Raw genomic sequence first — 57,075 nt, 5'->3', positions numbered from 1 at the left:
ACTCGGTGGGCCCGGGCGACGCCACCGCGCTCGCCCTCGCCCACCGCGCCGCGACGGCCGGGGACTGGGAACTGCTCGCCGAGGTCGACGAGCGGCTGCACGCGACCAAGCTCAACCGCGAGCTGCGGCTGGCCTCCACCCGGACCGGACGCCAACTCCTGGACATCGCCCGGGAGTCGCTCGGCGGCGAACCCCTGGAGCGGTACGCCGCACTGGTCGCCGACAAGCGCGCCCCCGGCTCGCAGGCGGTCACCGCCGGGGTCGCGTACGCCGCCGCCGGCGTCCCGGCCGAACAGGCCCTCGCCGGCGACCTGTTCGCGTTCTGCACCAGCTTCGTCGGCGCCGCGCTGCGGCTGCGGCTGACCGACCACCGCAAGGCGCAGGTCGTGCTGCGGTCGGTCGCGCCGGTGCTCCAGGAGGTCATCCGGGCCGCCCTGGCACGGGAGTTGGCCGACCTCGGCGGCTGCGTGCCGGTCGCCGACGCGATGTCCGGACGGCACGAGCGGGCCGAGGCCCGGCTGTTCATGAGCTGACCCGCCGCGGGAACCGCGCCTCGCGCGGCACCGAAACGCGAAACACGAGCAACACCGCACCAGAGGAGGAAACTTGACCGAGAACGTGCTCCGCGTGGGCATCGGCGGCCCCGTCGGCTCCGGCAAGACGGCGCTGATCGAGGCCCTCGTCCCGGTCCTGATCGCCCGCGGCCACCGCCCGGCCGTCGTCACCAACGACATCTACACCCAGGAGGACGCCCAGCACGTGCGCCGCACCCTGGCCGGCGTGCTCGACCCCGAGCGGGTCGTGGGCGTCGAGACCGGCGCCTGCCCGCACACCGCCGTCCGGGACGACCCGACGATGAACCTCGCCGCCGGCGCCGAGCTCCTGGAACGCTTCCCCGACGTCGACACCCTGCTCTACGAGTCCGGCGGCGACAACCTGACCCTGACCTTCAGCCCCGTCCTCGTCGACCTCTTCCTCTTCGTCCTGGACACCGCCGAGGGCGAGAAGATGCCCCGCAAGCGCGGCCCGGGCATCACCGAGTCCGACCTCCTGGTCATCAACAAGATCGACATCGCCCAGTACGTCCGCGCGGACCTCGGCGTCATGGAGTCCGACGCCCACCGCGTCCGCGAGGGCGGACCGGTCGTGCTCACCAACTGCCTGACCGGCGAAGGACTGGAGGAGATCGCCGCCTTCCTGGAGACCTTCCGCAAGGTCTCCGCATGACGGCCGCCCCGGACATCTCGCCGGACGTGGCCGCGGATGTCGCGCCGGATGCGGCCACGGATGCGGCCACGGATGCGGCGCCGAACGTCGTGCCGGACGTGGCCGCGGACGTGGCGCCACCGCGGCTCGACCCCCGGCACTACGAGCCGGCCCGCGTCCCGGCCGAGGTCCGTCGGCACGCCGGGACGCCCGACACCCTCGGGGTCGGGCGCCCCGGCAAGGTCGGGCTGCTGGAACTCTCCTTCGAGAAGATCGGCGCCCGCACCGAACTCACCGGCCACTACCAGAAGTCGCCGCTGCAGATCATGCGCCCGCTCTACTTCGACCCCGCCCGTCCGGACCTCGCCGTCACCCTCCTGATGTCCACCGGCGGCGGCATCCTCCAGGCCGACCGGCTGCGCACCGACCTCCACTGCGGCGCCGACACGGCCGTGCACCTCACCACCCAGGCGGCCACCAAGGTCTACCGGATGGAGTTCGACTACGCGACGCAGCTCGTCAACCTGCACGCCGGCCCCCGCGCCTACGTCGAGTACCTGCCCGAGCCCGTCATCCCCTTCGTCGACTCCCGCCTCTACCAGCGCACCGTCCTCACCGTCGACCCCACCGCCACCGTCCTCGCCGGCGAGACCGTCCTCGCCGGGCGCCTGGCCCGCGGCGAGCGCAACGCCTACCGGGTGTTCGCCTCCGACCTCGAAGTGCGGCGCCCGGACGGCCCGCTGGTCGCCCTGGACACCGTCCGCCTGGAGCCGGGCGGCGGGGGCGTCTCGGGCCCGGCGGTGCTCGCCGGGCACGACGTCATGGCCAGCCTGTACGCGATCACGCCGCTCGCCCCGGCCGCCCGGGTCGCCGACACCCTGCACGAGGCCCTCGCCGACCGCGGCCTGCTGTACGGCGTCAGCGTCCTGCCGCACGACGCCGGCGCCTGGCTGCGCCTGCTCGGCGACGACACCCGCGCCTGCGCCGCCGCGATGCGCACCGCGTGGGACGCCGTGCGCCGCCTCCTGATCGGCGCCCCGGCCCCGGACCTGCGCAAGACCTGACCGTTCAGTGGTTACAGGTACCAGTCCCCGTCTTCGGTGAGGCTCCGTTCGAGGTACTGGCGGAGCCTGCCGGCGACCATCGAGCGGCTGTCGGTCTCGTGGTCCCAGACGAACACGTCGTGATCGCGCTCGGGTGTGCGGACGAACGCGAACTGGTCGCCGCCGCCGTTGTCCCCGAAGAACATCAGCGGCTCGAACGGCATGTAGAGCTGCCGGAAGTCCTCGGTCGTCCGGAACCCGCCGTTCTCCCGCGCGATCCGCGCGGCGTCCCACACGACGTCCAGCCCGCGGTGGACGACCCCGTCGCACTCCCGCAGCAGGTCGGCGAGGTCGGACGGCACCCGCTGCCCGAGTGCCCGCTCGACCTCCGCCAGCGTGTCGTCGGAGGCCGGGGCGCCGAGCTCGGCGCCCGGGGCCAGTTCGAGGATCAGTTCGTGCCACATGCGGGCAAGTCTTCCAGAGCCCGCCGGACGTACCGCTTCTGCCAGGGCGTCTCGACGGCGTGCGGGCTGTAGTGCGCCCGCACGTAGGCGACGGCCTCGGCGGGCGGCACGCCGTCCAGGACGGCGATGCGGGCGAGCGCCGTGCCGGTGCGGCCGCGGCCGCCGAGGCAGGCGACCTCGACGCGTTGGACGGCGCAGCGCCGCCATGCCTCGCCGAAGGCGGCGCGGGCGTCGGCGCGGTCGGCGGGCAGGCGGAAGTCGGGCCAGCGCACCCAGCGGGCCTCCCACGGCACGGGGGCGGGGCGGTGGCCGAGGAGGTAGAGCGCGAAGTCGGGGGCGGGGCCGGATGGCAGCGGGCGGCTGAGGCCCCGGCCGCGCAGGAGGCGGCCGGACGGGAGCCGCAGGATGCCGGGGGCGGTCGGGTCCCACATTGTCTCGGGCACGTCATCCCTTCGGATTTTCGCTTGTGCTGGAGTGAGGCTGGCGATTTTAATCGTCGGCAGGGTCGCTGTCCGGCCCCTTGTCGAGGGAGATGTCCATGATTGCGTACGTCCCTTGTCCGGTCTCCGCCGCCACCGCCACCGCCTCCGCCACCGCCGTCCGTTCCGGTTCCGGGGCCGGTTCCGACTCCGGCTCCAATGACACGGGCTGGAACGCCGTCCCGGGCGCGGCCCGCTGAACCGCTGAACGACTCCTGAGCGTCGGTCACGACGCGACGTACAGCCCCGCCGCCGCCGGCATCCCGGCGCGGTGGGCGAGAGCGGCGGCCTCGCCGCGCGAGGCGACGCCCAGCTTCGCCAGGATGTTGGCGACGTGGAACTTCACCGTCGACTCGCTGATGTGCAGCTCCCGGGCGATCTCGCGGTTGCGCCGGCCGCGCGCCACCTGGTCCAGGACCTCCAGCTCGCGCGGCTGCAGGCCGTCCAGCGGATCCCCGGCGAGAGCCGGTCCGGGCGCCACGAGCGGCAGGTCCACCGTCACCGTGCTGCCCCAGCCGGGCACGGCCTCCACGGCGGCCCGGCCGCCGAGGGCGGCGATCCGGTCGGCGGTGCGGTGCACGGCGAGGGCGTCGGCGGCGAGCAGGCCGGGCCCGTCGTCCCGCACCACCGCCCGCAGCACGTCACCGGCGAACGTCCAGCTCACGTGCAGCCGCGTCACCCCGTCCTGGTCGAGCATGGTGAGGACGGTCGCCCGGACGGCGTCCCGGGCGGTGTGCGCGGTGTCCGCCGGGACGGACCGGGCGGACTCCGCCGGGGGCACCAGGTCCAGCCGGACCCGGCCGTGCCGCAGCAGCGGGCGTAGCTCCTCCGCCAGCCGGGCGAACGCGGTGTCGGCCGGCTCCTCGCTGAGCGTCCGGTCGAGTTCGGCGCCCGCGCGCAGGTCCAGCAGCGCCGTCACGGCCAGTTCGGCGGCGCTGCGGCGCGCGGTCGCGTCGTCCAGGGCGGGCGAGCGCAGCGGCCCGAGGATCGCGGTGAGCGCGGCGCTGTGCATGCCGGTGAACTCGGCGATCGCGCGGGCCCGGGCGTTCGCCGAGGCCCGGGACGTCGCCGCGTGCTTGGGGCCCGCGTCGGTGGCGCGGTGGTGCGAGTGCGTCACGAGCAGCTCCCACAGCTGCTGGAGGACGGCCAGCGCGCCGTCGGGCACCGGCTCGGCGCTCGCGCGGACCAGCACCAGCAGGGCGGCGCCGCCGGCGTCGGGCGCCTTGCCGGTGCCGGGCGCGTTGCCGGTGCCCGCCGCGTTGCCCGTTTCCGGTGCGCTCCCGGTGCCCGGCGTCGCCGAGGCCACCACGACGGGCCGGGTGCGGCCCGCGAGCAGGGCCTCGCCCTGCCACGGCCGGCCCTGCGCGGTCGCGTCGGCGGTGGCCTCGGCGAGCCGGGCCAGCTCCAGGCTGACGACCTCCCCGGCGACCTCCGGCAGGCCGAGCGCGTTCGCGGGGGAGTACGTGCAGATGCCGCTGAGCTGGGCGACCGCCACGTGCGGCACGAGCGTGCCGAGCACCTCGGAGAGGCGGACCAGCAACGTCGGCCGGGGCGCGCGCAGCACCTCGACGGCCCGCGCGAGCGCGTCCTCCGGACGTCCCCACATGCTCTGCCAGTCCACGTCCGCGCTCAGTCCGGTCATGCCGTCCAGCCTAGCCCCGGGGGCGGCCGGCCGACCTGGCCATTGGGAGGGGTGGAACCGTCCGAAAGGACGGCCGGGAGAAGCCGGCCGGGCGCCGAGGATGGAGCCGTACGAGAACACGGGGTCCACGAACTCCTCGACACGGCAAGGACTTTCCCATGACCAAGGCGATCGCTTTCTCCGAGTACGGCGGCGCGGACGTGCTGCGCCCCATCGACCTCGACCTGCCCGCCCCGGGTGCCGGCGAGGTCCTGGTCGAGGTCCGCGCGGCGGGCGTCAACCCGCTGGACCACAAGATCCGGGCCGGCCTGATGGCGGACGTCTTCCCCGCCGCCCTTCCCTTCGTCGCCGGCTTCGAACTGTCCGGCGTGGTCCGGGCCGTCGGTGCGGACGTCACGGCGTGGGCGACCGGTGACGAGGTGTTCGGCGCGGTGATGGGCGGCGCGCACGCCGAGCACGTGATCGTGCCCGCGGCCCAGCTGGCCCGCAAGCCCGCCACGCTGGGCTGGGAGGAGGCCGCGGCGATCCCGGTCGCGGCGGAGACCGCCGAGCGGGCGCTGGCCATCCTCGACGTCCGGCCCGGCGAGACGCTGCTGGTGCACGGCGCGGCCGGCGGGGTCGGCACCGTGCTGCTGCAGTTCGCCCGGGCGCGCGGGATCACGGTCGTCGGCACCGCGAGCGAGGCCAACCACGCCCACCTGCGCGAGCTGGGCGCCATCCCGGTGGCGTACGGCGACGGGCTGGCCGAGCGCGTGCGGGCCGCCGCACCGGGCGGCGTGGACAAGGTGCTGGACGCGGCCGGGGTCGGCGGGGTTTTGCCGCTCTCGATCGAACTGGCGGGCGGCGCCGACCGGGTGCTGACGATCGCCGACTTCGTGGGCGCCGCGGAGCACGGGGTGCGCTTCACCGGCGGTGCCGAGGGTGTCGAGCCCTACTACGACCGCGCGTTCGAGGCCGCGCTCGCGCTGCACGCGGCGGGGGACCTGCGGCTGCCGCTGCACCGGGTGCTCCCGCTCGCCGAGGCGGCGGAGGCGCACCGGGTGAGCGAGCACGGGCACCTGCGGGGGAAGATCGTGCTCACGGTGTGAGGGGCGCACGGATGACAGCTGACAACTTTCAGATAACAGATTTTGAAATCTGTTATCTGAAAGTTGTTCGCCGTTCGCCGTTCGCCGTTCGCGGAGCAGGCCAACCCGGCGCCATCCACGCCTTCCTGACCGTTCGTCGATAGAGTCCGGCGTCATGGTGACTGCGAACGCAACAGGTGGCGGGGTCGGACGGCTCGCGGGCAGGTCCTGCGTGGTGACGGGCGCGGCGAGCGGCATCGGCCGGGCCGTCGCCGAACGTTTCGCCCGCGAGGGTGCGGCGGTGATCGCGACCGATGTCGACGCCGTCGGCCTGGCCCGCCTCGCCGACCAACTCCCTTACGACATCGGCACGGTGGTCGGCGACGTCGCCCGCGACGAGGACGCGCGCCGGATGATCGACGCCGCCGTCGAGCGCAACGGCCGGCTCGACGTCCTGGTCGCCAACGCCGGTGTGCTCCCACTCATGGAGATCACCGAGGCCACCGCCGAGGACTGGGACCACGTCATGGCCATCGACGGCCGCGGCATGTTCCTCACCTGCAAGTACGCGATCGCCGCGATGACCGCCCAGGAGCGGCCCGGCGGCTCGGTCGTCTGCATCTCCTCCATCTCCGGCGAGGCCGGCCAGCGCGGCCAGGCGGTCTACGGCCCGGCCAAGTTCGTCGCCTCCGGCCTCACCAAGCACCTCGCCGTCGAATGGGCCGACCGCGGCATCCGCGTCAACGCCGTCGCCCCCGGCACCATCACCACCGAACGCGTCGTCCGGCTGCGCGACGAACCCGGCGGGCCCGAGTACCTCACCGCGATCGAGAAGCTCCACCCGATGGGCCGGCTCGGCTCCCCGGCGGAGGTCGCGTCGGCCGTGCTGTTCCTGGCCTCCGACGAGGCGTCGTTCATCACGGGAGCCGTCCTGCCGGTGGACGGCGGGTACCTGGCGCAGTAGCGGTCGGCCCGGTGGCGGCGAGTTCGCCCGGCTCGCCGGAGAACACGACCTCGCCGCGGTGCAGCACGTGCACGACGGCCGCGCCCGCCAGGGTGCGGGGGAGTTCCTGCGCGCTCAGGATCACCGTGGTGCCGGCGGTGAGCAGGTGGGCGTGCAGGCGGGCGACGACGGCCGGGGCCAGGCCGCGCTCGGGCTCGTCGAGCAGCAGCACCTCGGGCTCGGTGGCCAAAGCCCGTGCGAGGGCCACGAGTTGCTGCTGCCCGCCGGAGAGCGTGCCGGCCCGGCGGGGTAGCAGCGCGGCCAGCTCGGGAAACAGGCGGAGGGCCGACTCGCCGCCCGGGCCGGCGAGTTGGAGGTGCTCGGCCACCGTCAGCGACGCGAACACCGCCCGCTCCGCCGGCACCAGCGCGAGCCCCGTCCGCACCCGCCGGCGCACCGACAGCCCGGTGACGTCCCGGCCCCGCCACACGACCCGGCCCCCGGACAGCCGGACGAGCCCGGCCAGGGCGTGCAGCGCGCTCGTCCGCCCGGCGCCGTTCGGACCCAGCAGGACGCTCACCAGCCCGGACGGGAACGCCAGGTCCACCCCGTGCAGCGCTTCGAGCGGACCGTACCGGACCCGCGCCGAGCGCAACGCGATCTCCACCGGCATCACGCCACCCCGCCCCACGCCCGGGCCACCCGCGGATCCGCCAGCACCGCCGCCGCGGGACCGGCCGCCACCACCCGGCCGTCCGCCATCGCGTAGACGGTGTCGGCGAGTTCGGCGACCAGACCGGCGTCGTGCTCGACCAGCAGCAGTGCCATCCCGCGCCCCGCGAGTCCCCGCAACACCGCCACCAGCCTGGCCGTCTGGGCCGAATCCAGCCCCGCCGCGGGCTCGTCGAGCAGCAGCACCCGCGGCTCGCCCGCCAGCGCCCGGGCCAGCTCCACCAGGCGCAGCGCCCCGGTCGGCTGCGCCCCGGCCGACTCGCCGGCAACGTCCCGCAGCCCGAACAGCGCGAGTGCCCGCTCCGTGCGCCCCGGGACGTCCGCCCGGTCGGGTCGCTGCTCGGCGCCCACACGGACGTTGTCGGTGACGGAGAGGGTGGGGAAGACGGCGATCTGCTGGAAGGTGCGGGCGAGCCCCAGCCGCACCCGTGCGTGCGCCGCCACCCGTGTGACGTCCCGCCCGCCGAGCAGCACCCGCCCGGCGTCCGGCCGGACCGTCCCGGCCAGGCAGTCGAACAGCGTGCTCTTCCCGGCCCCGTTCGGCCCGATCAGCGCGGTGATCCGCCCGGCGGGCGCGACGAGGTCGACGCCGCCGACGGCCTCGATCCCGCCGTAGCGGCGCACGATGCCGCGGGCGGTGAGGCGGGCGGTCATGGGGCCTCGGCGGCGCTGTCACACATGACAACTTTCAGATAACAGATTTCAAAATCTGTTATCTGAAAGTTGTCAGCTGTCTCCTGTGAAGCCGCGCCCGCGGCCCGCCCGCACGACGCCGTGCCCGCGCTCACCGCTCCTCCTCCCGCGCGATCCGCCCCGCGATCGTCGCCCGCACCCGCCGGCCCGCCGGGGTGAGGCGCCCGGGTGGCAGTGGCGGCGGCGCCTGAGCGGACCTGCGGCCGGGCAGGGCCGCCAGCCCGCCGGGGAGCCGTCCGATGGCGGCGGCGAGGACGCCCACCGCCACCGCCGAGACGCCCGCGACCGTGCCCGCATCGAGGCCGATCAGCAGGGCAGCGGCCAGGACGGCCCCCAGCGCGCTGTCCGCCCCCGCGACCACCACCGCTGCGAACCACAGCAGCCCACGCACCGGGTCGAACGACGCCGCGTCGAAGGCCCGCCCCGCGAGCCCCATCAGCCCGCCGCCCAGCGCCGCGAGCGCCGCGCCCGCCACGAAGGCGAGCAGCTTCAGCCCGGGCACGTCCACCCCCGCCGCGACGGCGCCGGCCTCGTGGTCGCGCATCGCGGTCAGCGCCCGCCCGAGGCGCCCCCGGTGGAGGCCGCGCACGACCGCCGCCCCGAGCCCCAGCAGCAGGAGCTCGGCGACGTAGAAGGCGCGGTCCCCGGCCAGGAAGGACGGCCGGTCGAGGATCAGCCCGGTGGTCGCGTACGGCTGCTGGAAGACGAACCGGCTCATCGCCGTCCCGACCGCGAACGTGACCAGCGCGAGCGCCAGCCCGCGGCGCCGGATCGCCGGCCAGCCGGTGAGCAGCCCGAGCGGCGCGGTCGCGAGCACGGCGAGCAGCAGCGCGGGCGCGGCCGGCAGCGGCGGGAGCCCGGGTACCCGGCCCGACATCAGCAGCGCCGTCCCAAGCGCGCCCATCCCCGCGTACCCCGCCTGGCCGAGCGAGATCTGCCCGCCGTACCCGGTGACGACGACGATCGACAGCAGCACGAGGGCGAGCGCCGGTACGAGCAGCGCGCTGCGCAGGTCGTTGCCCCGGAAGCCGAGCGGCAGCAGGAGCAGCACGAGGCACACCGCCGCCGCACCGCGCCCGCCATCCGCGGCCCCGGGCGCCGAGAACGCGGGAGAGCCGGCCCGTTCGCCGGAGATGCGCGGTCCGGCGAGCAGCGCGGTGGCGAGCAGGGCGATCACGAACAGGTTCGACTGCACCGCCTCCACCAGCGGCAGCAACTGCCCGGCCGGGCGCAGCCGGGTGAGCTCGGCCTGGGCGACGCCGAGGCCGAGCCCGGTGGCGACGGCGACCGGGATGCTGCGCAGCCGGGCCGCGACGGCGACCGCCATGGTCTCCATGACCAGCAGCGGCAGCCCGTACGGGTCGAGCAGCAGGTACGGCGCGAGGGCGATGCCGACCAGTCCGGCGGTGAACGAGCCGAACGCCCACCCGGCGGCCGAGACCCGGTCGGCGTCCACCCCGGCGAGGCCGGCGAGGCGGCGGTCGTCGACGACGGCGCGCAGGTGCAGGCCGAAGCGGGTCCAGCGGGTGGTGGCGGCGACGGCGAGCGCGAGCACGAGGATCGCGGCGAGCTGGGCGACGGTGTCGGGCCGCAACGCGTGCCCGCCGGGCAGCCGGATCGGCGCGCCGCCGAACGGCGAGGGTGCCCCGGCCAGCGGCGCGGCGCCCCACAGCAGCACGACGGCGCCGATGAGCAGCACGAACACGCCGAGCCCGGCGACCATCGTGTCGGCCGGTCCGGCGCCGCGCCGTTGCAGGGGGCGGTAGACGAGGACGTCCAGCAGCACGCCGAGCGCGGGGGCGACGAGCAGCAGGCAGAACGCGACGGCGGGCCACACCGGCCAGTGCCGCACCACGACGAGGTCGCGCAGCAGGTAGGCGACGGCCATCGCCTGCGCGCCCTGCGCGATGTTGAGCACGCCGGTGGCGCGGTGGCACACCACCAGGCCGATGCCGCTGAGCGCGGCGGCGCTGCCGACGGTGAGCCCGGCGAGGGCGAGGTCGACGGTGAGGCCGAGCGAGCCGGAGGCGGCCATCGGGGCTCAGCCGGCGGGCGGGGCGGACTCGCCCGGACGGGTGGTGGTGGCGGGGCCGCCGGGTGCCCCGGGGTCCTCGTCCGGCGTGGTGGGCGGCTCGCAGACCGGGCAGGCCGTCAGGCCCCGGGTCCGGACGGTCTCCGGGTCCACCCGCACGGCCGTGTCCTTCCCGGCGACGAGCGGGCAGTCCGGCCGGTGGTAGTGCGTGCCGCCGGGCACGGCGAGCCACCCGCGGCTCTCGGACTCCGGGGAGAACGACGGGTCCCCGGCAGCCCCCGGCTCGTCCGGCTCGTCCGGCTCGTTCGGATCGTTCGGCTCGACCAGGAGCGCGTACAGCCGCTCCACCCGGAGATCGGTCGGGTCGCCGCGCCCGGACGGGGGCGGCGGCCGCAGTGCGACCAGCACGGCGCCCGCCACGATCAGCGCTGCGCCGGGGATCGTGGACGACGCCAGGTAGGGGATCTGCTGCTCGGCGAAGCGCTCGCCGGACACCCCGTACCAGCCCAGTACGCACAGCACCGCCCCGGCCGCGACGAGCAGCCACCCGGCCCACTCGCGCGTGCCCCGCAGGGCCCGCGGCCGACGGGCGCCGCGCCGGACGGGGGACTCCCGCACGGCGTTCCGGGTGGTTCGTCCGCCGGATTGCGATTCGTCCATCGATCCGCCTTCATGGTGTCACTTGCGACGTTTCCAGGATCGGCCTGGAACGGCATCCGGGACACCACCGGATCGAACCCACCGGATCGAATCTCCGCGAGATCGAATCCGCGAGATCGAACCCCCGCGAGGTCGAACCCGCGAGGGAACACCCGAAAGGGAACAGCAATGCCTGTGACGGAGAGCGGCAAGCCCAGGGTCCTGCGGACGGCGGCGAGCGCGCTGCTCGCGCTGCTGCTGGCCGGATCGGTGGCCGCGTGCAGCAGCAGCAAGTCCGGTTCGTCGGCGGCGTCCTCGGTGAAGTCGGCGGCGTCGGCGGCCGTTTCCTCGGCGTCGGCGGCCATCTCGTCGGCGGTGGCCGGTGCCGGTTCCGCCGCTTCGCCCGGCGCCTCCGCGAGCGGCACCGCGCCCGCCGACCCGGCCGCCGCGAAGGCTGAGGTCACCGCCAACTGGGAGAAGTTCTTCGACCCGGCCACCCCCATCGCCGACAAGGCCAGGCTGCTCCAGAACGGTGACGTGCTGCTCCCCGTCCTCCAGGGCTTCTCCCAGGACCCGCGGGTCGGCCAGGTGCAGGCCAAGGTGTCCGACGTGACGTTCACCGACGCCACGGACGCCACCGTCACCTACGCGCTCTCCCTGCAGGGCACCGTCGTCGAGCCGAGCGCCTCCGGCCAGGCCGTCCTCGACAACGGCACCTGGAAGGTCGGCCGCGCCACGCTCTGCGGCCTCCTCACCCAGGCCGCCGGCGCCAGCGGCACCCCGATCCCCGGATGCGGCTGACGGCCGCCGCCCCCCGCCGGGTGCCCGCCGTCCTGCTGGCCCTGCTCCTGCTGCTGACGGCCTGCGGCACCCGGCTCCCGGACGGCGCGTTCACCGGCCGCCCCACCCCCGCAGGCCCGGGGTCCGGTCCGGGGCCCGGTCCCGGCTCCGCGTCCGGCGCCAACCCGGCCTCGGACACCGGTGTCACCGCCGGCGAGATCCGGATCGGCATCGTCACGTCGCTGACCAGTCCGGTCGGCAGCGACGTGTTCAGCGGCCCGCGCTACGGCGCCCAGGCCTTCTTCCAAGCCCTCAACGACCGCGGCGGCCTGCACGGGCGCACCGTCCGCCTCGTCACGTGCGACGACGCCGGCAGCGGCATCGGCAACCAGGACTGCGTCCACCGCCTGGTCGACCAGGCCCACGTCTTCGCCTTCGCGAGCGGCAGCGTCCTCGACTACGCGGGCGCGCCGTACGTCAGCGGCAAGGCCGTGCCGGACGTCGGCGGGCAGCCGATCGGCACCGCCTACGACCGCTGGCCGCACCTGTACGGCATCTACGGCAGCGCGGCCCCGCGCGACGGGCGGTCGGTGGGCTGGAACGGGACGCTCTACCAGAGCACCGAGGTGTTCCGTTTCTTCAAGGAGCGCCTGGGTGCGGCCAGCGCCGCCGTCGTCGCCTACAACCAGGCCGACTCGGCCCGCTACGCCGCCCAGCTGAAGGCCGGGCTGGAGGCGGAGGGCTACCGGGTGCTGCTCCAGACGGTGGACTTCGCGCTGCCGAACTTCCAGGCGGTCGCCGCCGCCGTCCGCGCCGACGGCTCGCAGCTACTCTTCGACGCCATGGACACCCGCGGCAACGCGGCCCTGTGCCGCGCCCTGGACGAGGCCGGGGCGCGGGTGACGGCGAAGGTGACCAACGTGCAGAACTGGTCGGAGTCGGTGCGCACCGACTACCAGTCCTCACCCGATTGCCGCAACGCGCTCTGGGCGACCTCGTCCAGCTTGAACTACGAGGACCAGCAGTACCCGGCGGTGCGCGACTTCCGGGCGGCTATGGCCCGCTACTACCCCGACCGGGCGGCGCAGCTGTCCGCCTGGGAGCTGGAGGGCTGGGCGGGCGCCCAGTGGCTCACGGACGCGATGGACTCGTGCGGCGCGGCGCTCACCCGGGCCTGCGTGGAGGCGTTCATGAATCGCGCCGAGCCGTACGACGCGCACGGCCTGATCCTGCCCGCCTCCTTCGTCCCCGAGCCGCCGCCCGCGGGCCCCGTGCGCGCCTGCCTGAACGCCGCCCGCTGGCAGGACTCGGCCGGGGGCGGCGCGGGCGGCTGGGTCACCCAGGTGCCGTCGATGACGACGACCTGCTACGACGTGCCCCAGCTGCCGTACAAGCCCTGACCGGTCCGGTGCGTCAGTCGTCCGGGAGCCGCTCGACCACGACCATCGCCGCGTCGTCGTCCAGGTGGCCGCCGACGTGGGCCAGGAGGTCGCGGCGCAGGCGGTGCAGGAGGACGGACGGGCGGTCGGCCTGCCAGGCCGTGACGCGTTCGGTGAGCGGGTAGAAGCGCTTGCGGGCGTCCCGGGCCTCGATCACGCCGTCCGTGTAGATCAGCAGCCGGTCGCCGGGCCGGAACGGGAACACCTCGACCCGGTACTCGCCCGGCGCCAGTTCGCCGAGGCCGAGCGGCGGCGCCGGGTGGTCGGCGGCCAGCGGGGTGATGCCGTCGGCGCGCAGGAGCAGCGGGGGCGGGTGGCCGCAGTCGATCAGGCGGACCTCGGTGCCGTCGTCGGGGATGTCGAGCAGGACGGCGGTGATGAAGGACTCGCCGCTGTCGTCCGCCCCGGCGTCCTCCTCGGGCCCGTCGCCGGAGCCGCCGACCAGCCGCCGGTGGCTCGCCTGGGCGCTGAGCTGGGCGAGGTCCCAGCAGACGCTGCCGTCCAGGTAGGCGGCGAGCCCGGGCAGCTCGGCGTGCAGGTGGGCGGCGGCGCGGAAGGCACCGAGCAGGAGCGCCGCGTCGCCGAGCGAGGACAGGCCCTTGCCGCGCACGTCGCCCACCAGGAGCCGGGTGCCGGTCGGGGTGCGGGCCGCCGCGTAGAGGTCCCCGCCGACCTGTGCCTCGGCCTCGGCGGCCAGGTAGACGGAGGCGAGGTGCAGCGGCCCGATCCGGTCCGGGAGGGGGCGCAGCAGCACCCGCTGGGCGGCCTCGGACACCGAGCGGACCCGGGCCAGCTCGCGCTCGTGCCGGTCGCGCAGCACCCGCAGGGTGACGATCAGCACCGAGACGGCGAGCTGAGCGGCGAGCTGGGTCTGGATGTTCGTGGTGGTGAGGCCCGCCTCCCGGACGCCGCCGATGACGGCGAGCGCGGCGAGCGCGAGCACGGCGACGCCGAACGTGGCGCGGGCGCCGGCCAGGGAGGCGGTGAGCGCCGGGGCCACGATCAGCAGCGGGCCGAGGTGGATGTCCGGCGGCGAGAGGATGTCGACGACCGTGATGACGACGATCAGCGCGAGCGGCAGCGCCGTCAGCGCGCGGCGGTCGAGCCGCCACGGTCGGCGGCGGTCGCGGGGGCGCGGGTCACGGTCTCGCTGCCGTAGTGGCACCTCTCCTCTGTACACCGTGGGGGCGGTGCGGCGCACCCCGGGCGGCGTCCGCGGGGGCCGGTGGGTGGCGGGCGGCGGGTGCGGGGGCCGGTGGGCGTCCGGTGTGGGGGCCGGTGGGCGTCCGGGGAGGGTCAGCCCTCGGCGCCGTAGCGGGCGAGGTAGTCGGCGAAGCGCGAGACGTCGGTGTCGGACCAGTCGGTGAAGCGCTCGGTGAAGGCCAGCCGGCGCTGCTCGTTGGCGTCCCGCAGGAGGGTGAGCCCGGCGTCGGTGGCGCGCAGGATCTGGCCGCGCTGGTCGTCCGGGTCGGTCTCGCGGCGCAGCAGGCCGAGCCGCTCCAGGGCGGTGACCTGCCGGCTGACGGTGGACTTGTCGAGCATGAAGTACGCCGCGACGTCGGCCGCCCGGCAGCCGCCGCGCTCGGTGATCAGGTCGAGGATGCTGTAGGTGACCAGGGAGAGGTCGGGGTGCAGCTGCGAGGCCTTGTGGCGGGCGCGGCGGGCGAAGGCGGTCAGCTCGCGCTGGATGGTGTCGATCGACGTCTGGCGGCCGGGCACGGCGTCCTACCTCCTCGGGATTTGTTGCACTATACAACGGGTTTCGGCGGGGTGCCCGCCGGTCCGCCGGTCGGCCCGTCCGTGGGCTCGTCCGTCGACCGGTCCGTCGGCCCGTCGGTCGACTCGCCCGCCGGTCCGCCCGGTGTCCCGTCGGCGCTCGTGCCCTCGGCCCGCCACGCGCGGGCGGCGGCGATCCGGCGGGTCGCGCTGGGGTGAGTGGCGAACAGTAGCTCAAGCACCCGGGGCGGGTCGACATCGGACACGTTGGCCAGTGCCAGTCTGCGCTGCATCGCGATGAACTGCTCGGCGTCCGAGGTCAGTTCGAGGGCGTGCCGGTCCGCCCTGGCCTCGATCCGGCGGCTCGCCGCGCACTGCGCCGGCCCCGACAGCGCGCCCAGCAGCGCCCCGATCGCCGCCAGCAGCGGCAGCGCCCGCGGATCCGCCGGGTCCGCCGCCCCGGCCGCCTCCAGGAGCGGCCGCCACGTGCCCAGCAGACCCAGCACCACCACCGCCACGGCCGCGCCCGCCGCGCCCAGCACGGTGCCGGTCAGGACGTCCCGGTGCTTCACGTGCCCCAGCTCGTGCGCGACCACCAACTCCACCTCGCGCGGCTCGGCCGTCGACAGCAGCGTGTCGTACGCGACGATCCGGCGGGTCGCGCCCAGCCCCGACACGTACGCGTTCAGCGCGGTCGTCCGCCGGGAGGCGTCCGCCACCAGGACGTCGCGGATCCCGACGCCGTCCCGCTGCGCCAGCGCGAGCAGCGCCGTCCGCAGCGGCCCCTCCGGCATCGGGGTGAAGCGGTTGAACACCGGCTCGACCACGAGCGGGTGCAGGAACGACAGCGCGCCGACGAGCACCGCCGCCGCGCCCGCCCCCGGCACCCACCAGCGCTCCGGCGACCACGCCGTCAGCGCGAACAGCCCGAGCGCGAGCGGCAGGACCAGCACGAGCGCCAGCGCCAGGCCGCGCACCGCGTCCAGCGCCCAGCCCGCCCAGCCCTGCGTGACCAGCCCGTACCGGGCCCGGACGGTCCGCGCGCCGGCGCCGAACGGCAGCTGCGCCGCCTGGCCGAGCACGACGAGCGCCGCCGCGCCCGCCAGGACCTCGGCCGTGCGGGAGCCGCCGAACCAGCCGCCGACGGCGCTCACCAGGCCCGCCCCTGTGGGGGTGAGGCCGAGGACGAGGGTGAGCGCGAGACCGGTCAGCCGCCCGCCCAGCGCCCACGGGAGCTGGGCGCGGCGCAGGGCCCGGCCGCGGGCGCGTTCGGCGGGGGTGAAGTCGTCCGTGGTCGTGGTGTCCATGGGAGGGGTGCGGCTCCGGGGTCCTGGACGGCGGGTGTCGGGGTGCAGCGTGTCTGGGTGCAGCGTGTCGGGGTGCAGTGTGTCGGGGTTCAGCATGGCGCACCGGGCCGGGGCGTGGCCCGTCCTCGGGCGGGTTCACCCTCCGTTGGCCGGGTGGGCCCTGGCTTCGGGCGGGCGGGTTCCGGCTCCGGTCTTGTCCGCACTGTGTCCGAACGGTGCCGAAACCGCGCGGGTGCGTGACGTAGGCTGACCGCTCTTGTGCCGATGCTCCGCGCGGCCGCTTCGTCGTGCTGCTCTGCGTTGCCGCTTCGTCTTGCTGCTGGTGTTGATCTCGGGGGGAACCACTCATGCGCCGCGCCGTCTCGTCCGCTGCCGCCTGCACCGCGCTCCTGCTCGGGCTGACGGGTGTCGCCGCGTGCGGGCCCGACGACGCGGCGTCCGGGGCCGGAGCCTCTGGGCCCGGGGCCTCCGCGTCCGCCGCCGCCCCGTCGGCCGCGGCTTCCGGGAAGGGCTCCTCCGCGCCGACCGCCTCCGCGGCAGCTCCCGCCCCCGCGACGGCCAAGCCGACGGCGCCGCGGCCCGACGGGACCATCCGGGTGGCCTTCGCCGGGGACGTCCACTTCGAGGGCCGCACCGAGGCCCGGCTCGCCGTGCAGCCGCCCGAGCCGCCGCTCGGCCCGATCTCCGCGACCCTCGCGGACGCCGACCTGTCCGTGCTCAACCTGGAGACCGCGATCACCGGCCGCGGCGCCCCCGAGCCCAAGCTCTACACCTTCCGCACCACGCCCAAGGCGCTCGACGCCCTCAAGGCCTCCGGCGTCGACGTCGTCTCCATGGCCAACAACCACGCCGTCGACTTCGGCGCCGACGGCCTCGCCGACACCCTCGCGGCCAAGGACTCCGCGCCGATCCCGGTCATCGGCGTCGGCCGCACCGCCAAGGAGGCGTACGCGCCGTACGTCTCCACGGTGCGCGGCGTGAAGGTCGCCGTCGTCGCGGCCAGCCAGATCGAGGACCTCACCAACCAGAAGTGGCGCGCCGGCGCCGCCAAGCCGGGCATCGCCTCCGCCCTCGACGTCCCCGCCGTCGTCAAGGCGGTGGAGGACGCGAAGCGCCAGGCCTCCGTCGTCCTCGTCTACCTGCACTGGGGCGAGGAGGGCAAGGCCTGCCCGACCGCCGACCAGACGTCCATCGCGAAGAAGCTCGCCGCCGCCGGCGCCACCGCCGTGGTCGGCACCCACGCCCACACGATGGTCGGCTCCGGCATGCTCGGGAACACCTACATCGGGTACGGCTTCGGCAACTTCCTCTGGTACGGCACCTCCAACTACCCGTTCTCGAACGAGACCGGCGTCACCACGCTGACCGTCACCGGCGACGGCCGGGTGACCGGCGAGGCGTTCGCCCCGGCGACGGTCGACGACCGGGGCGTCCCGGTGCCCGTCACCGGCGCCGCCGCCGAGGCCGCGCTCAAGCGGCGCGACGGCCTGCGCGGCTGCGCGGGACTCGCGCCCGCTCCCGCCGCCGCGCACTGAGCTCGCCGACGTCCCGGGTGGTCAGCGCCGCGGCCGCGGCCAGCCCGGTGCCGCGCGACGCGGCCAGCCGCTCGCGGACCTCGCGCGGCGTGCGCGGGCGCCAGCCGGGCCCGTCGCAGCACGAGGAGTGGAACGTCACGCCCGCGCGCAGCAGCGCCGTGAGCGCCCGCCAGCCGGCGTCGTCCCGCTTCCCCGGCACCTCCAGGTCGTGCCCGGCGTCCGTCAACTGCCCGCCGCAGCGCGGGCACCCGTCCTGCCCGGGTGCGCCGTGGCGCTTCATCGACACCCGGCAGGACACGCAGACGTAGTGGCGCCGGGAGGTCTGAGATCGCGTGCACATGCACGCCAGGCTAGGAGAGCCGGCGCGCGGCGGCACCCGGTTTTCGGCACGTGCGGACGACGGCAGGATCGGCCCCCCGGGGCGGACCGTCGGGTGGCACCGTCTGAGTGGCACCGTCCGAATGGCGCCGTCGTGTGGCCCGGAAGGCGGACGGATGATCGAGGCGGAACTGAAAGCGCTCGTGCGCCGACCGGGGCGGTCCTGCGCGACCTGGAGGGCGGGTACGGTCCGGGGCGGGCGGAGGTGTACCGGGACACCTCGTACGACACGCCGGGCGGTGAACTGCTCGACGGCGACCGGGAGCTGCGGATCCGCGAGATCGAAGGCGCGGACGGATCCCGGCGCGCGCTGCTCACCTACAAGAGCCCCCGGGTGGACGGACCGTCCGGCTCGAAGCCCGAGCACGAGACGGCGGTGGCGGACGCCGGAGCCGCCCACGGCATAGCCCGGGGCCTCGGGTACCTGCCCCGGCTCGCCTTCGAGAAGCGCTGCCGCAACTACGCGGTGGAACGCGACGGCCGCCGCCTCCTCGCGACCCTCGTCCGGGTCCCCGGGCTCGACGGGGTGTACCTGGAGGTGGAGACGGCCGCCGAGGGCTCGGGCGGGCTGGCCCCGGCGCTGGACGTGGTGCGCGGGCTGATGGTCGAACTCGGCATCGAGGACGGCGACTTCACCCCAGAGCTCTACACGGACGCGGTGGCGGCCCGGCGCGGTGCGGGGGGTGGGGGCCGGACGGGGCGGTGAGCTGTGGGCCGGCGGGGTTCCGATGGGCGGGCTGCTGCTCTTCGGGCTGCGGTGCTTCGGACTGCGGTGCTTCGGACTGCCGTGCTTGGGACTGCCGTGCTTCGGGCTGTCGGGGCTTCAGGAGGCCGGGTGCCCGGGGTGGTTCGGTCGCGGGAGCACCGTGCCTCCCGGCGCCTGGGCGTGGACGAACAGCTGTGTTAGGTTAGCCTTACCTAATAGAGCTGGTCGGAGGGGAAGTCCGTGCTGCAGTCCGAACTCGCCGGTACGGTCGCCCTGGTCACCGGGGCCGCCCGGGGCATCGGTGCGGCCGTCGTCCGGGCGCTGGTCGCCGAGGGGGCCGTCGTCGCGGCGGCGGACCGTGACGCCGGCGCGCTCGCCGAGCTCGCCGAGGAGTCGCCCGCCATCCGCCCGTACGTCCTGGACGTGACGGATCCGGCCGCCGTCGAGGCCGTCGTGGCGTCCGTCGAGGCCCGACTCGGGCCGCTGGGCGCCCTGGTGAACGTCGCCGGGATCCTCCGTGCCGCACCCGCCGTCGAACTCTCCGACCGGGACTGGGCGGACATCTTCGCCGTCAACTCCAACGGGGTGTTCCACGCGTGCCGCGCGGCCGGCCGGCGGATGGCCGAGCGCGGGGGCGGTGCCATCGTGACCGTCGGCTCCAATGCCGCCGGCGTGCCCCGCGCCGGGATGGCCGCCTACGCGGCCTCCAAGGCGGCGGCCACCATGTTCACCCGCTGCCTCGGGCTCGAACTCGCCCGCTCGGGCGTGCGCTGCAACATCGTCTCACCCGGCTCGACCGACACCCCGATGCAGCGCTCCCTCTGGGGCGACGACGCGGAGGCCGCCCAACAACGCGTGATCGACGGCGACTTGGCCGCCTGGCGGATCGGCATCCCGCTCGGTCGGATCGCAGCACCCGCCGACGTCGCCGAGGCGGTGCTGTTCCTGGTCTCCGACCGGGCCCGGCACATCACCATGCACGACCTGTACGTCGACGGCGGCGCCACCCTGCGCGCCTGACGGGCGTATCGGGCCCTCGGGCCGCCGTTCCGTTCCCCGGGCCCCCAGGCCCGTTCTGGTCCTTTCCGGTCCTTTCCGATCCTTCCCGGCCGACGTCTCCCCAGGCCCCCGTCGGCCGTCAACTCCCGGGCAGCTCCCGGACGTCCACCCCACGCAGACTGGAGACTTCAGGTGACCACGGTCCACCACGCCCCCGTCGGGGACCCGCCGTATCCCCCCGCGGCCACCACCGCCCCGGACCACACCGTCATCGGCGCGGCCAGCGGCCTGCTCGGCCAGTACCGGGCGGCCCCCGACGAGGCCTTCTTCGCCTCGCCGACCCGCACCCTGCTCACCTCCGGCGTCCACGCCCGGGTGCCGCAGGACGGGCGCCCGCTGCCCGCCCGCGTGGCCGCCACGCTCGACGACGCCCGCCGGGCCGGGGTCGAACGACCGTTCGTGGTGGGCGCGGTGGCGTTCGACCACGACGCGCGGGCCGAACTCTCCGTGCCCGTCCGGGTCCGCGCCACCGGCGCGCTGCGCGACGACCCGCTGATAGCCCTCCCCGCGCCGCCCGCCGAACAGGTGGACTGGCAGGTGCGACCGGTGCCCGCACCCGCCGGGTACGGCGCCGGCGTCGCGGCGGCCGTCGAGCGGCTGCGCGCAGGGGAGTTGAGCAAGGTCGTCCTGGCCCGCACGCTGGAACTCACCTCCGGCGCCCCGCTCGACCTGCCCGCCGTGCTCCAGCGCCTGGCCCGCCGCGACCCCGGCGGCTACACCTTCGCCGTCCCCGCCGGCGGCGGCCGCACGCTGATCGGCGCCAGCCCCGAACTCCTGCTCTCCCGCCGAGGAACGGCCGTCCTCGCCAACCCGCTGGCCGGCTCGGTGCCGCGCAGCGCCGACCTCGGTGAGGACGTCCGCCGGGCGGCCGCCCTCCTGGAATCGCCCAAGGACCTGCACGAACACGCCGTCGTGGTCGACGCCATCCGCACCGCGTTGGCACCGTACTGCCGCACCCTCGACATCCCCGCGCGGCCGACCCTCGTGCGGACGGCCGCCATGTGGCACCTCGCGACGACGATCACCGGCGAACTGGCCGACCCGGCCGCCTCCGCGCTGGAACTGGCCGCCGCGCTGCACCCCACCCCGGCGGTGTGCGGCACCCCGACAGCCGCCGCCCGCAGAGTCATCGGCGAGACCGAACCCTTCGACCGCGGCCTGTACGCCGGCATGGTCGGCTGGGGCGACGAGGACGGCGACGGCGAGTGGGTGGTCACCATCCGCTGCGCCGAGGCGCACGAGCGCACGCTGCGCGTCTTCGCGGGCGCGGGCGTCGTCGCGCAGTCCCGGCCGGAGGCCGAACTCGCCGAGACCGAGGCCAAGTTCCGCACTTTCCTGGACGCGGCGGGGGTGCCGCGATGAGTCGGCTGGACGAGGCGACGGGGTCGGAAGAGGCGACGGGGTCGGAGGAGGCGACGGCTCCGAGCGAGGTGACGCCCATGGACGAGGTGCTGGCCGGATTCACCCTGTACCCGGCCGAGTTCGCCGAGCGCTACCGGGCCGCCGGGCACTGGTGCGGCGAGACCTTCGGCCGGATGCTACGCGAACGCGCCGCCGCGCACGGCGAGCGCGTCGCGATCGTCGATCCGGCGGGGGAGGGACGGCGCTGGACGTACGCCGAACTCGACCGCCGGGCCGACCGGATGGCCGCCGGACTGCTGGCCCGGGGGATCCGGCGCGGGGATCGCGTCGTGGTCCAACTGCCCAACGTCGCCGAGTTCTTCGAGCTGGTCTTCGGGCTGTTCCGGATCGGGGCGCTGCCGGTCTTCGCGCTGCCCGCCCACCGGTACACCGAGATCGGGCACTTCTGCTCCTTCACGGGCGCGGTCGCGTACGCGATCCCGGACGTCGACGGGGGCTTCGACTACCGCGAACTGGCGGACCGGGTACGGGCGGAGAGTCCCACGCTGCGGCTGGTGCTGGTGGCGGGCGAGGACCCCGGGGGGCACGTGCGGCTGGCCGACGTGCCCTGCGATGTGCTGCCCTGTGACATGCCCCTCGGAGGGGAGTTCGGCGAGCCGCAGCCCGGAGACGTCGCGTTCCTCCAACTCTCCGGCGGCAGCACCGGCGTACCGAAACTGATCCCGCGCACCCACGACGACTACATCTACTCCCTGCGCGGCTCCGTCGAGCTGTGCGCTCTGGGCCAGGACAGCGTCTACCTGTGCGCCCTGCCCGTCGCGCACAACTTCCCGCTCAGCTCGCCCGGTTCGCTCGGCACGCTGTACGCGGGCGGCCGGGTGGTGCTCTGCCCGCGGCCGGGCCCCGAAACGGCGTTCCCGCTGGTCGGGCGCGAGGGCGTGACGATCACCGGCCTGGTACCGCCGCTCGCCCTGCTCTGGCTGGACGCCGCCGAGCGCGGCGCGCGCGGCTTCGAGAGTCTGGAGGTGCTGCTGGTCGGCGGCGCCAAGTTCAGCGAGGAGGCCGCCCGCCGGGTGGGCCCGCTCCTCGGCTGCACGCTCCAGCAGGTGTTCGGCATGGCCGAGGGGCTCGTCAACTACACCCGCCTGGACGACCCCGACGACGTCATCACCACGACCCAGGGCCGCCCGATCTCCCCGGACGACGAGGTCCGGGTCGTCGACGACCACGACCGGGACGTGCCGGACGGGACCACCGGCCACCTGCTCACCCGCGGCCCGTACACGATCCGCGGGTACTGGAACGCGCCCGGACACAACGCCGACTCCTTCACGGCGGACGGCTTCTACCGCACCGGGGACCTCGTCCGGCGCACTTCCACCGGCCATCTCGTGGTCGAGGGCCGTGCCAAGGACCAGATCAACCGAGGCGGCGAGAAGGTGGCCGCCGAGGAGATCGAGAACTACCTGCTCGCCCACCCGGCCGTGCACGACGCGGCCGTGGTGTCGATGCCCGACCCCTACCTCGGCGAACGCACCTGCGCGTACGTCGTCTTGCGGCGGGCCGACCGCGAACACCCCCCGAAGGCAGTCGAGTTGAAGCGATTCGTGCGCGGGCGCGGGCTCGCCGACTACAAGGTGCCGGACCGGGTCGAGTTCGTCGACGCCTTCCCCGCCACCGGCATCGGCAAGGTGAGCAAGAAGGACCTGCGAGCCGCCATCGCCGCCGCCCTCCGTACGGCCCCTGGCTCGAACGCCGGCCCGGACGCCGGCTCGAACGCCGCCCTGAATGTTGGCCCGAACGTCGGGCCGAACGTCGGCCCGAACCGAAAGTAGTGACGCCGTGGGCCTGCCCCGCATCCCCTCGTACCCCATGCCCGGCGCCGCCGAGCTGCCCGCAAACCGGGTGGCCTGGACGGTCGACCCGTCGCGCGCCGTCCTCCTGGTGCACGACCTGCAGAACCACTACCTCTCCGCCTTCGACACGTCCGCCGCCCCGGTGCCCGAACTCTTCGGCAACGTAGGGCGGTTGGCCGAGGCGGCCCGCGCCCGGGGAATCCCGGTCGTGTACTCGGCCCAGCCCGGCGGGCAGAGCGCGATCGAACGCGGTCTCCAGCAGGACTTCTGGGGCCCCGGGATCCCGGACGCCCCGCACGCGGTGGCGATCGCCGACGCCGTGGCACCGGCCCCCGGGGACACCGTCCTGACCAAGTGGAAGTACAGCGCCTTCGTCCGCACCGAGCTGGCGGGCCTGCTGCGCGAACAGGGCCGGGACCAGCTGGTGATCACCGGCGTCTACGCCCACATCGGCGTCCAGGCCACGGCCTGCGACGCGTGGATGCGCGACCTGCCGGCCTTCGTGGTGGCCGACGCCGTCGCCGACTTCGGGCCGGACGAGCACCGCGCCGCGCTCGCCTGGGTGGCCGGCCGCTGCGGGCAGGTCACCACCACCGACGCCGTCCTGAGCATGCTGGAAGGGAAGTGAGCGCCATGGCCTTCACCGTGGAGCGGATCCGGGCCGAGGTCGCCGACCTGCTCGGCGAGGACCCGGCGGACATCCCGCTGGACGAGGACCTGGCGGACTGGGGCCTGGACTCGGTGCGGCTGATGTCGCTCGCCGAGCGCTGGCGGGCCGAGGGCGCGGACGTCGCGTTCGTGCGGCTGGCCGAGCGGCCGGAGGTCGGGGCCTGGGCCGCGCTGCTGGGCGCGGCGGCGTGACGGCCGTGGCTGCGCCGGCCGTGGTTGCGCCGGGTGGGGTTGCGCCGGATGGGGCGCGCGCCGTCGCACCCGCCGTCGCGCCCGCGGTGGCGGTCACCGTGATCGGTGGCGCGCGGCCGGCGCGGGCGGCTGAGCACCCGCCGACCACCGTGATCGGCCCGGTGGAGGCGCAGGCCGCCCGGACGCCCGCCGCACCCGCGCTGGTGCTCGCGGGCGGGTCGGTGGTGACGTACGGCGAGCTGAACGCGGCGGCCAACCGGCTGGCGCGCGCCCTGGCCGCGCGGGGTGCCCGGCCGGGCACGGTCGTCGGGCTGGGCCGGCTGAGACCGGTGGACCAGCTGACCGCGCTGTTGGCGGTGGCCAAGTCGGGGGCGGCGTTCCTGACCCCAGAGCCGGGGGAGCTCGGGGACTTGGAGGAGCCGAGAGACGCTGGCGTCCGGGCCGCGGCGACTCCGCTGCTGGTGCTGGAGGAGGACGACCTGGCGGTCGCCGGCGGGCTCGCCACCGACCCGCCCAGGGCACTGACGCCGCAGCACCCGTTGTGCGTCGCCCCCGGCCCGGGCTCCCGCCCGTCGGCCGCCCGGCTGACGCACGGCGAAGCGGACCGCCGGGTGCGCGAGCTCCAGGCGGCGTACCGGCTGGGCCCGGACGACCGGGTGCTTCAGACGGGGCTGCCGACGTGGGCGTACTTCTGGCCGCTGCGGACGGGTGCGGCGATCGTGCTCGCTGACGGCTGACGGCTGACGGCTGACGGCTGACGGCTGACGGCTGACGGGCGACGGCCGACAGAAGACAGCGAACAACTTTCAGATGACAGATTTCAAAATCTGTCATCTGAAAGTTGTCATCTGTTACCCGCCCCCGGTCCCCCCGTCAGTCCTCCGCCACCGCCGCCCGGCCCGCCGCGAAGTCCGCCGCCGTCCACGCCATGGCGACCGCGCCGTCGAGCACAGCGCGGTCGCCCTCCGTCGACACCGCCGCCTGCGCGAAGGCGGGTTCGTGCGGGGCGCACGTGCCGCCGGTGATGTCCAGGACCGGGTGGATCGCCGGCACCGCGTGCGACACGTTGCCCATGTCGGTGCAGGCGAACGGTCCGCTCTCGACCGGTTCCGGGCGCCCCAGCGCCGCCGCGTTCGCCCGCCACAGGGCGAGCAGCCCGGCGTCGCCGCGCATGTCGAGGTAGTCCGGCTCGGGCCGCGTCAGCGCCACCTCGCAGCCGGTCGCGAGCGCCCCGGCGCGGAAGCAGGACTCGACGCGCTCGCGCAACTCCGCCAGGTCCTCGGCCGCCGTCGCCCGCAGCTCGTACTCGGCGCTCGCGCTGTCCGGGACGACGTTGGGCGCCGTCCCGGCGGCCGTCGTGATGCCGTGGACCCGCCACTGCGGCGGGAGGTGCTGGCGCAGCAGCCCGAGGGCGACCTGGGCGACGGTCAGCGCGTCGGCGGCGTTGCGGCCCTCGTGCGGGTTGAGGCTCGGGTGGGCGGCGCGCCCGGTGTAGCGGACGGACAGGGTGCCGAGCGCGAACGACCGGAAGTCCGCGACCTCCACCGGGCACGGATGCACCATCATCGCGGCGTCCACCCCATCGAACACGCCCGCGTCGAGCAGCAGGGCCTTCCCGGCTCCGCGTTCCTCCGCCGGTGCGCCGATCACGCGCACCGTCAGCCCGAGCCGGTCCGCGTGCGGGGCGAGTCCGAGCGCCGCCCCGACGCCGGCGGCGGCGATCAGGTTGTGCCCGCAGGCGTGGCCGAGCCCGGGCAGTGCGTCGTACTCGCAGACGAGCGCGACGGTCGTGGGCCCGCTGCCGAGGGTCGCGGTGAACGCGGTGTCGAGGCCGCCCGCCGGTGCGGTGACCGCGTACCCGTGGGCGTCCAGCAGTTCCGCGCACCAGGCCGCCGCCCGGTGTTCCGCGAACGCGGTCTCGGGGTGGGCGTGGATGCGGTGGCTGAGCGCGAGCAGGTCCGCGCGGTGAGCGTGGACGTGCTCGCGGACGGCCTGCTTGGTCGTGGTGAGCGGCACGGCGGGTGTCTCCGATCGGTCAGGGCCCGCGCTCCAGCAGGCCGTTGACCAGATCGTATGACATTAGGTTAGGCTACCCTAAGTAGCTCGTCCCTTGCTGTTCCCCCTGCCGTTTCCCTTGCCGTTCCCCTTGCCGAACCGCCTGCCGGACCCGACCGGACCCGACCGGACCCCGAGGAGCTCCCCGCACCATGCCCCGCCACCAGGCCGCGTCCGACCCAGCCGCCCCCCTCCGAGGAGCGGTCGCCGACCTCCCGCTGCTCGCCACCCAGGCGGCCATCTGGTTCGCCCAGTCGCTCGACCCCGGCAGTCCGGCGTACAACACCGGTGACGCCGTCGAGATCACCGGCCCGCTCGACGAGACCCTGTTCGAACGCAGCCTCCGCCAGGCAGTCGGCGAGGCCGAGGCGTTGAGCGCCGTCGTCGTCACCGGCCCGGACGGCACGCCGCGCCAGCGGCTGCGCCCCGGCCGCCTCTGGCCGCTGCACCGCCTCGACGTGAGCGCCGCCGCCGACCCCGACGCCGAGGCCGATGCCTGGATGCGCGCCGACCTCGCCCGCCCGGCCGACCTCACCGCCGGCCCGCTGTTCACCCACGCCCTGATCCGCCTCGCCGCCGACCGGCACCTGTGGTACCGGCGGATCCACCATCTCGCCGTCGACGCATATGCGTTGACCCTCCTGGGCGAGCGCGTCGCGGAGCTCTACACGGCAGGCGCCGGCGGCACCCGTCCCGCCGAGAGCCCGTTCGCCCCGCTCGCCGAACTCGTCGCCGAGGAGCGGGCCTACCGCCACTCCGACGAGTACGCCGCCGACCGCGCCTTCTGGACCGCCCGCCTCGCGGACACCGACAGCGCCGCCGACGACGCCGCTACCGACACTGCCGCACCCGCCACGCTCCCCGGCCGCACCGCCGATCCCGACGGGAACGCCAACGCCACCCCCGCCGCCACCACCCCCGCCCCGCCCCTGCGCCTCGCCGCCGATCTCCCCGCCGGCACCCGCGACCGCCTGGAGCGCGCCGCCACCGCCGCCCGCGCCACCTGGGCCGAACTCGTCCTCGCCGCCACCGCCGGCTACCTGCACCGCCTGGCCGCCACCGAGGACGTCGTCCTCGGCCTCCCGCTCGCCAACCGGCGCGGCCCCGCCGCCCTGCGCACCCCCGTCGCCACCGCCAACGTCCTCCCGCTGCGCGTCGCCGTCCACCCCGCCGACACCGCGGACGGGCTCCTGCGCCGGGTGGTCCGCGAACTGCGCGCCGTCCGCCGCCACCAGCGCTACCCCCTGGAGGACCTGCGCAGCGACCTCGCCCTGACCGGGGACCGCCGCGCCCTGTTCGGCCCGGTGGTCAACATCAAGGCCTTCGAGGGCGACCTCGACCTCGCCGGCCTGCCCGGCACCGTGCGCAACCTCGCCGCCGGCCCGGTCGACGACCTCGCGCTCGCCGTCTCGCCCGGCCCCGACGGCGCCCTGCGGCTGGTCCTGGAGGCCGACCCCGTCCGCTACGACGCCGACGCGCTCGCCGCCCACCGGGACGGCCTGCTGCGCTACCTCGACGGCCTCGCCCGGCTGCTCCTCGCCGACCCCGGCACGCCGATCGCCCGCATCGACCTGCTCGACGCCGACGCCCTCCGCCGCGCCACCACCGGCCGCGACGAGCCGCCGGCCGACCGGACGCTGCCCGAGCTGTTCGCCGAGCAGGCCGCTCGGACCCCGGCCGCCGCCGCCGTCCGCTGTGGCGAAGTCGCGCTCACCTTCCAGGAGTTGGACGAGGAGTCGACGCGCCTCGCCCACCGCCTCGCCGCGCTCGGCGTCCGCGCGGGGGCACCCGTCGCCCTGGCCCTGCCCCGCAGCGCCGACACCGTGGTCGCGATGCTCGCCGTGCTCAAGGCCGGCGGTGCCTGCGTGTCGCTCGACCTCGCCCACCCCCGGCAGCGCCTCGCCGCCGTCCTGGCCGACGCCCGCCCGGCCTGCGCCGTCGGTACCGCCGCCGCCCTCGCCGCCCTCGCCGGGCTCGACCTGCCGGGCCACGTGCCCACGATCGTCCTCGACGGGCAGCTCCCCGAACCGCAGCTCCCCGAACCGCCGGTCACCGTTCTTCCGGCGCCCCAACTCGCCGACGCCGCCTACATCCTGCACACCTCGGGTTCCACCGGCCGGCCCAAGGGCGTCGTCGTCACCCATGCCGCGCTGGCCAACCTCCACGCCGGACACGGTGAGGACCACATCGCCCCGGCCGTCCGGCGCACCGGCCGCACCCGTCTGCGCGTCGCCCACAGCGCCTCCTTCGCCTTCGACGCCTCGTGGGACCCACTGCTGTGGATGGTCCACGGTCACGAACTGCACCTCCTCGACGACGCCACCTACCGCGACCCGGCCGCCCTCGTCGCCCACGTCGACCGCGAGCGCGTCGACTACCTCGACGTCACCCCGTCCTACCTCGAAGTCCTGCTCGCCGAAGGCCTCCTGGACGACGGCCGGCACCGCCCGGCCGTCATCGCCGTCGGCGGCGAGGCCACCCCGCCCGCGCTGTGGCAGCGCCTCACCGCGGTCCCCGGTGTGTGCCCCGTCGACCTGTACGGTCCGACCGAGACCACCGTCGACGCCTACGCGTGGACCCCGGGCCCCGACGGCACTCCCGTCGGCCGGGTGGTGCGCGGCTCCCGGGCCTACGTCCTGGACGGCTCCCTGCGCCCGGTGCCCGACGGCGCCACCGGCGAACTCCACATCGCCGGAGCCTGTTTGGCGCGCGGGTACCTCGGCCGTCCGGACCTCACCGCCGAGCGCTTCGTCGCCGACCCGTACGGCCCGCCCGGCTCCCGGATGTACCGCACCGGGGACCTCGCCCGGCGCCGCCCCGACGGGACGCTGGAGTTCCTCGGCCGCGCCGACGACCAGGTGAAGATCCGCGGCTTCCGCGTCGAGCCCGGCGAGATCGCCGCCGTCCTGGCGCAACTCCCCGACGTCGAGCGGGCCGTGGTGATCGCGCGACCGGGCCCCCAGGGCAAGCGGCTGCTCGGCTACGCGGTCCCCGCGCCCGGTGCGACGCCCTCGCCGGCCGCGCTGCGGGCCGGGCTCGCCGCCCGCCTGCCCGCGCACATGGTGCCGGCCGCCGTCCTCGTCCTCGACGACCTGCCGCGCACCGCCCACGACAAGCTCGACCACCGCGCCCTGCCCGAACCCGTCGCCACCGCGGTCGGATCGGAGCCCGCGGCCACCCCGCAGGAGGAGGTCCTGTGCGGCCTCTTCGCCGACGTCCTCGCCCTCGCCGAGACGCCCGGCCGGGACGCGTCCTTCTTCGACCTCGGCGGCCACTCCCTGCTCGCGGGCCGCCTCGCCGCCCGCGTCCGCGAGACCCTGGGCGCCACCGTCGGGTTCGCCGACGTCTTCCGCCACCCCACCCCGGCCGGGCTCGCCACCCTGCTGCGCGAGCGTTCCGCCCCCGAGCCGCGCCCCGCCCTCGTGCCCGTCCCGCGCGCCGAGCGCATGCCGCTGTCGCCCGCCCAGCGCGGACTCTGGTTCCTGCACCGGCTCGAAGGCCCCAGCCCCACCTACAACATCCCGCTCGCGCTCACCCTCACCGGTCCGCTCGACCGGGGCGCGCTGGCGCTCGCCGTCGGCGACCTCGCGGCCCGGCACGAGATCCTCCGCACGGTCTACGGCGAGGAGCCCGACGGCACGCCGTACCAGCGGGTACTGCCGGCCATGCCCGTTGCGCTGCACCATGGCGACAGCCTTGCCGAGGCGGTCCGCCACGCCTTCGACCTGACGGCCGAACCGCCGCTGCGGGCAAGCCTGTTCAGGGACGGCGAGCAGGAGCACACGCTCCTCCTCCTGCTCCACCACATCGCCGGCGACGGCGCGTCCACCACCCCGCTGGCCCGTGACCTCGCCACGGCCTACCGTGCCCGGGCAGCCGGGTCCGATCCCGAATTCGGCGAACTCACCGTCCAGTTCGCCGACCACGCCGCCCGCCAGTGGCAGCTCCTCGGTACGCCCGAGGCGCCGACCCCGCTCGCCGCCCGGCAGCTCGACCACTGGCGGACCGCGCTCGACGGCCTGCCCGACCAGCTCGAACTCCCCACCGACCGCCCGCGCCCGGCCGTCGCCGGACACGACGGCGCCACCGTGCCGTTCGCGCTCGGCGCCGAGGCCCACGCCGCCCTCGCGGCGCTCGCCCGGGCCACCGGCACCACCGTCTTCATGGCCGTCCAGGCGGGTCTCACCGCCCTGCTCACCCGGCACGGCTGCGGCACCGACATCCCGGTCGGCACCCCGGTGGCGGGCCGCGACGAGCCGGAGACCGCCGCGCTGGTCGGCTACTTCGTCAACTCGGTGGTCCTGCGCACGGACACCTCGGGCGACCCGGGTTTCCGTGAGCTCCTCGGGCGCGTCCGCGGCACCGTCCTGGCCGCGCACGAGCACGCCGACCTGCCGTTCGACCGGCTCGTCGAGGAGCTCAACCCGCCCCGGTCGCTGGCCCGGCACCCGCTCTTCCAGGTGATGCTGGCCTGGCAGAGCCGCCCGGACGAGGACTTCGCGCCGGCCGGGGGCCTCACCGCCCGCATGGCCGCCGTGCCCACCGGCACCGCCAAGTTCGACCTCACCCTCAACGCGGGCGAGCTCCCCGGCGGCGGCATCGGCGGCTTCCTGGAGTACCGCACCGACCTGTTCGACGCGTCCACCGCCGAGGCCCTGGCCACCCGGCTCGCCCGGCTCCTGACCGCTGCCGCGGCCGACCCCGACACCGCCATCGGCCGACTCCCGCTGCTCGGCGAGGAGGAGCGCCGGCGCGCACTCGTCGACTGGAACGGCACACCCGTCCCCTCGGTGCCCGGTCCTGGGCTGCCTGGTCCTGGCCTGCCCGGCGCGACGCTGCCCGAGCTCTTCGAGGCGGCCGCAAGGGCCAATCCCGCCGCTGTGGCCGTCGGTTACGGGGACGATCGGCTCGACTACGCCGAACTCGGCGCCCGCGCCGACCGCTTGGCCCGCGCCCTCGCCGCGCGAGGCATCGGTCCCGGTACGATCGTCGCGCTCGCCCTGCCCCGCTCGCTCGAACTCGTCGTCGCCCTCCTCGCGGTGACCAAGTCCGGCGCGGCCTACCTGCCGCTCGACCCCGACTACCCGGCCGACCGCCTCGCCTACATGCTGGCCGACGCCGCCCCCGCCGCCCTCCTCACCGATCGCGCCACCGCACCCCGGCTGCCCGGCAACGACGTGCCCCGACTCCTCGTCGACGACGAAGAAGAGGCGTTCCCCGCCGTCCCGCTCGCCCAGCACGAACGCACCCGTCCACTGCGGGCCGACGACACCGCCTACGTCATCTACACGTCCGGCTCCACCGGCCGGCCCAAGGGCGTGCCCGTCACCCACCGCAACGTCGTCCGGCTGTTCGGCGCCACCGACCACTGGTTCGGCTTCGGTCCCGAGGACGTCTGGACGCTCTTCCACTCCTACGCCTTCGACTTCTCCGTCTGGGAGCTGTGGGGCGCCCTGCTGTACGGCGGCCGGCTGGTCGTCGTCCCGCACCTGGTCAGCCGCGACCCGGCGGCCTTCCTCGACCTGCTCGCCCGCGAGCGCGTCACCGTCCTCAACCAGACCCCGTCCGCGTTCTACCAGCTCAGCGCCGCCGACCGGGACCACCCCGGGCGCGAACTCGCCCTGCGGTACGTCGTGTTCGGCGGCGAGGCGCTCGAACCCGGCCGCCTCGACGACTGGTACGCGCGGCACCCCGAGGACGCGCCCGTCCTGGTCAACATGTACGGCATCACCGAGACCACCGTGCACGTCACCCACCGCGCCCTCGACCGGGCGAGCGCCGCCGCCGGAACCGGCAGCACCATCGGCGTCAACATCCCCGACCTGCGCGTCTACGTCCTCGACGAGCACCTCCAGCCCGTGCCGCCCGGCGTCACCGGCGAGATGTACGTCGCCGGGGCCGGCCTCGCCCGCGGCTACCTCGGCCGTCCCGCGCTGAGCGCCGGGCGCTTCGTCGCCGACCCGTACGCCGAGCTGTTCGGCGAGCGCGGCACCCGGATGTACCGCTCCGGCGACCTCGCCCGCCGCCGCGCCGACGGGGAACTGGAGTACCTCGGGCGGGCCGACCAGCAGGTGAAGATCCGCGGCTTCCGGATCGAACCCGGCGAGATCGAGGCCGTCCTGGCCGCCCACCCGGGCGTCGCCGACGCCGCCGTGGTCGTCCGGGAGGACGCCCCCGGCGACAAGCGGCTCGTCGGCTACGCCGTCGCCACGGCCACGCCGGACGAGCTCCGTGCCCACGCCGCCGCCGGACTGCCCGCCCACATGGTGCCGTCCGCCGTCGTGCTCCTCGACCGCCTCCCGCTCACTGCCAACGGCAAGCTGGACCGCCGCGCGCTGCCCGCCCCCGAGGCGCCCGCCGCCGGCGCCGGCCGCCCGCCGCGCACTCCGCGCGAGCAGCAGCTGTGCGAACTGTTCGCCGAGGTCCTGGGTGCCCCCGCGGTCGGCGTCGAGGACGACTTCTTCGCCCTCGGCGGCCACTCGCTGCTGGTCGTCCGCCTCGCCGGCCGGATCCGCGCCGTCCTCGGCGTCGACGTGGGCATCGGCACCCTGTTCCGCGCTCCGACGGTCGCCGCCCTCGACGCCGCCCTGGCCGCCGGGGACGAGGACGCCGACGCGCTCGACGTCCTGCTCCCGCTGCGGCCCGCCGCACCCGGACGGCAGGCCCCGCTGTTCGCGATCCATCCGGCGGGCGGCCTGAGCTGGTGCTACACCGGGCTGATCCGCCACCTGCCCGCCGACGTGCCGATCTACGGCCTCCAGGCGCAGGGCGTCGGCGCCGCCACCGCGGAGGAGCCGCTGCCGCGGAGCCTGGAGGAGCTGGCGGCGCACTACGCGGACCGGCTGCGCGAGGTGCAGCCCGACGGCCCGTACCGGCTGCTCGGCTGGTCCACCGGCGGCATCATCGCGCACGCCGTCGCCGTCCGGCTCCAGGAGCTGGGCCACGCCGTCGAGTTGCTCGCCATCCTGGACGCCTACCCGGCCGAGGGCTTCCGCGAGCTGCCCGTCCCCGACCAGGCCGAGGCGCTGGAGGCCCTGCTCACCATGGGCGGCTTCGGCCCGGCCGACCTCGCCGGCCGGCCGCTCGAACTCGCCTCCGTCACCGCGCTGTTGCGCCGCGAGGGCAGCCCGCTCGCCGGGCTCGGCGACGCCACCGTCGAGGCCCTGAACCGGATCTACCTCAACACCAACCACCTCGTGCGCGGCTACGACCACCGGCGCTTCGACGGCGACGTGCTGTTCTTCCGCGCGACCGTCGACACCATCGACGAGACGCTCGTGCCCGAGCTGTGGACGCCGTACGTGTCCGGCCGGATCGCCGACACCGACGTCGCCTGCTCGCACAAGGACATGACCCTGCCCGCGCCCATCGCGCACATCGCCCGCGTGATCGCCGACCACCTGGAGAACGCCACCCATGAGTGACGCACCCGCCAACCCCTTCGACGCCGACGGCGACTTCCTCGCCCTCGTCAACGGCCAGGGTCAGCACTCCCTCTGGCCCGCCTTCGCCGCCGTCCCGGCCGGCTGGGACGTCGCCCACGGCCCGTGCGCCCGCACCACAGCCCTGGACTGGATCTCCGCGCATTGGACCGACCTGTGACCGCACCCGCCGAGGCCCGGCCCCTCCCGGCCGGCCGGGCCGCAGTGGTCGTCGCCTATACGGCCGCGATGTGCATGAGCGGCCTGGACTCGACGATCGTCAACCCCGCGCTGTACACGATCGCGGGGGACTTCGGCCGGCCGGTCGAGGCGGCCAACGCGGTCGAGACCGCGTTCCTCGTCGGCCTCGCCGCCGGCCTGCCCGTGGCCGGCTGGCTCGGCGACCGGTACGGGGTGAAGCGGGTGTTCCTCGGGGCGCTGGCCGCGTTCACGCTCGCCTCCGCGCTGTGCGCCGCCGCGCCCGGGCTGGGCGCACTGGCCGCCGCCCGGGCCGTCCAGGGCGTCGGGGGCGGCCTGCTGACGCCGGTCGGCATGACGCTGCTGTTCCGGGCCTTCGCCCCGCACGAGCGGGCGGGCCTCGGCAAGGTGCTGATCGTGCCGACGGCACTGATGCCCGCCCTCGGCCCGCCGCTCGGCGGCTTCCTCACCGAACACCTCTCCTGGCACTGGCTGTTCCTCGTGAACGTGCCGATCGGCGCCGCCGCCGTGGCCGTCGGACTCGTCGGCCTGCGGGCGGGGGAGGAGCCACCGGCCGGACGCTTCGACACCACCGGCTTCCTGCTCGCCACCCCGGGCCTCGGCCTGCTCACGTACGCGCTCGGCTTCGGCCCGGCGCAGGGCTGGTCGTCGCCGGAGGTGCTGGTGAGCGGGGTGACCGGGACGGCGCTCCTCGTGGCCGCCGTGCGTCACCAACTCCGGTCCGCCGAGCCACTGGTGGACCTGCGGCTGCTCGCCGACCGCACCTTCGGCGCCGCCGCCCGGCTCGCGCTGCTGACGTCGGCCGGGCTGATGGGCGCGCTGTTCGTCCTCCCGCTGCTCTACCAAGTGGCCCTCGGTGCCTCGGCGCTGGACGCGGGCCTGAGCGTCTTCCCCGAGGCGGTGGGCCTGATGGCCGCCTCCCAGGCGGTGGACCGCCTCCTGCCCCGCCTCGGCCCGCGCCGCCTGGCCGTGCCCGCCCTGCTGCTGGCGGCGGCGGTCCTGACCGCGTTGGCTTTCACCGAAGACCCGTGGGCGGTAAGGGCGTTGATGTTCGCCGTGGGCCTGGTCCTGGGCACCGCCGTGCTCACCCTGCAGATCGCCGGCTTCGCCGACGTCCCGCCGCCCGCGACGGGCCGGGCGATGGCCCTGTTCACGATCGCCCGCACCCTCGGCGGAGCCCTGGGCATCGCGACGACCGCCGCCCTCGTCGCCCTCCTGGCCGACGGCGACAACCCCACCCCCTACCGCATCGCCCTCCTCGCCACCGCCCTCCCGATCGCCGCCGCTGTCCTCCCCGCCACCCGCCTCCCGAAGGCCCTCGCGCCCCCGCCACCGGAAGACTGATCACGCGGAGAGTCGATCCGCATCCCCGAACCGTTCGGGTTCGAACCGGACCTGTCTGGGCCGGTCCCCTATCGGGACCGACGGAGGGACCCGCTACTCGCTCGGCCAGAGGATCAGGTTCGGGAGGGCGTGGCGGGTCGGGGTGCCGCCCGACGATGTGAGGGCTGTGCGGATGTCGTGGAGGTCCTCGACCGTGAGCTGGAGCGGGGGTTCGTCGGGCTGGTAGGTGGTGCGGATCGGGTAGTCCACGCCCGGGGTGGTGGTCATCTCGATGTGACAGCCGAGCACGTGGGTGACCGGGCGGCGGTCGGCGAGGGCGATCAGGCGGTCGATGCTGCGCGTGAACGCGGGCCAGTCGTCGATGTAGAGCCGCCCGGGGTAGACGGTGTCGCCGGTGAGGAGGACTCCCGTCCAGGGGTCGTAGTACGTGACCGCCGCCGGGTGGTGGCCCGGGGTGGCGAGGCACTCCAGCACCCGGCCGCCGCCCAGGTCGACGAGGGCCACGGCGTCCGGGTCGGTGTCGAAGCCGAAGAAGGGCCATGCGACGGCCGGGTCGGCGGCGACCACGGTCGTGCCGGGGCGGTCGGCGAACTGGCCGTCGCCCGCGACGTGGTCGCCGTGCGGGTGGGTGTGCAGCACGAGCAGTCCGTACCCGTCCCGCGGGTGGCGGGCGAGCCACGCCCCGATCTGTTCGTCGACCACCGCGCGCAGCGGGAAGTGCGCGGCGTCGGCGGTCGCCCCGGTGTCGAGCAGCACCGCTCGCTCGGCCCCGAACAGGAGGTACAGGAACGGCGCCTCGTAGTGGACGGCCTTGTTCTGCCGCAGTACGACCGTGTGCTCGTCGTACGCGTGGACCTGGATCTCCGGCCCGGTGTCGTGCTTGGCCGACGGCGAGCCGTGGATCCACCGCACGTCCAGCGGCCGCGGCACCGGGACGGCCCGGGTGAAGTCGGGCATGACGCCTCCTCCGGTGCGTCGTCTTGTCGGGCCGGGTACGGCGCACGTCTCGTCCGGGGCGGGCGCGCCGGTGCGCCGCCACCGGGACGCTAGCACGGTGCCGGACCGCCCTCATGACGCTCCGGGGACCGCTTCCCGGACGCCGGTTTCCGGCCGGTCCGGCGCACCGAGTGGGAAGAGTTTTCCAGGCGACGTACAGTTCCGCTTCGTGATCGAGATCGAGATCGTCGTCGAACAGCAGGCGGGCGGTGCGTGGGACGCCCTGGCGGAGGCGGCCCGCGCCCTGACCGGGGAACTGGCCGGTCCCGTCGAGGAGACCACGGGCCTCGACCTCGGCCCCGGGGTGCGCCTCGCGCTGGTGGACCCGGACGCGTTCGCGCAACGCCGCGAGGCCTACGTGCGCCGGGTCTGCGAGACCGTCCTCGCGGGCGAGGCGCTGGCGGCCGTCGCGGACCCGGCGAAGCGCGAGAAGGCCGAGGCGGCGCTGCGCAAGGGGCCGGCGTCGGCGGACTCCGACCGCAGGATCAGCTGCGTGCCGTCCGGCCGGGTGGTGCAGGACGAGGAGGGCCGGTGGGTGCTCCTGCTGGCCCCGGCGCTGCTGGCGGGCGCGCCGCAGCGGGCCCCGCTGCGCGCGGTGCTGGCGCACCTGCTGACCCACCAGGCCCAGATCCGCGCGGGCGGTCCCCGGCCGGGGGCGGATGCGGTCGAGGCGCTGCTGCTCCACCGGACCTCCGGCGGCACGCGGGAGGACGACCCGGTCCTCGGCGCGCTGTGGGAGGGGCACGCGCGCTGGGCGACGCGCCGGCTGCTGGCCCGGGACCAGGCGGGGGAGCGGAAGACGGCCCGGGCCGCCCGGCTGCTGTCCCGCCTGCCGGGCGTGCGCGCCGAGTCGGACACCCACGAGAAGGCGGTGCGGTTCGTGCGCACGCTGGTCGAGGCGGGCGGGACGGAGACGGTGAACCGGATCTGGACGGACCGCTCCCTGGTGCCGACCCGCCGCGAGCTCACCTCCCCCGCCCGCTGGCTGGCCCGTACGGGGCTGGGGCCCGCGGAGGGCGGTCCCCCGGAGGGGTGAGGGGCCCGGGTCGGCGGCGGTCGCGCAGCAGGTGCGCGAGCCCGTCGGCGAGGCCGCCGCGCCAACAGGCGTAGTCGTGCCCGCCGTTGAACTCGCGGTATTCGAGGTCGTAGCCGCGCGCCGTGAGGACGTCGCGCAGGTGGCGGCTCTGGGCGAGGAGCAGCCATTCCTGGAGCCCCACCTCGACGTAGAAGCGCGCCGCGCGGCGCTCCTCGGTGGCGAAGCGGCGGGTGAGCCACTCGCTGCCGGCGTCGAACTCGGTCTCGTCCGGCCACCAGAACGAGCCGGACTGGGCGAGCGCGTTGCCGAAGCGCTCCGGGCGCCGGTAGGCGGCGAAGGCGGCGGTGAGGCCGCCCGCGCTCTGGCCGGCGACGACGGTGGCCGCCGGGTCCGTGGTGGTGCCGAACTCGCGGGCGGCCCAGGGGAGGAGCCGGTCGGCGAGGAAGTCGACGAAGGCCGGGTTGCAGCTGAGGTCGACCGCGCGCTCGGGGCCCATGGTGTGCACGAGCAGCGCGACCGTCGGGGGGAGGGCGCCGTCGGCCGCCAGGTTGTCGAGGGTGTCGCCGACGGACAGCACCTCGCCCCACATCTCGCCGTCGAGCAGCACCGCCACCGCGTACGGCGCGGCGGGCCCGTCGGCGCTCCAGCCGGCCGGGAGGTGGACGTCCACCCGGCGCCCGTCGAGCGCACGGGCCGTCGTCCGCCCGCGCGGCACGCCGTCGCGCCGGGCCGCGTACGGCTGGGCGGGCGCCTCGGGGAGGCTGAGGACGGTGGCGGGCCGCCGGCCGTCCCGGGCGGGGAGCAGGGGGCCGCCGTGCGGGTCGGGCCGGGCGTCGTCGAGGACGCGCATCCAGTCGGCGCGCGCGGTGCCGGGGGGCGCGCCGTGGAACGGGTACACCTGGTAGGACGCGCGATGGTCGGCCCGCAGGCGGTAGGTGATCTCCCAACGCCCTCTCCCCGTCGGTTTCATGAGGTGCGGGGTGAGGTCGCCGGCGTGCCGGTCCCGGTCCGTGACGGTGTGGACGAGCGCGAGCACGCCGTCGCAGTCCGGGCCGTCGTACGTGAACGTCACCTGCCGGTAGGCCGGATCGTCCGGATCGGGCTCGATGCGCGGGCCCGTCTGCTGCTCCATGGTCCAACTCCCCTTCCGTTCAAGCGAATCAGTCGTCACACCGCGCTTGCTTTCACGCGGTGCTCGCTCCAAAACCCTGCTCGCCGTCACACCGCGCCGCCCCTGCGCCCGAGCAGCACCCAGAGCAGGAACGGCCCGCCGAGCACCGTCGTCACGATGCCGACCGGGATCTCGACACCGCCGATCAGCACCCGCCCGAGCGTGTCCGCGAGCACGACGAGCAGGGCGCCCGCGAGTGCCGAGCCCAGCACCGGGACCCGGGCCGGCCCCGCGAGCCGTCCGGCCAGCACGGGCGCGGCGAGGGCGACGAAGCCGACCGGCCCGCACACCCCGACCGCGAGGCCGGCCAGCGCGACGGCCAGCAGCAGGCACACCAGCCGGACGCGCCCCGGCTCGACCCCGAGCGAGGCGGCGACGTCGTCGTCGAAGCGCAGTACGGCCAGCCGCCGGGCCATCGCGAGCGCGACCGGCACCAGGACCGCGAGCCCGGCGAGGACGGGCGCGGCGACGTCGTAGTCGCGCCCGTTGAGGCTGCCGGAGGTCCATACGTACAGCGAGCCCGCCGAGTTGAGCGAGCGGCGGGCGAGCGCGACCTGGACGACGGCCGAGGCGAGCGCCGACATCGCGAGGCCGACGACCAGGACCCGGTAGCCGCGCGCGCCCAGCCCGCCGGAGACGAAGGTGACGGCGAGGACGGCGGCGAGCGCGCCGAGCGGTCCGGCCCACCAGGCGCCGAAGGTGCCGGAGACGGTCGCGCTGACGAGCACGGCGGCCGTGGCGCCGTCGTTGACGCCGAGCAGTTCGGGGGTGGCGAGGCGGTTGCGGGCGAGGGTCTGAGTGAGGCAGCCGGCCAGGCCGAGGGCGGCGCCGGCGGCGAGTCCGGCGACGATCCGGCCGAGCCGGAAGCGCTGGACGAGCAGGACGTCGAGCCGGTCGCCGTAGCCGAACACGGCCTCGAACGTCCGGCCGAGGCCGAGTCCGCCCTGTCCGGCGTGCGCGGAGACGACGACGGCGGCGAGCAGGGCGGCGGCGAGCCCGAGCGCGGCGAGCAGCGCGCGGCGGGGGAGGAGCAGCGACCACGCGCCGCGACGCAGGACCAAATCCGGTTTCCCGGGCGGCAGTTCCCGGCCGGGTGGGGAGGTCGTGGCGGTCTCGGTGACGGCGAGCGCGGCCGTACGGCGCGAGCGGACGATGGCGATCAGGGCCGGCGCGCCGATCAGGGCGACGACCACCGACACGGGCGCCTCGAACGGCCGGGCCACCACGCGGGCGAGGACGTCCGCGCCGGTCAGCACGGCGGCGCCGAACAAGCCTGCAAGCATGGTCAGGTGGCCGACCCTCGGCCCGGCGGCGGCGCGGGCCAGGAACCCGGCGAGGAGGCCGAGGAAGGAGACCGGACCGGCGAGCGCGACCGCCGAGGCGGTGAGCAGCGTGACGGCGAGCGCGACCGCCGCCCGGGTGGCGCCGGGCCGGTGGCCGAGGCCGCGGGCGAGGTCGTCGCCGAGGGCGAGCGCGGTGAGCGGGCGGGTGGCGAGCGCGGCGACCGCGAAGCCGAGGGCGAGCACCGGAGCGATCCGGCCGAGCGTCGACCAGCCCTCCGTCCCGGCCAGCGAGCCGAGCACCCACACGCGGTAACGGTCGTAGGCCTCCGGCGAGTTGACGATCAGGATGCCGGTGAGCCCGCCGAAGGTCGCGCCGACCGCCGATCCGCCGAGGACCAGCCGCATCGGCGAACCGCCGCCCCGGGCGCCCGCGATCAGCAGTACCAGCACGCCGGACACCAGGGCCCCGCCGAACGCGAACGCGAGGTAGCCGTACGAGCTCTGGACGCCGAGCACGGCGATGCCGAGCACGACCCCGAGGGAGGCGCCCGCGTTGACGCCGAGCAGGCCGGTCTCGGCGAGCGGGTTGCGCGTGACGGACTGCAGCTGCGCGCCCGCGACCCCGAGGGCGGCGCCGACCAGCAGCGCGGCGAGCGTGCGCGGCAGGCGCAGATCGCCGACGACGAGGGCGAGTCGGCCGTCCGCGCGGGCGCCGTCACGGTCCAGCAGGTAGGCGAGCACGCGCTCCGGGCCGACCTCGCCCGCGCCGACGGACAGCGAGAGGGCGGCGAGCGCCAGCAGCGCCGCGAGCACCCCGGCGGCGACCGGCCAGGTCCGGCGGTGGCCCTCGCCCGCCGGCGCCCCGGCGGGCCCGGAGGGCTCGGGGGATGCGGGGGAGCTGCGCGGGCCGGTCCGGGGTGCTTCGTGGACGCCCACTTGCGACAATGTCATAAGGTAAGGCTAACCTAAGGTCGAAAGCGGTCCGTCCTGGCGCCCCCGTCGCGCCGATCCGGCGGAGCCCGCCGAACTCCCGTACCACCGCTGCCCGGAGGCACCCATGCCGTACGCCCAGAGCCCGCTCCGTCCCGCCCGCCACCGCGCGGCCCGGGTGCTGGCCGTCACCGGGGCCGCCGCCCTCCTCCTCGCCGGGTGCGGTTCGTCGGGCTCGTCGGGCTCCTCCGCCAAGGCGGCCGACGCGCCGCAGTCGTCCGGGGGCAAGCGGACCGTCAAGGACGCCACGGGCAAGGCCGTCGAGGTCCCCGCCGCCCCCCAGCGGATCGTCACCCTCACCCAGGAGGACCTCGACGCGGTGCTCGCCCTCGGCGTGCGGCCGGTCGGCATCACCAACGGCCAGGGCCTGGACGCGCCGCCCGCCTACCTCAAGGGCAAGGTCGAGGGCGTCCCGGTGGTCGGCAACCTGCTCCAGCCGGTCATGGACAAGGTGATCGCCGCCAAGCCCGACCTCATCCTGGCCGGCGACATGCAGGACGAGCAGGTGCTCAAGCAGCTGCGCGAGATCACCCCGGCCACGCTCGTCACCATGGCGCCCACCGACGACTGGAAGCTCGCCCTGCGCGGCATCGGAAACGCCGTCAACAAGCTCGACCAGGCCGACAGGGTCATCGGCGACTACGACGCCAAGGCCAAGCAGGCGGGCGAGGGCCTCGGCCCCGGCAAGGGCGCGGCCGTCTCGATCGTCCGCTGGAACCCCACCGGGCCCAGCTGGATGGAGAAGAAGCAGTTCGCGAGCGGCGTCGCCCTCGACATGGGCCTCACCCGCCCCAAGTCCCAGGACAGGGACGGCAACGCGCACGGCCCGGCGCTCAGCCTGGAGAAGCTCGACGAGATCGACGGCGACTGGCTGTTCCTCTCCACCCTCACCGACGACGGCAAGTCCGCCCTCAAGGACGTCCAGTCCAAGCCCGCCTACCGGGAGTTGGGCGCCGTGAAGAACAACCATGCCGTCACGGTGGACGGTTCGGTCTGGTCCACCCGCGGCGGCCCGCTCGCGGCCGGCGTCGTCATCGAGGACATCACCAAGGCCCTGACCGCCTCCTGAACCGCACGCCCATCAACCATATGGAGACACCGTGGAGTTGACCGTCCAGGGCCTCACCGCCGGCTACGGCCCCGGGCGCCCCGTGCTCGACGGCGTCGACCTCGCCGTGCCGGCCGGCCGGGTCGTCGCCGTCGTCGGCCCCAACGGCTGCGGCAAGTCCACGCTGCTGCGGGCCGTCGCCCGGCTGCACCGGCCCGACGCCGGGCGGGTCCTGGTCGGCGGCGAGGACGTGTGGCGGCTGCGCCCGCGCCGGGCGGCGCACCGCGTCGCGCTGCTCCCGCAGAGCCCGCAGGCGCCCGAGGCGGTCACCGTCGCCGGCCTGGTGCGCTACGGCCGCCACCCGCACCAGGGCCTGTTCCGCCAGTGGTCCGCCGAGGACGAGCGGCGCACCGTCCACGCCCTGCGCGCCACCGGCGTCGAGGCGCTCGCCGACCGCCGCCTCGACCGCCTCTCCGGCGGCCAGCGCCAGCGCTGCTGGCTCGCCATGGTGCTGGCTCAGGACGCCCCCGTCGTCCTGCTCGACGAGCCGACCAGCGCCCTCGACCTCGGCCACGCCGTCGAGGTGCTGGAACTCGTCCGCGAGGTCGCGGCCGGCGGGCGCACCGTCGTCATGGTCCTGCACGACCTCGCGGCGGCGGCCCGCTACGCCGACCTGCTCGTCGCCCTGCGCGACGGCGCCGTCGTCGCCGGCGGCCCGCCCCGCGAGGTGGTCGACCCGGACCTCGTGCGCGCCCTGTACGACGTCGACACCGACGTCCTCCCCGCCCCGGCCGACGGCGCCCCGGTCATCGTCCCGCGCCCGCGCCCGCGCACCCGCTGACGGGCCGCCGCGATTTCTCCGGGGGTGCCGGCCAGGATCGTTCACTCGTTCGAGGGGTTTGGTTTCCGCAGGTCGTGGAGCCGGGACCCTGGGCGTCGCGTTGTCAGTGGGCCTCGCTACGTTCCTCCCATCGCTGACCGACAGGTGGGAGGAGAACGGCCGTGGCATGGGTGGAGACGAGTGCGGGCGGGTACCGCGTCGCGCTCGACGGGGACGGTACGGTGCTGTGCCGGAACGCGGCGGGGCGGCAGCTGAAGGCCGTGCCGCCGAAGCTCGGCGACGATCCGGTGGTCACCCAGCTGAGGCAGCTCGCCGAGTGGCTGGGGGCGCACGAGCGGCGCTGCCTGGAGGACGTCGAGCGGTGGATGGTGCGCTCGCTGCCCGTGCCCGCGGCCGTGGTCACCGCGGTGTGGGCGGACGAGGCCTGGCGCGGCGTCCTGCGGGACCTGGTCGTCACCGGGGCCGACGGCGAGGTCGCCGGGTTCCTGCGCGACGCCGACGCCGAGCGCGGGCTCGGGCTGGTCGACCCGGACGGCGACACCGTGCGCCTGGCCGACGGCGAGATCCGGATACCCCACCCCGTCCTCCTCGCGGACCTCGACGACCTGCGCGAGTTCGCCGTCGAACTCGGCGTCTCGCAGCGGGTCCAGCAGCTCTACCGCGAGGTCTGGCACCGGCCGGCGGAGGTGCCGGCGGGCACCGAGGTCACCACGTACGCGGGCGGGCGCTACAAGGAGCTGCGCGAGCTCGTCGGGCGCTGCGCCCGGCTCGGCTACCGGGTGCGCGGCGGCAGCGCCGTCGTGCCGGTGGTCGAGGACGGCCGCACGGTCGAGGCCCGGCTGTGGGTCGGCGACTACTACGACTACGACGAGTGCGAGACGGGCCCGCTCAGCTGGGCGGGGCCGGACGGCCGGGCGCTGCCGCTGGCGCAGGTCGGTCCGGTGGCGTGGTCCGAGGGCATGCGGATGGCCGCCGCGCTGTACGCCGGCCGCACGATCGAAGGGGAGGAAGCGGCATGACCGCCACCAGCCTGAACGGCACCACCGCCAACGGCACCGGCCCGGACGGCACCGGCCAGAGCGCCCTGCCGGACGTCGGCCGGCACGAGCGGCTGCTCGACGCCGGCGCCGTCCTCCCGGCCGGCACCGTGCCCGGCGCCGGCCGCTCCGACAGCGCCGCGGACGTGCTGACCGCCCGCACCTACGCCCACCCCGCGCTCGACGGCCGCCGGATCGTCCGGCTGGTGCCCGGCGCGCTCGGCCCCGCCGAGGACCTGGCCGTCGACTTCCTCGGCCTCGCGCCGCAGGCCGAGCCCGCCGAGGTCGGCCAGGTGCGCCAGGAGGCGCTCGGCTTCCCGGCGTGGGCGCTGGTCCACGACCCGGCCAACGGGCATCACGCGCTGGCCCTGGTCAAGGAGCTGGAGCGGCTGGCCCGCCAGGCCAAGTCCAAGCCCGGCGCCGCCAAGGACGGCTTCGACGCGCTCGCCGCGCGCCTGGGCCGCGCCGTGCCGCACTTCCTGCCCACCTTCTGCGAGGAGGTCGGCCGGATCTTCCTCGGGGTCGGCAACCAGACCTACGCCGCGAGCTGGTTCGGCAAGGCCCGCGAGGCCGAGCGCACGCACGGCCTGGAGGTGGACGAGGAGCGGCTGCGTGCCGTCTTCCTGGAGTTCGCCCTGGCCGGCGCGCTCACCGTCAAGTCCCTGCGGCAGTACGTGAAGTCGCTCGGCGCCCGGCTCGACGCGGCGACGGCCTGGCAGCGCTTCCGCCAGCTGTGCACCGAGCGCGCCGCCGCCGGCATGGCCCCCTACGCGGGGGTGGCCGAGGACGCCCGCGCCCTCGTCAAGGCCGCCGGACTGGACCGGGAGGAGCACGAACAGTCCCTGCTCGCCGAGCTGTTGGCGGCACCGGCGGCCAACCGGGCACCCGTCGCGTTCTGGAAGTCCTGGCACGGCGCCCTCGTCGCCCTCGGCAGGCGCGACGAGGCGGTGCGGGTCCGCCTGCTGGAGCTGATGCCCACGGCGGGCGCCAACTCCGGCGTCGCCGAGCACGACGCCGCCTGGCTGGCCGTGCTCGCCGAGACGGGCGCCGAGGGCCTGCTCACCGGTCCGCGCCCCGAGCACACCCCGGGCGCGCAGGGCGCGCAGGGCGCCGAGGACACCGCGCCCGCCGCCTGGCTCCGCCGCTGGACGGACCACATCGGCCGCGGCTGGGGCTCCCGGCCCACCTGCGCCGCCACGGTGGCGCTCGCGGGCCGGATGGCCGAGCGGCTGCGCGCCGACGGCACCCCGGTCGACCTCTTCACCGGGATCCGCCGCAGCACCACCCAACTCGACCTGCTGGAGCGGCTGCTGGCCGACGGCGTGCCCGTCGCCGACCCGCCGGCCGGCCTCGGCCTCGACCTCACCGGCTGGGCCCGCCACAGCGGCTCCACCGGCCCCGACCTGGCCGCCGTCGCCGCCGACCCCCGCTTCCGGGGCGTGCTGCGCGCGGCGACGCCCTCGGCGTGGGAGACGGCCGTGCAGCAGAAGCTGCCCGCGCTGCCGCTGCTGCGCGAGCTGTTCGCCGAGTGGGCGGACGAACGCGCCGCCGAGGTGGCGGCCGCCCGCGGCCTGGCCGGCGCCGCCGACCTCGTGCGCTCGCTCTCGCCGTACCGCTCGGTGCTCCGGTCGATCTCCCCCGCCGCCGCCGAGCGGATCGCGGCCCTCGACGTCGCCGGGCTGCTCGCCCGCGCGCTCGGCGCCGGCATCCTGGACGAACTCGGCTGGCCCGCCCTGGAGGAGGCGCTCGACAAGCTCGCCGACCCGCCCAAGTCCCCCGGCACCACCTCCGATCCCGTCGGCAGCCAGGACGACGACCTGGGGAAGACGCCCGGCGGCCGCACCCTGCAGGGCCTGATCGTCGAGGACGCCTGGCCGCACCTGATCCTCGCCCGCCTGGACCGCGCCGTCGTCGTCGGCCCGCAGGGGATTGTGCTGGAACACACCCTGCGCCTGCCCAAGCTCGAACAATGGAGCCGCCCGCGGCTGCGCTTCGTCGACGGCGAACTCCTCGTCGTCTGGCACGAGAAGGGCAAGCAGCGGGCCTACTGGTCCGGCCGCCCGGCCGAGACCTTCGAACTCGGCGGCGAGACCATCGCCCGGTACTACTACGGCGACCGGCACCCCGAAGCCCCGTCCCTCCCGCTGCCCGGCGGCGGCCGGACCACCGGCGAGCGCCCGCTGCACACGGGCGACACCCGGATGCCCGCCGAGCACCCCGTCCTCGGCGACGGCACCGGCCACTGGACGCTGCGGCACGGCCCGACGGGCCGGGCGCTGCACGAGTTCGACCCGGCGACCGGCACCCTCGGCCGCGCCGCCGAACCGCCCGTGATCGCCGCCTCGGCCGCCGCGGGCACGCTCGACCTCGACCGTACGCGGCTGCTGCCGCTCCAGCCCGGCCTGGAGCACACGCCCTTCGGCACCGACGGCACAGTGCTGGGCAGCTGGGTGCGCGTCGACACCGGGCGCACCGTCACCACCGTCAGCGCCGACGGCCGCACGATCGTCATGCCCCTGAACGGGGCCCACCCGGACATCGTCCCCGTCGGCCGGCTCACCCTGCCGGGCACGGCCGCCGCACCGGGAGAGAGCACCCCGACGGGCCCGGTCGTCACCAGGTCGATCCGCGACCACCTCGCCCTCGCCCTGCCCGACCTCGGCACCGACGGCGGCGGCACCGCCGACCACGCCCGCACGGTCGACCTGATGCCCTGCCGCCCCGGCGACCTCCAGGCCGTCGGCACCGGACTCGTCCCGCCGCTCGACCACTGGCACGCGCTGCGCCCCCGCGACGAGGCCGGCTCGCAGGTGCTGCGCGCCGTCACCCCCGAGCAGGCCGCCGCGCTGATCGACATCGCCTGGCCCGCCGACGTCGAACCGGTGCCCGAGAACGAGCAGCGCTGGCTCACCGTCCAGGGCGTGCGCCGCAAACTCACGCACCGCCGGGGCGCCCGCCGCAGGCTGCCCGTCCGGGCCGTCGGCGCAGCCCTCCCCGGCATCACCGACCCGCGGCTGCTCGCCGGCGTCACCGGACTCGCCCGGATCGCCGCCGAACTCCTCAACGGCGTCGGCCGGTTCGTCGAACAGCCCGAGGCCGAGGCTCGACCCACCGCCGCCACCGCCACCGCCGCCGCACCCCCCGAGCACCGGCCCGACCACGGCCGCGACGCCGAACTCCAGGCCGCCGTCAGCGGCTGGGTGCCCGACGTCGACCGCTACGGCTCCTCGTGGGGCGCCCCCGGCACCTGGAAGGTGCTGAACAACCTGCGCACCGTCACCGCGGTCCTCGCCGACCCACCCCCGGCCACCGCCGAGGGCTGGAGCAGCCCGGCCTCCGTCGACCTCAAGGGCGGCGACATCCACCACGCGTGGCTGCCCCTGCTCGGCCGGCTCCACCTCCTGGTCCAGGCCGCGGCCTCCCCGCTCACCGAGCCCGCCCACCGCTCCACCCTCGTGCTCCTGCTCGGCGAGCTCACCCGGGGCCTGCTCGCCGACCGCGGCGCCACCGTGCGCCAGATCGCCCTCAGCGAGCCCACCGAGCGCACCACCACCGGCCGGCCCACCGCCCACCGCCAGGGCCAGGTGCTGCGCCACGGCGACCGCACCGTCGTCATCCTCGGCCACCGCAACACCCGCGGCGACCACGCGTACTGGCTGGCCGTCGACCACGACCCGAGCGGCGAGTTCGGCCCGGTCGACCACTTCACCACCATCGCGGAGCGCAACACCGAGGAGCGGCTCGACGCCGCCTGGATCGCCACGTTCCTGCGGGTCCTCGCCCTGCACGGGCCCGTCCCCGCCGACCGGGCGCGGGCCACGGCCTTCGGCGAGCTCACCGGCATCGGCACGGCCCGGGCCGCCCTGGTCCTCGCCGCAGCGCCCGCCCTCTTCCAGTGGCACGGCCCGGTGCTGCCCGCCGACCGGCTCCCGGAGTTCGGCCTCAAGGCCGCCGAGGCCACCGCCGCCCGTGACTGGCTGCGCCGGCGCCAGCGCACCGGACTCGACGAGGTCTGGGCCGCGCTGCTGCCCGCCGACCCCGACACCCTCCGGAGCGACGGCCCCGACCTCACCGCCGGAGCCGAGGCCTGGATCCGGCACTTCGGACGGCTCGTCACCCTCCCCGACGACGCCCAGGCCACCGTCACCGGCGTCGACGTCGACCACGTCGAGGCCGTCCTCAACCCCGACCGGACGCCCTGGCTGAGCCGCACCACCACCTTCCGCCTCACCACCACCCCCGACGGGTCGTCGAAGCAGATGGTCGCGGCCGACGCCTCCGCCGTCCCCGGCTTCGGAATGCTGCGCGGGGCCATCGACGCCCTCCGCTGGCTCGTCTACCACCTGCCCGCCGACAGCCCGCTGCGCCCGCTGCTGCCGCGCACCGCCACCGCCCTGCGTGAACGCCTCGCGGACCCGGAGCTCCTGTTCGACTTCAACCTCTTCCAGACCGCCAAGGGCCAGTCGCTGGCCGTGATCCTGCGCTCCCACTTCGGCCTGCCCCCCGAGGGCGGCGCCGACCCCGACGGGCTGGTCCGCTGCGGCCGGGCCCTCGTCCTCGCCCCCAGCGGCGGCACCATGGAGCGGGTCCTGCTGCGCCCCGCCGGGCTCACCGGCGCCGACGACCAGGTGCTCGAACTGCTGGAGGGACTGGGCGCGGGCTACGGGCTCGCGAGCGAGCTCGCCGCCATCGCGGCCGTCCTCGGCGGCGAACCGGAGAACCTGGCCGCCCCCACGGAGCCGGCCGGCTCCGCCGAGGGCGACGCGCGGTGGCTGCACAACCCGCAGTTCTCCGTCCCCGCCCTCGTCACCGAGGCGGCCCGCACCCACGGCCTCGGCGAGGACGCCGCCGCGCTCTACCTCCAGCTCCTCGCCCTGCCCGACCCCACCGACCGCAACGCCGCCCGCTGGACGGGCTGGAAGCCCGCCCGGCTCAAGCGCGCCCGCGCCGAACTCGCCGCCACCGGCCTCGTCATGGAGGCCAAGCGGGCCCGCGCCGGCCGCACGCTCTTCCTGCCCTGCGGCTGGCAGGAGGCCAAGGCGCCCGCCCTGCCCGCCGAGACCTGGAAGGCCGGCTTCTACGAGCTGGCCACCCACCGTCCCGCGCTGCCGCACCAGCCCGTCCCGGAGCTGTTCGCCCGCGCCTGGCAGCGGACCGTCGACGGCGACGCCCCCGGATACGAACAGCTCCAGACCGCGAAGCGCAGGAAGGCCCTCCGATGACCGCCCCCACCACGACCCCCACCGGCACGACCCCGGCCGACGCGCCCGCCCGGCAGATCACGCCGCCCGAGGAGAAGTACGCCGCCGAACTCGAGTTCCTCGCCGCGCACGACTCCGGCCCGCGCCCGCCCGGCTGGCGGCTGACCCCGCGCGCCGTCGTCACCTTCGTCCTCGGCAGCGACGGCGAGAAGCTCAAGGCGGGCCGCAAGGGCCTCGTCATCGAGCGGAAGTTCGTCGGCGAGCGGGCACTGGTCGAGCGCTGCGTCGTCACCCTCGCCGGCGAGCGCGGCCTGCTGCTCGTCGGCGAGCCCGGCACCGCCAAGTCGATGCTCTCCGAACTGCTCGCCGCCGCCGTGTGCGGCACCAGCGCGCTCACCGTCCAGGGCACCGCCGGCACCACCGAGGACCAGCTCAAGTACGGCTGGAACTACGCCCTCCTGCTCGCCAAGGGCCCCAGCCGGGAGGCCCTCGTGCCGTCCCCGGTCCTCACCGCGATGACGGCCGGCGCCGTCGCCCGGGTCGAGGAGGTCACCCGCTGCCTGCCGGAGGTGCAGGACGCCCTGGTCTCGCTGCTCTCCGAACGGCGCGTCGCCGTCCCCGAGCTGGCGGGCACCCCGGACGCCCAGCTGCACGCCGCCCCCGGCTTCACCCTGATCGCCACCGCCAACCTGCGGGACAAGGGCGTCAGCGAGATGTCCGCGGCCCTCAAGCGGCGGTTCAACTTCGAGACGGTGGGCCCGATCGCGAGCCTCGCCGCCGAGGTCGACCTGGTCCGCCGCCAGTCCACCGCCGCCGTCGCCAGCGCGGGCGCGCCGTTCACGGTGGACGACGCCGTCCTCGAAGCGCTGGTCACCGCCTTCCGGGACCTGCGCACCGGCCGCTCCACCGAGGGCTGGGACGTCGAGCGCCCGTCCACGGTGATGAGCACCGCCGAGGCCGTCTCGGTCGCCACCGCCCTCGGCGTCACCGCCGCCTACCTGCCCGACGGCGGCGACCTGCTCGGCCGCCTGCCCGGCCAGCTGATCGGCGTCGTGCGCAAGGACGACCCGGCCGACGCCGGCCGGCTGCTCGGCTACTGGGACGGCCCGGTCCGGCGCCGCGCCGAACAGGGCGCCGCCACCTGGCGCACCCTGTGGGACCTGCGCCCGGCCCTGGAGGCGTGAGGTCATGAGCAGCGCGGTGATGCCCGAAATCCCGACCGGTGCCGCCGGGTCCGACGGCTCCCGGCAGGCCGTCGAGGAGGCGGCGGCCCGCCTGGCCGCCGCCGGCACCGAACGGCCCGGGCCGTACCTGATCGGCGTGCGCCACCACGCGCCGTCCCTCAGCGCGGTCGTCCCCGCGCTGCTCGACGCCGCCCGGCCCGAGGCGGTGCTGGTCGAACTCCCCGCCGAGTTCCAGCCCTGGCTCGGCCACCTGGCGGACGAGGCCACCGAGGCCCCGGTCGCCCTCGCGGCGGCCCCCGCCGACCTTTCCACCGAGAGCGCTGACGGGCCGGCCTTCTACCCGTTCGCCGACTTCTCCCCGGAGCTCGCCGCCCTGCGCTGGGCCCGGCGCAACGGCGTCGAGGCCCTCGCCTGCGACCTGCCGCTCGCCCACCGGGGCGCCGGGCAGCGGTCCGCGGGCGGCCCGGCCGCCGGCCCGTCCGTCACCGACGCCCTGCGCCGGCGGCTCACCGGCCGCGAGGGCGACGAGGACCTCTGGGACCGCCTCGTCGAGACCGCCGCCCCCGGCTCCGCCCCGGAGGCGGTCCGCCGGGCCGCGCTGCTGGTCGGCTGGGCCATGCGCCGCGACGCCGAGACCGGCCCCGGCGTCGACCCGTACGACCTCCGGCGCGAGGCCTGGATGCGCGCCCGGATCGCGGCCGCCTCGGCCGGCGGGCGGCGCGTCGCCGCCGTGATCGGCGCCTTCCACGCACCGGCGCTGCTCGAAGGGCCGCACGCCGACGAAACGCACGCCGACCAGTCGTACGCCCACGGGCCGTACACGGACGGGCCGCACGCCGACGACGAACCGCCGGGCGCGGAGGCGCCCGCCCACGTCGTCTCCCTCATCCCCTACACCTACCCGCTCCTGGACGCCCGCTCCGGCTACCCGGCCGGCATCCGCGACCCCGAGTGGCAGCACACCGTCCTCGACGCGGCCGGCGACCCGGACCGCCTCGCCGCCGCCCTCACCACCACCGCCGTCCGCATCACCGAGGCCCTGCGCACCCAGGACCACCCCTCCGGCCCCGCCGACGCCCGCGAGATCGTCCGCCTCACCGGCGACCTCGCCCGCCTTCGCGGCCTCGCCGCCCCCGGCCGCGGCGAACTCGTCGAAGCCGTCCAGACCGTCCTCGCCCAGGGGGAACCCCTCGGCCGCGGCCGGGCCGTCGCCCGCGCCCTCGAACGCGTCCTCGTCGGCAGCCGCACCGGCCGCGCCACCCCCGCAGCACCCCGTAGTGGCCTCGGCCCCGCCGTCGAAGCCCTCACCGGGACGCTCGGCCTGCCCGGCCCCGCCGAACCGGGCCCGCGCGAACTGCGCCTCGACCCGCTGCGCAGCGCCCTCGACCGCCGCCGCGAGACCCTGCTGAACCGCCTCTCCACCTGCGGCGTCCCCTACGGCGACCGGGTCGACTCGACGGGCCCGGGCGGCACCGAAACCCTCGGCACCCGCTGGCGCCTGCACTGGACCCCGGCCACCGCCGCGATGCTCACCGTCGCCGGCACCCGCGGCGTCACCCCCGCCCAGGCCGCCGAAGGCACCCTGCGCGACCGCCTCCGCCGCGAGCAGCAGGCCGACGGCCCCACCGCGCGCGACGTCATCCAGGGCCTCGCCGACGCCGCGGCCTGCGACCTCCCCGCCCTCACCCGCACCCGCCTCAGCCAACTCGCCACCACCCTCCCCGCCGCCGGCACCCTCCCCGACCTCCTCGAAGCCCTCACCACCCTGGACCGCCTGTCCGCCGGCCACTTCCCCGTGACCCTGACCCGACCCGCGCCCGAACAGGAGCCGGCAGACGGCGCCGCGCAGGGCACTGCGCCCCCGGCCACCGTCACGGCGCCGGGCGCGCAGCCGGAGCCGGCGGGGGAGTCGGCCCCGGGCGTCGTGTGCGGCGCGCCCGTGCCGGGTGGCGCCCACGCCGGCTCCGGGCCTGCACCGGACACCACGTCCCTGGCCGCCCCCACCCAGGCCCACCCCCGAGCGGCGCTTCCCGACGCCCCCGCCACCGACCCCGCCACCGATCCCACCGCCGGCCCCGACGTCCTTCTGCCCCAGGGAGGTTCTGCGCTGTCGGACCGTCACCACTTCACGCCGTCCCCCGGAAGTGCCATCCCCCTGCCGCACGGCGCCGCCCCGGAGGCGGCCGCCCCCTCCCACCTCCATGCCTCGCCGGCCGCCGTCAGCGACCTCCTGATCGCCGCTGCCGTGCGGCAGTTGGAGGGCCTGAGCGGGTCCGACGATCCTGCGGACGCGCGGGCCCTGGTGGAGCTGGCGCGGCGGGCGGATCTCGACGGCGGGGTCCGGCTCGGGTACGTGCTGCGCGAACTCGCTGCCGGTGGAAGCCCGTTGGTGCGTGGTGCCGCCGGGGCCGTCCGCGTCCTGCTCGGGCAGGACCCGGCCGCCGAGCTCGGTGGCCGGGCCGCGTCGTGGGTCGACGGCGCGACCGTGCCGGAGGCGCGCCATGCCCTCGCCCGGTCACTGGTCGGGCTGTTGACGGCCGCCGAGGGGCTGTTCGCAGCCGCGCCCGAGGCACTCGAACCCGTCCTGGAACGAGTCGTCTCCCTGCCCGACGAGGCCTTCCTCGACCGCCTGCCCGCCCTGCGCGGAGGTTTCGACACGCTCAGCCCGGCCGCCCGTGACCGACTGCTGGCGCTGGTCGAGGAGCGCCTCGGCACGCGGCTCGTCGACCTGCCCGACGCCGTGCCGCCCGCCGTCCTGGCGACGTGGGCCAGGGCCGACCTCGCCGCCCGCGGCGTGCTCGGCGAACTCGGACTGCTCCCGGCACCGCCCACCGCACCCGCCCGCACCCCGGAGCCCCTGCCCGCCCTCCCCGAAACCGGCCACGGCCTCGCCCCCGCCGAGCGCTGGCGTCTGCTCCTCGGCCGCCCCGGCGGCTCCGGCCGGGGCGCCCGCGCCGCCCGACTCGCCACCGCCCTCGACGAGTTGTACGGCACCGGCCGGGGCGAGGGCTCCGGCCCCGGCCTCGACGGCAGGGGCCGCCGGGGCGGCCGCGAGGCCCCCTACCCGGGGGTCCGCGAGTGGGCCGAGGAACTGTCGGCGCTGTTCGGGCCCGGGATCCGCGAGGAGGTCCTGGCGGCGGCCGTCGCCCAGGGCCGTACGGACGCCCTGGAGGCGATCGACCCGGGCGCCGCCCGCCCGTCCGTCGAGCTGCTGCGCACCGTCCTGGAGCACGCGGGCGGTCTGCCGGAGGCGCGGGTGGCCGGGCTGCGCCCGCTGGTGCGGCGCCTGGTGGAGGAGCTCACCCGTGAGCTGGCGACCCGGCTGCGCCCGGCGCTGACCGGCATCAGCCTGCCGCGCCCGAGCCGTCGCCCGGGCGGCGGGCTGGACCTCGACCGCACGATCCGCGCGAACCTCGCCACCGCCCGCCCCGCCCCGGACGGCGGCACCGTGATCGTGCCGGAGCGCCCGGTGTTCCGGACGCGGGCGCGGAAGTCGGCGGACTGGCGGCTGATCCTCGTGGTGGACGTCTCCGGCTCGATGGAGGCGTCGACGGTCTGGGCGGCGCTCACCGCCTCGATCCTGGCCGGGGTGCCGTCGCTGAGCACGCACTTCGTGGCCTTCTCCACCGAGATCGTCGACCTGACCGAGCGGGTGGAGGACCCACTGGGCCTGCTGCTGGAGGTGCGGATCGGCGGCGGCACGGACATCGCGTCCGGCCTGCGCTACGCGCGGGAGCTGGTGACGGTGCCGTCGCGCACGCTGGTCGCCGTGATCAGCGACTTCGAGGAGGGCGGCCCGGTCGGCGCGCTGCTCGCGCAGACCCGGGCGCTGGTGGACTCGGGCGTGCACGTGCTCGGCTGCGCGGCGCTCGACGACACGGGCACGGCCCGGTATTCGACCGCGGTCGCGGGCCGATTGGTCGCGGCCGGCATGCCGGTGGCGGCACTGAGCCCGCTGGAACTGGCCCGCTGGGTGGGGGAGAAGGTGCGATGACGGCAGGGTCGATCGGTTGGCCGCGGGTGCGGCCCGAGGTGGTCGCCGAGGTGGTGGCGGGGCTGAGCGCCCGGCTGCAGAAGCGGCTGGACGGCGCGGCGGCGAAGCTGGCGGAGCGTCCGGTGACGAGCTCCGGCGACGAGTGGCGGGTGGAGGTGGACGAGGAGACGGTGCTCGTCCTGCACGCCCCGGGCGGGGTGCTCGCCGACCCGTCCGGCGTGCACTGCGGCTGCCTGCTCGCCCCGGCGTGCGTGCACCGGGCGGCGGCGGTCACGCTGTGCCCGCTGGCCGACGCCAGGGACGATCCCGAGCCGTCCGAGCCGTCCGGGCCGTCCGAACCCGCCTCACCCTCCGAACCCGCCGCCCTCACCGAACAGGCGGCGGACGACGACGTCCTCGCCCCCGCCGAGCAGGCCGCCGCCCGCCACCTCCACCACGCCGCGTCCGCCGTCCTGGCGGCGGGCGTGAGCGGGGCGGGGGCCGTCGCGCAGGCGGAGCTGCTGCGGGCGGCCCACGGCGCCCGCGCGGCGGGGCTGTACCGCCCGGCCGCGGTGGCGGTCACCGTGGCGACGCGGATCCGCGCGGCCCGCTCCGGCGCGCCGGACCACCGCCTCGCGGACCTCGTCGCCGATCTGCGCGAGCTGCTCACCCTCACCCGCCGCCTCACCGCGGACCCGGCCGCCGGCTCCGCCGCCGGTTCCGTCACCGGTTCCGCCCGCGGCCCGGTCGCGGAGCTGCGCGGCACCGCCCGCCAGGCGTACGGCGACGCGGGCGGGCTGCGGCTGCACGGGCTGTTCGCCGAGCCGGTGCTGACGGCCACGCACGCGGGCGTGCTCAGCTGGGCGGTGGACGCGGGCGGTCGGCTCAGCACCGTCTCCGAGGTGCTGCCGTACGCCGACCCCGACGCGGCGGCCGCACAGGCCGTCGGGGCGGGCAACCGGGCGGTCCGGCTGGGCGACACCTCGCTGAGCCACCGCGAGTTCACGCGCGCCGGGCTGGCCGTCCAGGGCGCCACCAGATCGGCGAGCGGACGGCTCGGGGCCGGCGCCGCCGTGCGCGCCGTCCGGGCGGCGGGCGCCGCGTGGACGGCGGAGCCCGTCGCCGGCCTCTGGGCCGAACCGGTGGCCGCCCAGGTGGAGCGCGCGCTCGCGGCGCAGGCCGTCCCGTACGAGACGCGCCCGGCCGGGAGCGACCTCCTGTTCCTGGACGTCACCCTGCTGGGTCCGACGAGCGACGCTCCCACCGAGCACGCCCCGGCGAAGACGCCCGGGGGAGCACCACGCCTCCTGGCACGCTGCGGCGAGGACGGCCCGGTGGTCGCGCTGCGCGCCGCCCACGACCACCCGGGGCTCGCCCACGGCGCGAACCTGGCCCTGCTCGCCGCCGCCCCCGGCCTGCGGCTGCGGGTGATCGGCCGCCTGGAGCGCGCGGTCCGTCCCGAACTGCGGCTCCTCGCGATCGGCACCGCTGTGGCCGAGGCGTCCACCGACACCCCGGACGCCGGCCCGACCGACACCCCGACGCTCGCCCTCCCCGCCGACCGGGCCGGCCGCGTCAACCTCGGCCTGGAACGCCTCCAGGCCGCCGACGTCCCCGCGACCCCGGGCGTCCCCGCGACCCCGGGCGTCCATGCCCCTCCCCTCGACCCGTCCGCCCACCCGCTGGACCCGCCCGCGCACCTGCTCGGCCGTCGGATCGAGCAGACCGTCACCTCCGGCCGGAGCGCCCTGACCCCGGGCACGAGCACGACCGCAGCCGACGGCGCCCGGCTGCGCGAGGCGGGCCTGACCACCGCCGCCGACCTCCTCGACGCGCTGCGCACCGCCGCGACCGACCACCGCCGCGACGTGTTCGGCCGCGTGCTCCCCGACGACCACAGCACGTTCACCACCGCCTGGCTGGCCGCCGCGCACTACACGGAGGCCCTGGCGACGGCCCTCTGCCAGGCGGCCTGGACCCCACCGGAGGCCCACGCATGATTCCCCGAGCCTGATTCCCCGGGCCTGATTCCCCGGGCCTGAATCCCCGGGCCTGATTCCCCGAGCCGCCCACACCGGGCGCCCCGCGCTCGACACATAAGGCCAGGTAATTGCAGAAACAGGTAACCAGCGTCGGCTGTCATACTGAGCGGACGAGCGACCGAACCGCGCGAGAGGGAGTCGAGCCATGGGGATCCGTGACGACGCCGCCGAGATCCGGGCCGGCGGCTGGCGCACGCTCGCCGCGCTGCACGGGCTGATCGACACGGCGCTGGAGAAGGCGCTCCAGGCGGAGCACCGGCTCTCGGTGGTCGAGTACACGGTGCTGGACGCGCTGTCGCGCCAGGACGGCTGGCACATGCGGATGCAGCAGCTGGCCCGGGCGGCGGCGCTGAGCAGCAGCGCGACCACCCGGCTGGTGGCGCGGCTGGAGGGCCGCGGCCTGCTCAGCCGCTACCTCTGTCCGGACGACCGCCGCGGGATCTACACCGAGCTGACGCCGGAGGGCCGGGAACTGCTCGCCGCCGCCCGCCCGGTGCACGACGCCGCCCTGGAGGCGACGCTGGCCCGGGCGGCGGAGGTACCGGAGCTGGCACCGCTGGTCCGTGCGCTCGCGGCCCTGGAGACGCCCGCTTCCGCCTGAAACGGCACCCCGCCCCGCCCGTCAGTCCCCCGCCCGTCAGTACCCCCGCGCCTCAGCGCCGCCCGGCGAGGGCGTTGCGGTGGACACGGTCGAGCAGGGCGAGCAGGAGCTCCTTGCTGGAGGCCCGTTCCCGCACGTCGCAGAGGACGACCGGCACCTCGGGCCCGAGGTCGAGGGCGTGGCGGACGTCCTCCGGGGTGGCGTCGCGGCGGCCGTGGAAGCAGTTGACGCCGATCGCGAAGGGGATGCCCCGCTGCTCGAAGAAGTCGACGGCGGCGAAGCTGGTTTCGAGCCGGCGGGTGTCGGCGAGGACGATCGCGCCGAGAGCGCCGAGGGCGAGGTCGTCCCACATGAACCAGAAGCGGAACTGCCCGGGCGTGCCGAAGAGGTAGAGCACCAGGTCGTCGCGGACGGTGATGCGGCCGAAGTCCATGGCCACCGTGGTGGTGGACTTGCCCTGGACGCCTTCGAGGCTGTCGACCCCGATGCTGGCGCGGGTCATCCGCTCCTCGGTCTGCAGGGGTTCGATCTCGCTGACCGAGCCGACCATGGTGGTCTTGCCGACGCCGAAGCCGCCGGCGACGAGGATCTTGACCGCGCCCGGCACGAGGCTCTGGGTCGTCAATTCGGTCTCCTGGTAGGGGAGTGGGAGTTGCTGGGTGAGGGGGTGCCCCCGTTGAGAGCCCCCGGGCCC

44 protein-coding genes and 1 riboswitch (1 of these 45 only partly in view) are annotated in these 57,075 nt (G+C 76.0%); of the genes, 28 read left to right on the top strand and 16 right to left on the bottom strand.

Annotated elements, in window-relative coordinates; all coding sequences use genetic code 11:
- The 3 genes from ACFXDE_RS20740 to ACFXDE_RS20730 form a co-directional block, all read left to right on the top strand.
- Positions 1 to 533: the 3' portion of an urease accessory protein UreF gene (locus ACFXDE_RS20740; protein WP_380496175.1), read on the top strand. The gene continues 226 nt to the left of window position 1, outside the view; only the last 533 of its 759 coding nucleotides appear in the window; its start codon lies off the left edge, out of view; the stop codon is at positions 531 to 533.
- 73 nt (positions 534 to 606) lie between these two features.
- Complete coding sequence (ureG, locus tag ACFXDE_RS20735; RefSeq protein WP_380436091.1) at positions 607 to 1,227, top strand: urease accessory protein UreG; 621 nt, start codon at positions 607 to 609, stop codon at positions 1,225 to 1,227.
- A complete protein-coding gene (locus tag ACFXDE_RS20730; RefSeq protein WP_380496173.1) occupies positions 1,224 to 2,270 on the top strand; it encodes an urease accessory protein UreD in 1,047 nt (348 codons plus the stop codon). Before ureG ends, ACFXDE_RS20730 begins: the two co-directional genes overlap by 4 nt.
- An 11-nt stretch (positions 2,271 to 2,281) precedes the next feature.
- Here ACFXDE_RS20730 and ACFXDE_RS20725 read toward each other — a convergent pair whose 3' ends face one another.
- Complete coding sequence (locus tag ACFXDE_RS20725) at positions 2,282 to 2,713, bottom strand: SMI1/KNR4 family protein (protein ID WP_380496171.1); 432 nt, start codon at positions 2,711 to 2,713, stop codon at positions 2,282 to 2,284.
- Positions 2,698 to 3,144 (bottom strand): protein phosphatase, encoded by a 447-nt coding sequence (locus ACFXDE_RS20720; RefSeq protein WP_380496230.1) that lies wholly within the window; start codon positions 3,142 to 3,144, stop codon positions 2,698 to 2,700. The genes ACFXDE_RS20725 and ACFXDE_RS20720 overlap by 16 nt, the downstream gene beginning before the upstream one ends.
- A 107-nt stretch (positions 3,145 to 3,251) precedes the next feature.
- Here ACFXDE_RS20720 and ACFXDE_RS20715 point away from each other — a divergent pair, with 107 nt between their 5' ends.
- A complete protein-coding gene (locus tag ACFXDE_RS20715) occupies positions 3,252 to 3,392 on the top strand; it encodes a hypothetical protein (RefSeq protein WP_380496169.1) in 141 nt (46 codons plus the stop codon).
- Positions 3,393 to 3,418: 26 nt separating this feature from the next.
- Here ACFXDE_RS20715 and ACFXDE_RS20710 read toward each other — a convergent pair whose 3' ends face one another.
- Complete coding sequence (locus ACFXDE_RS20710) at positions 3,419 to 4,834, bottom strand: LuxR C-terminal-related transcriptional regulator (RefSeq protein WP_380496167.1); 1,416 nt, start codon at positions 4,832 to 4,834, stop codon at positions 3,419 to 3,421.
- A gap of 158 nt (positions 4,835 to 4,992) precedes the next feature.
- Here ACFXDE_RS20710 and ACFXDE_RS20705 point away from each other — a divergent pair, with 158 nt between their 5' ends.
- Positions 4,993 to 5,922, top strand: coding sequence for an NADP-dependent oxidoreductase (locus ACFXDE_RS20705; RefSeq protein WP_380496165.1), 930 nt, complete (start codon positions 4,993 to 4,995; stop codon positions 5,920 to 5,922).
- 154 nt (positions 5,923 to 6,076) lie between these two features.
- Positions 6,077 to 6,865, top strand: a complete 789-nt coding sequence (locus ACFXDE_RS20700; protein ID WP_380436106.1) for an SDR family NAD(P)-dependent oxidoreductase — start codon at positions 6,077 to 6,079, stop codon at positions 6,863 to 6,865.
- Here the strand turns inward: ACFXDE_RS20700 and ACFXDE_RS20695 are convergent.
- The 4 genes from ACFXDE_RS20695 to ACFXDE_RS20680 all read right to left on the bottom strand — a co-directional run bounded on the left by ACFXDE_RS20695 (position 6,819) and on the right by ACFXDE_RS20680 (position 10,961).
- Positions 6,819 to 7,517: an ABC transporter ATP-binding protein gene (locus ACFXDE_RS20695; protein WP_380496163.1), complete on the bottom strand. Its 699-nt coding sequence runs from the start codon at positions 7,515 to 7,517 to the stop codon at positions 6,819 to 6,821. The two genes, ACFXDE_RS20700 and ACFXDE_RS20695, sit on opposite strands and share 47 nt — an antisense overlap.
- On the bottom strand, positions 7,517 to 8,230 hold the full coding sequence (locus ACFXDE_RS20690) for an ABC transporter ATP-binding protein (RefSeq protein ID WP_380496160.1): 714 nt from the start codon (positions 8,228 to 8,230) through the stop codon (positions 7,517 to 7,519). Before ACFXDE_RS20690 ends, ACFXDE_RS20695 begins: the two co-directional genes overlap by 1 nt.
- Before the next feature lie 130 nt (positions 8,231 to 8,360).
- On the bottom strand, positions 8,361 to 10,304 hold the full coding sequence (locus ACFXDE_RS20685) for an ABC transporter permease (protein ID WP_380496158.1): 1,944 nt from the start codon (positions 10,302 to 10,304) through the stop codon (positions 8,361 to 8,363).
- Between the two features lie 6 nt (positions 10,305 to 10,310).
- A complete protein-coding gene (locus ACFXDE_RS20680) occupies positions 10,311 to 10,961 on the bottom strand; it encodes a hypothetical protein (protein WP_380496156.1) in 651 nt (216 codons plus the stop codon).
- Positions 10,962 to 11,129: 168 nt separating this feature from the next.
- Here ACFXDE_RS20680 and ACFXDE_RS20675 point away from each other — a divergent pair, with 168 nt between their 5' ends.
- Both ACFXDE_RS20675 and ACFXDE_RS20670 read left to right on the top strand, forming a co-directional pair.
- Positions 11,130 to 11,741 (top strand): hypothetical protein, encoded by a 612-nt coding sequence (locus tag ACFXDE_RS20675; RefSeq protein WP_380436116.1) that lies wholly within the window; start codon positions 11,130 to 11,132, stop codon positions 11,739 to 11,741.
- Positions 11,732 to 13,120: an ABC transporter substrate-binding protein gene (locus tag ACFXDE_RS20670; RefSeq protein WP_380496154.1), complete on the top strand. Its 1,389-nt coding sequence runs from the start codon at positions 11,732 to 11,734 to the stop codon at positions 13,118 to 13,120. Before ACFXDE_RS20675 ends, ACFXDE_RS20670 begins: the two co-directional genes overlap by 10 nt.
- A gap of 13 nt (positions 13,121 to 13,133) precedes the next feature.
- Here the strand turns inward: ACFXDE_RS20670 and ACFXDE_RS20665 are convergent, their stop codons facing one another.
- The 3 genes from ACFXDE_RS20665 to ACFXDE_RS20655 all read right to left on the bottom strand — a co-directional run bounded on the left by ACFXDE_RS20665 (position 13,134) and on the right by ACFXDE_RS20655 (position 16,182).
- Positions 13,134 to 14,324, bottom strand: a complete 1,191-nt coding sequence (locus tag ACFXDE_RS20665) for a PP2C family protein-serine/threonine phosphatase (RefSeq protein WP_380436122.1) — start codon at positions 14,322 to 14,324, stop codon at positions 13,134 to 13,136.
- Positions 14,325 to 14,455: 131 nt separating this feature from the next.
- Positions 14,456 to 14,878 (bottom strand): MarR family winged helix-turn-helix transcriptional regulator, encoded by a 423-nt coding sequence (locus tag ACFXDE_RS20660; RefSeq protein WP_380496151.1) that lies wholly within the window; start codon positions 14,876 to 14,878, stop codon positions 14,456 to 14,458.
- A gap of 29 nt (positions 14,879 to 14,907) precedes the next feature.
- Entirely contained in the window at positions 14,908 to 16,182 is a 1,275-nt protein-coding gene (locus ACFXDE_RS20655; RefSeq protein WP_380496149.1) for a M48 family metalloprotease, read from the bottom strand.
- A 347-nt stretch (positions 16,183 to 16,529) separates the two neighbouring features.
- Here ACFXDE_RS20655 and ACFXDE_RS20650 point away from each other — a divergent pair, with 347 nt between their 5' ends.
- Positions 16,530 to 17,717, top strand: a complete 1,188-nt coding sequence (locus ACFXDE_RS20650) for a CapA family protein (protein WP_380496147.1) — start codon at positions 16,530 to 16,532, stop codon at positions 17,715 to 17,717.
- Here ACFXDE_RS20650 and ACFXDE_RS20645 read toward each other — a convergent pair.
- On the bottom strand, positions 17,653 to 18,057 hold the full coding sequence (locus tag ACFXDE_RS20645) for a hypothetical protein (protein WP_380496145.1): 405 nt from the start codon (positions 18,055 to 18,057) through the stop codon (positions 17,653 to 17,655). The genes ACFXDE_RS20650 and ACFXDE_RS20645 overlap by 65 nt on opposite strands.
- A gap of 243 nt (positions 18,058 to 18,300) precedes the next feature.
- On the opposite strand from ACFXDE_RS20645, the gene ACFXDE_RS20640 reads away from it, so the two are divergent.
- The 7 genes from ACFXDE_RS20640 to ACFXDE_RS20610 all read left to right on the top strand — a co-directional run bounded on the left by ACFXDE_RS20640 (position 18,301) and on the right by ACFXDE_RS20610 (position 24,676).
- Positions 18,301 to 18,801: a class IV adenylate cyclase gene (locus ACFXDE_RS20640; RefSeq protein ID WP_380496143.1), complete on the top strand. Its 501-nt coding sequence runs from the start codon at positions 18,301 to 18,303 to the stop codon at positions 18,799 to 18,801.
- 240 nt (positions 18,802 to 19,041) lie between these two features.
- Positions 19,042 to 19,821 carry a 2,3-dihydro-2,3-dihydroxybenzoate dehydrogenase gene (locus ACFXDE_RS20635; RefSeq protein ID WP_380496140.1) on the top strand — a complete coding sequence of 260 codons (780 nt, stop codon included), beginning with the start codon at positions 19,042 to 19,044 and terminating at the stop codon, positions 19,819 to 19,821.
- A 171-nt stretch (positions 19,822 to 19,992) separates the two neighbouring features.
- Positions 19,993 to 21,222, top strand: a complete 1,230-nt coding sequence (gene dhbC, locus ACFXDE_RS20630) for an isochorismate synthase DhbC (RefSeq protein ID WP_380496138.1) — start codon at positions 19,993 to 19,995, stop codon at positions 21,220 to 21,222.
- Positions 21,223 to 21,299: 77 nt separating this feature from the next.
- Positions 21,300 to 23,057, top strand: coding sequence for a (2,3-dihydroxybenzoyl)adenylate synthase (locus tag ACFXDE_RS20625; RefSeq protein WP_380496136.1), 1,758 nt, complete (start codon positions 21,300 to 21,302; stop codon positions 23,055 to 23,057).
- Positions 23,058 to 23,064: 7 nt separating this feature from the next.
- Positions 23,065 to 23,706: an isochorismatase family protein gene (locus ACFXDE_RS20620; RefSeq protein ID WP_380496134.1), complete on the top strand. Its 642-nt coding sequence runs from the start codon at positions 23,065 to 23,067 to the stop codon at positions 23,704 to 23,706.
- 5 nt (positions 23,707 to 23,711) lie between these two features.
- A complete protein-coding gene (locus ACFXDE_RS20615) occupies positions 23,712 to 23,939 on the top strand; it encodes a phosphopantetheine-binding protein (protein WP_380436139.1) in 228 nt (75 codons plus the stop codon).
- 98 nt (positions 23,940 to 24,037) lie between these two features.
- Positions 24,038 to 24,676, top strand: coding sequence for an AMP-binding protein (locus tag ACFXDE_RS20610; RefSeq protein ID WP_380496132.1), 639 nt, complete (start codon positions 24,038 to 24,040; stop codon positions 24,674 to 24,676).
- A gap of 136 nt (positions 24,677 to 24,812) precedes the next feature.
- Here ACFXDE_RS20610 and ACFXDE_RS20605 read toward each other — a convergent pair whose 3' ends face one another.
- Complete coding sequence (locus ACFXDE_RS20605) at positions 24,813 to 25,955, bottom strand: amidohydrolase (protein ID WP_380496130.1); 1,143 nt, start codon at positions 25,953 to 25,955, stop codon at positions 24,813 to 24,815.
- 191 nt (positions 25,956 to 26,146) lie between these two features.
- On the opposite strand from ACFXDE_RS20605, the gene ACFXDE_RS20600 reads away from it, so the two are divergent.
- Genes ACFXDE_RS20600 through ACFXDE_RS20590 form a run of 3 tightly spaced genes read left to right on the top strand, consistent with a single transcriptional unit; the run spans position 26,147 to position 34,978 of the window.
- The gene (locus ACFXDE_RS20600) at positions 26,147 to 33,418 is read left to right on the top strand and encodes an amino acid adenylation domain-containing protein (protein WP_380496128.1); all 7,272 of its coding nucleotides are present in this window, start codon (positions 26,147 to 26,149) and stop codon (positions 33,416 to 33,418) included.
- A complete protein-coding gene (locus tag ACFXDE_RS20595; protein ID WP_380496126.1) occupies positions 33,411 to 33,596 on the top strand; it encodes an MbtH family protein in 186 nt (61 codons plus the stop codon). The genes ACFXDE_RS20600 and ACFXDE_RS20595 overlap by 8 nt, the downstream gene beginning before the upstream one ends.
- Positions 33,593 to 34,978: a DHA2 family efflux MFS transporter permease subunit gene (locus tag ACFXDE_RS20590; protein ID WP_380496124.1), complete on the top strand. Its 1,386-nt coding sequence runs from the start codon at positions 33,593 to 33,595 to the stop codon at positions 34,976 to 34,978. Before ACFXDE_RS20595 ends, ACFXDE_RS20590 begins: the two co-directional genes overlap by 4 nt.
- Before the next feature lie 93 nt (positions 34,979 to 35,071).
- Here the strand turns inward: ACFXDE_RS20590 and ACFXDE_RS20585 are convergent, their stop codons facing one another.
- Positions 35,072 to 35,935: an MBL fold metallo-hydrolase gene (locus tag ACFXDE_RS20585; RefSeq protein ID WP_380496122.1), complete on the bottom strand. Its 864-nt coding sequence runs from the start codon at positions 35,933 to 35,935 to the stop codon at positions 35,072 to 35,074.
- A 12-nt stretch (positions 35,936 to 35,947) separates the two neighbouring features.
- A riboswitch (guanidine-III (ykkC-III) riboswitch) is annotated at positions 35,948 to 36,017 on the bottom strand.
- Positions 36,018 to 36,143: 126 nt separating this feature from the next.
- On the opposite strand from ACFXDE_RS20585, the gene ACFXDE_RS20580 reads away from it, so the two are divergent.
- Positions 36,144 to 37,010, top strand: a complete 867-nt coding sequence (locus tag ACFXDE_RS20580) for a zinc-dependent metalloprotease (RefSeq protein ID WP_380496120.1) — start codon at positions 36,144 to 36,146, stop codon at positions 37,008 to 37,010.
- On the opposite strand, the gene ACFXDE_RS20575 is transcribed toward ACFXDE_RS20580, so the two are convergent.
- Positions 36,940 to 38,142, bottom strand: a complete 1,203-nt coding sequence (locus tag ACFXDE_RS20575) for an alpha/beta hydrolase-fold protein (protein WP_380496118.1) — start codon at positions 38,140 to 38,142, stop codon at positions 36,940 to 36,942. The two genes, ACFXDE_RS20580 and ACFXDE_RS20575, sit on opposite strands and share 71 nt — an antisense overlap.
- A gap of 86 nt (positions 38,143 to 38,228) precedes the next feature.
- Positions 38,229 to 40,415, bottom strand: a complete 2,187-nt coding sequence (gene fhuB / locus ACFXDE_RS20570) for a Fe(3+)-hydroxamate ABC transporter permease FhuB (RefSeq protein ID WP_380496116.1) — start codon at positions 40,413 to 40,415, stop codon at positions 38,229 to 38,231.
- 106 nt (positions 40,416 to 40,521) lie between these two features.
- On the opposite strand from fhuB, the gene ACFXDE_RS20565 reads away from it, so the two are divergent.
- The 8 genes from ACFXDE_RS20565 (at position 40,522) to ACFXDE_RS20530 (ending at position 56,381) form a co-directional block, all read left to right on the top strand.
- Positions 40,522 to 41,523 carry an ABC transporter substrate-binding protein gene (locus ACFXDE_RS20565; RefSeq protein ID WP_380496114.1) on the top strand — a complete coding sequence of 334 codons (1,002 nt, stop codon included), beginning with the start codon at positions 40,522 to 40,524 and terminating at the stop codon, positions 41,521 to 41,523.
- A gap of 31 nt (positions 41,524 to 41,554) precedes the next feature.
- Complete coding sequence (locus tag ACFXDE_RS20560) at positions 41,555 to 42,343, top strand: ABC transporter ATP-binding protein (protein ID WP_380496112.1); 789 nt, start codon at positions 41,555 to 41,557, stop codon at positions 42,341 to 42,343.
- Positions 42,344 to 42,504: 161 nt separating this feature from the next.
- Positions 42,505 to 43,362, top strand: coding sequence for a DUF4132 domain-containing protein (locus ACFXDE_RS20555; RefSeq protein WP_359957251.1), 858 nt, complete (start codon positions 42,505 to 42,507; stop codon positions 43,360 to 43,362).
- Complete coding sequence (locus ACFXDE_RS20550) at positions 43,359 to 48,602, top strand: hypothetical protein (protein WP_380496110.1); 5,244 nt, start codon at positions 43,359 to 43,361, stop codon at positions 48,600 to 48,602. Before ACFXDE_RS20555 ends, ACFXDE_RS20550 begins: the two co-directional genes overlap by 4 nt.
- Complete coding sequence (locus tag ACFXDE_RS20545; protein ID WP_380496108.1) at positions 48,599 to 49,765, top strand: AAA family ATPase; 1,167 nt, start codon at positions 48,599 to 48,601, stop codon at positions 49,763 to 49,765. The genes ACFXDE_RS20550 and ACFXDE_RS20545 overlap by 4 nt, the downstream gene beginning before the upstream one ends.
- Before the next feature lie 4 nt (positions 49,766 to 49,769).
- Positions 49,770 to 53,759, top strand: coding sequence for a DUF5682 family protein (locus ACFXDE_RS20540; protein WP_380496107.1), 3,990 nt, complete (start codon positions 49,770 to 49,772; stop codon positions 53,757 to 53,759).
- Complete coding sequence (locus tag ACFXDE_RS20535; RefSeq protein ID WP_380496105.1) at positions 53,756 to 55,738, top strand: hypothetical protein; 1,983 nt, start codon at positions 53,756 to 53,758, stop codon at positions 55,736 to 55,738. Before ACFXDE_RS20540 ends, ACFXDE_RS20535 begins: the two co-directional genes overlap by 4 nt.
- A gap of 187 nt (positions 55,739 to 55,925) precedes the next feature.
- On the top strand, positions 55,926 to 56,381 hold the full coding sequence (locus tag ACFXDE_RS20530; RefSeq protein ID WP_380436175.1) for a MarR family winged helix-turn-helix transcriptional regulator: 456 nt from the start codon (positions 55,926 to 55,928) through the stop codon (positions 56,379 to 56,381).
- 52 nt (positions 56,382 to 56,433) lie between these two features.
- Here the strand turns inward: ACFXDE_RS20530 and ACFXDE_RS20525 are convergent, their stop codons facing one another.
- Positions 56,434 to 57,006, bottom strand: coding sequence for an ATP/GTP-binding protein (locus ACFXDE_RS20525; RefSeq protein ID WP_380436177.1), 573 nt, complete (start codon positions 57,004 to 57,006; stop codon positions 56,434 to 56,436).
- Positions 57,007 to 57,075: the final 69 nt, after the last annotated feature.

The organism is Kitasatospora sp. NPDC059408 (genome assembly GCF_042751525.1).
Classification (GTDB): Bacteria; Actinomycetota; Actinomycetes; order Streptomycetales; family Streptomycetaceae; genus Kitasatospora.
This window is presented reverse-complemented; position numbering and strand designations above follow the sequence as displayed.

What these genes read in the sequence shown, in the direction of transcription:
- ACFXDE_RS20655 (WP_380496149.1), bottom strand. Translation starts at nt 16,182, where the DNA reads ATGGACACCACGACCACGGACGACTTCACCCCCGCCGAACGCGCCCGC.
- ACFXDE_RS20540 (WP_380496107.1), top strand. Translation starts at nt 49,770, where the DNA reads ATGAGCAGCGCGGTGATGCCCGAAATCCCGACCGGTGCCGCCGGGTCC.
- ACFXDE_RS20725 (WP_380496171.1), bottom strand. Translation starts at nt 2,713, where the DNA reads ATGTGGCACGAACTGATCCTCGAACTGGCCCCGGGCGCCGAGCTCGGC.
- ACFXDE_RS20700 (WP_380436106.1), top strand. Translation starts at nt 6,077, where the DNA reads ATGGTGACTGCGAACGCAACAGGTGGCGGGGTCGGACGGCTCGCGGGC.
- ACFXDE_RS20615 (WP_380436139.1), top strand. Translation starts at nt 23,712, where the DNA reads ATGGCCTTCACCGTGGAGCGGATCCGGGCCGAGGTCGCCGACCTGCTC.
- ACFXDE_RS20550 (WP_380496110.1), top strand. Translation starts at nt 43,359, where the DNA reads ATGACCGCCACCAGCCTGAACGGCACCACCGCCAACGGCACCGGCCCG.
- ACFXDE_RS20600 (WP_380496128.1), top strand. Translation starts at nt 26,147, where the DNA reads ATGCCCCGCCACCAGGCCGCGTCCGACCCAGCCGCCCCCCTCCGAGGA.
- ACFXDE_RS20545 (WP_380496108.1), top strand. Translation starts at nt 48,599, where the DNA reads ATGACCGCCCCCACCACGACCCCCACCGGCACGACCCCGGCCGACGCG.
- ACFXDE_RS20715 (WP_380496169.1), top strand. Translation starts at nt 3,252, where the DNA reads ATGATTGCGTACGTCCCTTGTCCGGTCTCCGCCGCCACCGCCACCGCC.
- ACFXDE_RS20730 (WP_380496173.1), top strand. Translation starts at nt 1,224, where the DNA reads ATGACGGCCGCCCCGGACATCTCGCCGGACGTGGCCGCGGATGTCGCG.
- ACFXDE_RS20645 (WP_380496145.1), bottom strand. Translation starts at nt 18,057, where the DNA reads ATGTGCACGCGATCTCAGACCTCCCGGCGCCACTACGTCTGCGTGTCC.
- ACFXDE_RS20585 (WP_380496122.1), bottom strand. Translation starts at nt 35,935, where the DNA reads ATGCCCGACTTCACCCGGGCCGTCCCGGTGCCGCGGCCGCTGGACGTG.
- ACFXDE_RS20535 (WP_380496105.1), top strand. Translation starts at nt 53,756, where the DNA reads ATGACGGCAGGGTCGATCGGTTGGCCGCGGGTGCGGCCCGAGGTGGTC.
- ACFXDE_RS20695 (WP_380496163.1), bottom strand. Translation starts at nt 7,517, where the DNA reads ATGCCGGTGGAGATCGCGTTGCGCTCGGCGCGGGTCCGGTACGGTCCG.
- ACFXDE_RS20650 (WP_380496147.1), top strand. Translation starts at nt 16,530, where the DNA reads ATGCGCCGCGCCGTCTCGTCCGCTGCCGCCTGCACCGCGCTCCTGCTC.
- ACFXDE_RS20595 (WP_380496126.1), top strand. Translation starts at nt 33,411, where the DNA reads ATGAGTGACGCACCCGCCAACCCCTTCGACGCCGACGGCGACTTCCTC.
- fhuB (WP_380496116.1), bottom strand. Translation starts at nt 40,415, where the DNA reads ATGACATTGTCGCAAGTGGGCGTCCACGAAGCACCCCGGACCGGCCCG.
- ACFXDE_RS20530 (WP_380436175.1), top strand. Translation starts at nt 55,926, where the DNA reads ATGGGGATCCGTGACGACGCCGCCGAGATCCGGGCCGGCGGCTGGCGC.
- ACFXDE_RS20705 (WP_380496165.1), top strand. Translation starts at nt 4,993, where the DNA reads ATGACCAAGGCGATCGCTTTCTCCGAGTACGGCGGCGCGGACGTGCTG.
- ACFXDE_RS20670 (WP_380496154.1), top strand. Translation starts at nt 11,732, where the DNA reads ATGCGGCTGACGGCCGCCGCCCCCCGCCGGGTGCCCGCCGTCCTGCTG.
- ACFXDE_RS20675 (WP_380436116.1), top strand. Translation starts at nt 11,130, where the DNA reads ATGCCTGTGACGGAGAGCGGCAAGCCCAGGGTCCTGCGGACGGCGGCG.
- ACFXDE_RS20685 (WP_380496158.1), bottom strand. Translation starts at nt 10,304, where the DNA reads ATGGCCGCCTCCGGCTCGCTCGGCCTCACCGTCGACCTCGCCCTCGCC.
- ACFXDE_RS20625 (WP_380496136.1), top strand. Translation starts at nt 21,300, where the DNA reads ATGGACGAGGTGCTGGCCGGATTCACCCTGTACCCGGCCGAGTTCGCC.
- ACFXDE_RS20680 (WP_380496156.1), bottom strand. Translation starts at nt 10,961, where the DNA reads ATGGACGAATCGCAATCCGGCGGACGAACCACCCGGAACGCCGTGCGG.
- ACFXDE_RS20690 (WP_380496160.1), bottom strand. Translation starts at nt 8,230, where the DNA reads ATGACCGCCCGCCTCACCGCCCGCGGCATCGTGCGCCGCTACGGCGGG.
- ACFXDE_RS20710 (WP_380496167.1), bottom strand. Translation starts at nt 4,834, where the DNA reads ATGACCGGACTGAGCGCGGACGTGGACTGGCAGAGCATGTGGGGACGT.
- ACFXDE_RS20720 (WP_380496230.1), bottom strand. Translation starts at nt 3,144, where the DNA reads ATGTGGGACCCGACCGCCCCCGGCATCCTGCGGCTCCCGTCCGGCCGC.
- ACFXDE_RS20565 (WP_380496114.1), top strand. Translation starts at nt 40,522, where the DNA reads ATGCCGTACGCCCAGAGCCCGCTCCGTCCCGCCCGCCACCGCGCGGCC.
- ACFXDE_RS20575 (WP_380496118.1), bottom strand. Translation starts at nt 38,142, where the DNA reads ATGGAGCAGCAGACGGGCCCGCGCATCGAGCCCGATCCGGACGATCCG.